Genomic DNA, 51,550 nt, shown 5'->3' with positions numbered 1-51,550 from the left:
CGGGCTTTCCTCCGGGCGCTTCCCTTCGGTGTTTCTTTTGTTCTTGCGTTTCCGACTCTATCAGATCTTTCCGGCTTCCCGTTCCGACCCGATTTTCTCGGTGCTTTCCAGGTCTTCGCTTTCGCGTTTCCCTTTCCGGCGACTCCGACTTTATCAGAGATTCTGAGTCGGAATTTCCGCCCCGTCCGAGTCGGCCTCCGGCACAACCGTGCGCGGCGCTTCCCCGTCTGGCGGAGCCGTAAACGTACTGGAGCGGGGCGCCCCGATGCAAATCGAGGCGCCCCGCTCCAGAGGGCCGGTGGTCAGGCCGGTCGAGTGACCGTCAGACCTCGACGACGACCGGCAGGATCATCGGGCGGCGGCGGTAGTTGTCCGACACCCACTTGCCCAGCGTGCGGCGGATGAGCTGCTGCAGCTGGTGGGGTTCGACGACGCCGTCCTGGGCCGACTTCTCCAGGACTTCCTGGACCTTCGGGATGACGGCGTTGAACGCCGAGTCCTCGATGCCGGAGCCCCGGGCCTGTACGTGCGGGCCACCGGTGATCTTCCCGGTGGAGGAGTCCACCACCACGAAGACCGAGATGATGCCCTCGTCCCCGAGGATCTTGCGGTCCTTCAGCGCGGGCTCGCCCACATCGCCGACGGAGAGGCCGTCGACGTACACGTACCCCGCCTGGACCTTGCCGACGATCTTGGCCTTGCCCGCGACGAGGTCGACCACGACGCCGTCCTCGGCGATGACGATGCGGTCGTGCGGGACGCCGGTGAGGGCGCCGAGCTCGGCGTTGGCGCGCAGGTGGCGCCATTCGCCGTGGACCGGCATCAGGTTCTTCGGCTTGCAGATGTTGTAGAAGTACAGCAGCTCGCCGGCCGAGGCGTGGCCCGAGACGTGCACCTTGGCGTTGCCCTTGTGGACGACGTTGGCGCCCCAGCGGGTCAGGCCGTTGATGACGCGGTAGACCGCGTTCTCGTTGCCCGGGATGAGGGACGACGCCAGGATCACCGTGTCGCCCGAGACGATGCGGATCTGGTGGTCCCGGTTGGCCATGCGGGAGAGCGCGGCCATCGGCTCGCCCTGGGAGCCCGTGCAGACCAGGACGACCTCGTGGTCCGGCAGGTCGTCGAGGGTCTTGACGTCGACGACCAGGCCCGGCGGGACCTTCAGATAGCCGAGGTCACGGGCGATGCCCATGTTACGGACCATGGAACGGCCGACGAAGGCGACCCGGCGGCCGTACTCGTGGGCCGCGTCCAGGATCTGCTGGATGCGGTGCACATGGCTGGCGAAGCTGGCCACGATGATCCGCTTGCGGGCGCCCGCGAAGACCTGACGGAGCACGTTCGAGATGTCGCGCTCCGGCGGGACGAAGCCCGGGACCTCGGCGTTCGTCGAGTCGGAGAGAAGAAGGTCGATGCCCTCCTCGCTCAGGCGCGCGAAGGCGTGCAGGTCCGTGAGGCGACGGTCCAGCGGAAGCTGGTCCATCTTGAAGTCGCCGGTGTGCACCACCATGCCCGCGGGCGTGCGGATGGCGACCGCGAGCGCGTCCGGGATGGAGTGGTTGACCGCGACGAACTCGCAGTCGAAGGGGCCGACGCGCTCGCGGTGCCCCTCGGCGACCTCCAGCGTGTAGGGCCGGATGCGGTGCTCCTGGAGCTTGGCCTCGATCAGGGCGAGGGTGAGCTTGGAGCCGATCAGCGGGATGTCCGGCTTCTCGCGCAGGAGGTAGGGGACACCGCCGATGTGGTCCTCGTGGCCGTGCGTGAGGACGATGCCCTCGATGTCGTCGAGGCGGTCCCGGATGGACGTGAAGTCCGGCAGGATCAGGTCGATTCCGGGCTGCTCCTCCTCGGGGAAGAGCACTCCGCAGTCGACGATCAGGAGACGCCCGTCGTACTCGAAGACGGTCATGTTGCGGCCGATCTCGCCGAGGCCGCCCAGCGGGGTGACCCGCAGGCCGCCCTTCGGGAGCTTCGGCGGGGCGCCGAGTTCAGGATGCGGATGACTCAAAAGACTCTCCTCACCACACACGCCACGTACCTCCGGGGCACGTGGCGCGCATGACGTTCGTGCAGTAGCAGTTGTTTGGGTGCAGGCATGTGGCCTGCGGTGTTGCCTATTCAGTTGTGAAGTCTGTGGTTAAAGCTGTACCCCACCGGCGGCAAGATCGATCTTGAGCTGGGCCGTCTCCTCGGGTGAGAGCTCGACCAGCGGCAGCCGCAGCGGTCCGCCGGGGCGGCCCTGCAGGGCGAGCGCCGCCTTGGTGGTGATCACACCCTGCGTACGGAACATGCCCGTGAAGACCGGGAGCAGCTTCTGGTGGATCTCGGTCGCCTTCTGGACGTCGCCGCTGGTGTGCGCGTCGATCATCGCGCGCAGCTCCGGCGTGACGACGTGGCTGACGACGGAGACGAAGCCGCAGGCGCCGACCGAGAGCAGCGGCAGGTTGAGCATGTCGTCGCCGGAGTACCAGGCGAGGCCGGAGCGGGCGATGGCCCAGCTGGCTCGGCCGAGGTCGCCCTTGGCGTCCTTGTTGGCGACGATACGGGGGTGCTCGGCGAGGCGCACGATCGTTTCGGTGTTGATCGGTACGCCGCTGCGGCCCGGGATGTCGTACAGCATCACCGGCAGCTCGGTGGCGTCGGCGATCGCCGTGAAGTGCCGGAGGAGGCCCTCCTGCGGAGGCTTGTTGTAGTACGGCGTGACGGTGAGCAGGCCGTGTGCGCCGGCGCTCGCGGCCGCGCGGGCCAGCTCGATGCTGTGCCTGGTGTCGTTCGTGCCGACTCCGGCGACGATGTGGGCGCGGTCTCCGACGGCGTCCACCACCGCTCGTACCAGCTCTGCTTTCTCCGCGTCGGTGGTGGTCGGGGACTCGCCCGTGGTGCCGTTGACGATCAGGCCGTCGTTGCCTGCGTCCACCAGGTGGGCGGCGAGCTGGCGCGCGCCGTCGAGGTCGAGTGCGCCGTCCGCCGTGAAGGGCGTGACCATGGCGGTGAGGACCCGCCCGAAGGGGGTCTGCGGAGTGGAGGTCGGAGCCATGGGTCACACGCTACTCGCTGCTCAGCACGGGGTCGCCCCTCGGGTGACGCACAGGGTCTGACAAGGGAGGAGCCCGGCACTGCCTGCTCGGGGGTTCAAGCAGTGCCGGGTCCGTTTGATCAGGCTAGATGAACTTCTAGAAATGCCGCAATACGGACACTTCGCTCGGGCCATCCGCACATACGTGCCTCAAGACACCATGTGTCCGCGCCTCGTGGGGCCGGTCATCGGGTCCGCGCGCGGTCGCGCGCCCCGGTCGGGGAGCGACGCGGCCGTTGGCGTTGAGCGCCGCGCGGGCCAGGCGCCGACAAAGGGCCGCCAGCTGCCCCGTCCCCACAATCTTCGGCGAATTTGCCGAAACAGGGCACCTTTTGGGCGTTTCGAGCGTCTGTCTTGTTGACAGAGTTCAGTTCGAGTCCCGTGAGGAGACGCGCGCCCCATGTTCCGTCGGCGAGAGCCCGTACCCTTCGCCTTCATCGCCGAAGCCGACAAGTTCCGCAGCAACGTCACTCCCCCACCCCGTGAGCGCGCCACGGCCGGTCAGATCGTTGGCCGCACGCTCATCGGTCTCACCGTGGTCGCCGGTCTGGTGGGTTCCGTGCTCTTCGGCATGCCCGCGATGTCGGCCGACCAGTCGCCCGCCAAGACCCAGCAGTCCGAGGCCTCGGACGGGCGCTGACCACACCCCGCCGCCCGAGTGGCGCGGGAGTACCCCCTTGGCCCCCCAAGGGTGGTAGCAGGGAGCACGGCTCGATAACCTCACCGGGCACAGCCCATGTGCGTGGATCGAGTGAGGATCAGCCGTGCCCCTGCCCTTCCTGACCGCGGACCGCGCTTTCGACGAGGCCGCGCACGACACCGCGCTCCCCTTCGACGACCGCGACCGCTGGCGCCGGCCGTACCGCCCGGGCCCCTGGCGCGTGGGCGCCGCCGCCGTGCTGCTGCTGCTCGCCTCGTTCGTCCTCGTGGCCGCCGTGATCATCGCCGCGGCGGGTGCCCTTTCGGGCGCCGCGATCTGCGTGGGCCTGGCCGGACTCATCATCGCCGCCGCCCTGCGGCTCCTTCGCATGGGCACCTGGGTGAGCGCGCAGGGGCTGCGCCGGGTGAGCTTCCTCAACACCCAGACGGTGCCGTGGGCGCAAGTCGCGTCGGTGCGCACGGCGCAGCAGCCCGTGCGGTGGCTGGGGCTGCCGCGCACGGTGCAGGGGCAGGCCCTCGTTCTCGTACGACATGACCGGGCGGCCGGTGAGCGGCGGCTGCTCCTGACCGACCGGAACGCGGACTTCCTGGCGCGGCGCACGGCGTTCGACCGGGCCGCCGACACGGTCGAGGTGTGGGCCGACGAGTACCGTCGCATGGCCTAGGCGTCGTCGGGCGACTGCCATCGGCCCGGTCCCGCCGGCCACCCGTCAGGCGCTGACCGGCCTGCCCTCGCGCAGGGCGATCGCCCGCTGCATGGCCTTGCGCGCGCGAGGCGTGTCGCGGGCGTCGTGGTAGGCCACGGCGAGGCGGAACCAGCAGCGCCAGTCGTCCGGGGTGTCCTCCGTCTCGGCCTTGCGCCGGGCGAAGACCTCGTCGGCCGAGTCGCGGTCGACGCGGCCGCTGGGCGTCCGCTTCAACTCGTCGACCGGCAGCCCGCCTTCGGCCTCCAGCTCGGCGGCGAGACGGTTCGCGCGCTGGACGAAGCGCGTGTTCTGCCACAGGAACCAGACGCCGATGACCGGCAGGATCAGCACCGCGACACCGAAGGTGACGGTGAGGACGGTGCCGTGCTCTATCAGGAGCACGCCACGGCTGCCGACCAGGACGAAGTAGACGACCAGGACGGCGGCTGTGACGGCGTAGGTGATCTTTGCTCGCATGACGTCAGTTCAGGTCCAGGAAGTGTTCCAGGCCGAAGGTCAGGCCCGGTGTGGCCACGACCCGGCGGGCGCCGAGCAGGATGCCCGGCATGAAGCTGCTGTGGTGCAGCGAGTCGTGGCGGACCGTCAGGGTCTCGCCCTCGGCACCGAGCAGCACCTCCTGGTGGGCGAGGAGGCCGCGCAGGCGCACGGCGTGCACGGGCACGCCGTCGACGTTCGCGCCCCGGGCCCCGTCGAGCGCCGTCGCCGTCGCGTCCGGCTGCGGGGCGCTGCCCGCCTGCTCGCGGGCGGCGGCGATGAGCTGGGCGGTGCGCGTGGCGGTGCCGCTGGGGGCGTCGACCTTGTTCGGGTGGTGCAGTTCGACGACCTCGACCGACTCGAAGTACGGCGCGGCGATCTGCGCGAACTTCATGGTCAGGACCGCGCCGATGGAGAAGTTCGGGGCGATGAGGACGCCCGTCTCCGGGGACGCGGCCAGGGACGTCCGCAGCTGCGCGAGGCGCTCGTCGGTCCAGCCCGTCGTACCGACGACGGCGTGGATGCCGTGCCGTACGCAGAAGTCGAGGTTGCCCATCACCGAGGCCGGGGTGGTCAGCTCCACCGCGACCTGGGCGCCGGTCTCGACCAGCGTGTCCAGGCGGTCGCCGCGCCCGAGGGCGGCGACCAGATCCATGTCCTCGGCGGCCTCGACGGCCCGCACGGCCTCGGAGCCGATCCGGCCCTTGGCGCCGATGACCGCCACGCGCAGCTTGCTCATGTCCTTCATTCCTTACGGGAGTGACGAGACGTACCGGGGCCGCGCGCGCCGCGCGGCCCCGCACGCACGAACCTACGCGACCGCTTCGTGCAGGCGTTCCGCCTGCTTGCCCCGGAGCGGGCCTATCGCCGACAGCGAGGGGCGCCGGCCAAGCACGTCCCGGGCCACCGCGCGCACCTCGTCGGGCGTGACCGCGGTGATCCTCGCGAGCATGTCGTCGACCGACATCTGCTCGCCCCAGCACAGCTCGCTCTTGCCGATACGGTTCATCAGCGCGCCGGTGTCCTCCAGGCCGAGGACGGTGGAGCCCGCGAGCTGGCCGATGGCACGGGTGATCTCGTCGTCCGTGAGGCCGTGTTGCGCGACCTGGTCCAGCTCGTCGCGGCAGATCTTCAGGACGTCGTGCACCTGGCTCGGGCGGCAGCCCGCGTACACGCCGAAGAGGCCGGTGTCGGCGAAGCCGGAGGTGTACGAGTACACGCTGTAGGCCAGGCCGCGCTTCTCGCGGACCTCCTGGAACAGGCGGGACGACATGCCGCCGCCGAGCGCCGTGTTCAGGACGCCGAGGGCCCAGCGGCGCTCGTCGGTGCGGGCCAGGCCCGGCATGCCGAGGATGACGTGGGCCTGCTCGGTCTTGCGGTCGATCAGCTCGACGCGGCCGGACGTGGTCAGGCGGCGGGAGCCGTCGCGCGGCGCGAGGGGGGTGGCGTCCGCGCGGTGCAGCGCGCCGGCCTTCTCGAAGGCGGCGCGGACCTGGCGGACGACCTTCTGGTGGTCGACGTTGCCCGCGGCCGCGACGACCAGGTGCGTCGGGTCGTAGTGCTTCTTGTAGAAGCGGCGGATGCGGTCGGCCGTCAGGGCGTTGATCGTGTCGACGGTGCCGAGGACCGGGCGGCCGAGGGGGGTGTCGCCGAGCATCGTGTGCGCGAACAGGTCGTGCACGCAGTCGCCCGGGTCGTCCTCGGTCATGGCGATCTCTTCGAGGATGACTCCGCGCTCGGCGTCGACGTCGTCCTGCTCGATGAGGGAGCCGGTCAACATGTCGCAGATGACGTCGACGGCCAGCGGCAGGTCGGTGTCGAGCACGCGCGCGTAGTAGCACGTGTACTCCTTGGCCGTGAACGCGTTCATCTCGCCGCCGACCGCGTCGATCGCCGAGGAGATGTCCAGGGCGCTGCGCTTCCTCGTGCCCTTGAAGAGCAGGTGCTCCAGGTAGTGCGTGGCGCCGTTCAGGGACGGTGTCTCGTCCCGTGAGCCCACGTGGGCCCAGATGCCGAAGGTGGCGGAGCGGACGGACGGCAGGGTCTCGGTGACGATGCGCAGGCCGCCGGGGAGGGTGGTCTTGCGGACCGTGCCGATGCCGTTCTCGCCCTTGATCAGGGTTTGGGTACGGGCGACGGCCCGCGCCTCCGAGGAGGTGCGGGCCGTCGTCGTGGTGCTACGCGACGTCACTTGTCGGTGTCGTCCTTCTTGTCGGAGGCCTCGTCGCCCTCTTCGCCCTCGATGACGGGGATGAGGGAGAGCTTGCCGCGGGAGTCGATCTCGGCGATCTCGACCTGGACCTTCTGGCCCACGCCGAGGACGTCCTCGACGTTCTCCACGCGCTTGCCACCGGCGAGCTTGCGGATCTGCGAGATGTGCAGCAGACCGTCCTTGCCCGGGAGCAGCGACACGAACGCGCCGAAGGTGGTCGTCTTCACGACCGTGCCCAGGTAGCGCTCGCCGACCTCCGGCATGGTCGGGTTGGCGATGCCGTTGATCGTGGCGCGGGCGGCCTCGGCGGCCGGGCCGTCGGCGGCACCGATGTAGATGGTGCCGTCGTCCTCGATCGTGATGTCGGCGCCGGTGTCCTCCTGGATCTGGTTGATCATCTTGCCCTTCGGGCCGATGACCTCACCGATCTTGTCCACCGGGATCTTGACGGTGATGATCCGCGGGGCGTTCGGGGACATCTCGTCCGGAACGTCGATCGCTTCCATCATCACGTCGAGGATGTGCAGGCGGGCGTCGCGGGCCTGCTTCAGGGCGGCGGCCAGGACGGAGGCCGGGATGCCGTCCAGCTTGGTGTCGAGCTGGAGGGCGGTCACGAACTCCTTGGTGCCGGCGACCTTGAAGTCCATGTCGCCGAAGGCGTCCTCCGCACCGAGGATGTCGGTGAGGGCGACGTAGTGCGTGTCGCCGTCGATCTCCTGGGAGATCAGGCCCATGGCGATACCGGCGACGGCGGCCTTCAGCGGCACACCGGCGTTCAGCAGCGACATCGTGGAGGCGCAGACCGAGCCCATGGACGTCGAGCCGTTGGAGCCGAGGGCCTCGGACACCTGACGGATCGCGTACGGGAACTCCTCGCGCGTCGGCAGGACCGGCACGATGGCGCGCTCGGCGAGCGCGCCGTGGCCGATCTCGCGGCGCTTCGGGGAGCCGACGCGGCCGGTCTCACCGACGGAGTACGGCGGGAAGTTGTAGTTGTGCATGTAGCGCTTGCGGGTCACCGGGGAGAGGGTGTCCAGCTGCTGCTCCATGCGGAGCATGTTGAGGGTGGTGACGCCCAGGATCTGGGTCTCGCCACGCTCGAACAGCGCCGAGCCGTGCACGCGCGGGATGGCCTCGACCTCGGCGGCGAGCGTACGGATGTCCGTGACGCCGCGGCCGTCGATGCGGACCTTGTCCTTGATGATGCGCTCGCGGACCAGCTTCTTGGTCAGCGCGCGGTAGGCACCGGAGATCTCCTTCTCGCGGCCCTCGAACTGCGGGAGCAGCTTCTCGCCGGCGATCTCCTTGACGCGGTCCAGCTCGGCCTCGCGCTCCTGCTTGCCGGCGATGGTGAGCGCCTGGGCGAGCTCGGTCCTGACCGCGGCGGTCAGGGCCTCGAGCACGTCGTCCTGGTAGTCCAGGAAGACCGGGAAGTCGCCGGTGGGCTTGGCGGCCTTGGCGGCGAGGTCCGACTGGGCCTTGCAGAGGACCTTGATGAAGGGCTTCGCGGCTTCCAGACCGGCGGCGACGACCTCTTCGGTCGGGGCCTCGGCGCCGTCCTTCACCAGCTGGATGGTCTTCTCGGTGGCCTCGGCCTCGACCATCATGATCGCGACGTCGCCGTCCTCGAGGACGCGACCGGCGACGACCATGTCGAAGACGGCGTCCTCGAGCTCGGTGTGCGTCGGGAAGGCGACCCACTGGCCCTTGATGAGCGCCACGCGCGTGCCGCCGATCGGGCCCGAGAAGGGCAGGCCGGCCAGCTGCGTGGAGCAGGAGGCGGCGTTGATCGCGACCACGTCGTACAGGTGGTCGGGGTTGAGCGCCATGATCGTCTCGACGATCTGGATCTCGTTGCGCAGGCCCTTCTTGAAGGAAGGACGCAGCGGGCGGTCGATCAGGCGGCAGGTCAGGACCGCGTCCTCGGAGGGACGGCCCTCACGGCGGAAGAAGGAGCCGGGGATCTTGCCGGCGGCGTACTGCCGCTCCTCGACGTCCACCGTGAGGGGGAAGAAGTCGAGCTGGTCCTTGGGCTTCTTGGAAGCCGTGGTGGCCGACAGCACCATGGTGTCGTCGTCCAGGTACGCAACGGCGGAGCCGGCGGCCTGCTTGGCGAGGCGGCCCGTCTCGAAGCGGATGGTGCGGGTGCCGAAGGAGCCGTTGTCGATGACGGCCTCGGCGTAGTGGGTCTCGTTCTCCACTAGCGGTTCTCCTACTTTTCGTCTTCGCTCCCGAGCCCGTGTGGTCCGGGAGTCCCCCGCCCGTGTGGCCGGGGAGGTCCACCGCGGGCCCGTGTGGCCGTGCGGTGGGGCGGAGGAGCGCGCCGTGGGTGCGGGCCGGTCTTCGATCGAAGCACCCGGGGTTCGTTCTCTTCGTATCCCGGGGGCCACTACCGAGGACCGGCGGCGGCTGGGTGCGCCTCTCCTATGGATTTGTCCTGTCGGACGCTCCTGGCGGAATCGTCCTGGCCGGGCTCGTGCCCGGCGTCCGTACCGTGCCGGACGTCACCAGACTACAAACGGGCAGTGACATCGCGCACGTACAGCAAAGGGAGCGGCCCCCTTCGAGTGCTTCGAGTGGGAACCGCTCCCTTCACGGCGTCTTACTTGGCGCCCGCCGCACCGCGGCGGATGCCGAGCCGGTCAACCAGGGCACGGAAGCGCTGGATGTCCTTCTTGGCCAGGTACTGCAGCAGACGGCGGCGCTGGCCGACGAGGATCAGCAGACCACGACGGGAGTGGTGGTCGTGCTTGTGCGTCTTGAGGTGCTCGGTCAGGTCCGAGATGCGGCGGGAAAGCAGCGCCACCTGAACCTCGGGGGAGCCGGTGTCGCCCTCCTTCTGGCCGAACTCGGTCATGATCTGCTTCTTCGTAGCGGCGTCGAGCGACACGCGTACTCCTTGTGAGTCTTCGTTTCGCCTTCGAGTGCCCCTGGTCTTCGTCTCAGGGGAGCTTTCGGAACTCTGAAGGCATGGGTCCGCCTCGGGAGGCGGGATGCCGCGGCGCGGTCCCTGGCCTTGGGCCTTGGGTGTGCGCAGACATGCGGGCGTTACACAGAGTACCAGGGTGGGGGTGGCGGGTTCGCCGGGGGCCGCCGCTGCGCCTCGTGAGCGGCGTCGCCGGTGTCAGCTCGTCATCGCGCGTGCGGAGGCGTACACGTCGAAGACCGCGAGTGTCAGGGGTACGAGTGTCAGGAGGACGAAGACCTCGGCGATCTCCACGAAGCGGCCCCAGAAGGGGGTCACGCCGCTGCGGGAGGTGATCAGGCCGACGGCGGTGCACAGCACGGCGGCGGCCGCGATGGCGGCGACCAGCCAGATGGTGCGCAGGTCGAGGGCCGCGGTGTCGCCGCTCAGGGCGTCGCGCATCAGGCTGTCCGACGGGTTGAGGCACAGGCCGACGCCGAGCAGGACCAGGCAGGCCAGGCCCGCGGCCAGGGTGGCGGCGACCTGGGCCGTGTAGCGGAAGAGCTGGGCGCGCATCAGCATCGCGACGCCGGTGGCGAGGGCGAGGAGCTGTCCCCAGCCGTCGTCCGAGAAGCCGAGGACGGCCGCCGCGCCCACGGAGACCAGGGCGCAGCCGCCGACGAGGCCGATGAGCAGTTCGTGGCCGCGGCGGGCCTGGGCGGCGATGCGGTCGGCGTCGACGGGGTCCTGAGGAGTGCGGTCGGAGTCGGGGTCGAGGTCGGCGCCGTAGGTGGGGCGCGCGGCGTGCGGCGAGGCGAAGCCGATGGGGAGGCGGGCGAAGCGCAGGGCGAGGCCCGGCAGGAAGGCGAGGGCCCCCACGGCCAGCGGGGCGCACAGCGCGGCGGTCTCGACGGCCTCCATGCGCCAGACGGTCGCCGCGAACACCGTGAACAGGCCGATCGCGGACGCGCAGACGAACGCCACGAACGGGCCGTCCCCGCGCGGCGACACCAGCGTCAGGACCACCGACGCCACGAGCACGGCCGCGCAGGCCAGCAGGAACTGGAGCCTGCCGATGCCGTGACCCTCCGTGAGCGGCAGCAGCCCGGAGCCCGCCACCGCCAGGTTCGGCAGCGCGCCGAGGCCGAGCGCGACGGCGGCGGCCCGGTCGTCGTACACCCGGGCCCGTACGCAGGCGAAGGTGAGCAGCAGCAGGCCCGCGACGGCGGCGAGGACGCCGGGGAAGCTGTGCATGTCGTGGCGGGGCTCGGCCGTCCAGGTCACGAAGGCCAGCAGGAGCGGCAGGACGGCGCCGCCGATCAGGCCCGCGGCGCGGGTGAGGTCGCCGTTCCACAGGGTGCGGTCGCTCGTCACGGCGGAGGCGACGGCGTCGGACACGTCGTCGTAGACGGCGGGCGGCAGCGACGCCGAGAAGGGGCGCAGGGTCAGGAGCTCGCCGTCGAGGATGCGCTGGGCGGCGAAGGAGCGGGCGCCGTCGAGGACGGCGCCGTCCCTGCGGACGAGGTGATAGCCCACGGGGGCGCCTTCGGCCGGGCTCTGCCGGGAAAGGCGCAGGACCTCCGGGTAGATGTCGGCGACCGGGATGTCGTCGGGCAGCGCCACGTCGATCCGGCTGTCGGGCGCGACGATGGTGACGCGGCAGAAGCCGAGTCCCGCGCCGGTTCCGGTCGTGGCCACGTGGCCGGGCCGACCGGTGGTGGTGGCCGCCGCGGAGGCCGTGGTGCTCACCTGCTGTTCCCCCTCAGTAGTGCTGGTGACTGCTCTGGTGCTGGTGACTGCTCTGTGGTGCGGTGCTGCACGGTCCTGTTCCGCCACCTCGCGGTCCCTGCTGATGCCGCGTCAACACCGGCACGGTCCCCGCCGAGCGACCCGCGCGCGTCGCGCCACCCCTCGCCGACTGTGCCCCATCGCGCGCGGCGGCACGGCGCAAATCGGCTCGGCTGGCTGGTTCTTGAGCCCGTACGCCTCCCCCGGGGCTCCCTGTGGCACGAAATGACCTGATTCTGCTGGCTGTTGGCCGGACTGCGCTTCGGCTTGAATTCGCGTGTGTTCACACGCACGATCGGCACCCTATCGCCCCTCGCGAGGGGCGATGTCAGTAGGATCGGCCGCTGGTCTTCGTCCGCCCGGAACGGGGGCGGCGGATGGAACACCCAGGCCTGCCAAGGGGATTGGTGCGTAGTGAGCCACATCATCGTGAGGCGCCCGCCTCGGGTTCTTCCGTCCGAGGTGCCCACCGCGGAGATCGTCCTGCAACCTCCGCCCGAGCTGCCGCGCGGCCAGCAGGAGGGCGCGATGATGCAGCTCCTGCCGATGCTGGGCATGGGTGGCTCCGTGGTGTTCTTCTTCATGCCGAATTCGCATCCGTTTATGAAGATCATGGGCATGGTGATGGTCACCGCGACGCTGGCGATGACCATCGCGATGGTGATCCGGCACCGCCGCGGCACCCAGGGCCAGCTGGCGGACATGCGGCGCGACTACCTCCGGTACCTGAAGCAGACCCGCCGTTCCGCCCTCAACACCGCGAAGGCGCAGCGCGACGCCCAGTACTACCTCCACCCCTCCCCCGAGCAGCTCTGGGCCCTGGTCGCCGAGGGCAGCCGGGTCTGGGAGCGGCGCACGGGCGACGCGGACTTCGGGCAGGTGCGCGTGGGCCTCGGCTCGCAGGCCCTCGCCGCTCCGCTCGTCGCACCGGAGACCGCGCCGGTGGACGAGTTGGAGCCGCTGACCGCGGGCGCGATGCAGCGCTTCCTCGCCACGCACAGCACCGTGGAGTCGCTGCCGATGGCGGTGTCCCTGCGCGCCTTCTACCACGTGACGGTGAGCGGCGAACCGGAAGCGGTGCGGGGCACCGCCCGCGCGCTGACCGCCTCGCTGGCCTCCCTGCACGCCCCCGACGACGTGCTCATCGCCGTCGCGGCCGACCGGCAGGCGGCGCCGCACTGGGAGTGGACCAAGTGGCTCCCGCACTGCCAGGCACCGGGCACGGCGGACGGGGCGGGCAGCCGCCGCCTCATCACCGGCGACCCCGTGGAGCTGGAGGCGATGCTGTCCGCCCGACTCCAGGGCCGCCCCCGCTTCCACCCCGGCGGGACGCCGCTGCCGGAGGAACCGCACGTCGTCGTGGTGCTCGACGGCCTCTCCCTGGACCCGACGTCCGTCCTCGCGTCCGCCGAGGGGCTGCAGGGCGTCACCATCGTGGAGGTCGTGCCGGGCGAGCTCGGCGGCGGGCGCGGGGGGCTCTCCGTCGTCGTACAGCCGAAGTCGCTGCGCCTGGAGTCGGGGCACGGCCTGGTGTACGAGGGCACGCCCGACCTCCTGTCGTACGAGGCCGCCGAGGCGCTCGCCCGGCAGTTGGCGCCGCTGCGGATGGTGTCGGGCGGCGACGACGGCCAGCCGCTGCTCGCCAACCTGGACTTCACGGAGCTGCTGGGGCTCGGGGACGCCGACTCGGTGGACACGAGCCGGACCTGGCGCCCGCGCGCGCAGGCGGAGCGGCTGCGCGTCCCGATCGGCGTCGGCGAGGACGGCCGGCCCGTGATGCTGGACCTCAAGGAGGCGGCACAGGAGGGCATGGGGCCGCACGGCCTGTGCGTGGGAGCCACCGGTTCCGGCAAGTCGGAGCTGCTGCGCACCCTGGTCCTCGGCCTGGCCGTCACCCACTCCTCCGAGAGCCTGAACTTCGTGCTCGCCGACTTCAAGGGCGGCGCGACCTTCGCGGGCATGGCGCAGATGCCGCACGTCGCCGCGGTGATCACCAACCTCGCGGACGACCTGACGCTGGTCGACCGCATGGGCGACTCCATCCGCGGCGAGCTCAACCGCCGCCAGGAACTGCTCCGCGACGCGGGCAACTACGCGAACATCCACGACTACGAGAAGGCGCGCGCCGCCGGGGCCGCGCTCCAGCCCATCCCCTCACTCGTCCTCGTCATCGACGAGTTCAGCGAACTGCTCACCGCGAAGCCCGACTTCATCGACATGTTCGTGCAGATCGGCCGCATCGGCCGGTCCCTCGGCGTGCATCTGCTGCTGGCCTCGCAACGCCTGGAGGAGGGCCGCCTGCGCGGCCTGGAGACCTACCTCTCGTACCGCGTGGGTCTGCGCACGTTCTCCGCCGCCGAGTCCCGTGCGGCCCTCGGCGTGCCGGACGCCTACCAGCTGCCGAACGTGCCCGGTTCGGGCTATCTGAAGTTCGGCACGGACGAGATGGTGCGCTTCAAGGCCGCGTACGTCTCCGGGGTGTACCGCTCAGGATCGGCGCAGGCAGCGGCCCTCGGCGGGCCGCTGCCGGTGGACCGGCGGCCCGTGCTGTTCACGGCGGCCGAGGTGCCGGTGCGGTACGCGGCGACTCCCCGGCCGGACCCGCGGCCCGCCCCGGACGCGGACGACGCGCTCGCCGACACCGTCCTCGACGTCATCGTGCGCCGCCTGGAGGCGCAGGGCCCGGCCGCGCACCAGGTGTGGCTGCCGCCGCTGGACAGCCCGCCGTCACTGGACTCGCTGCTTCCGGGGCTCACCGCCGTGCCGGGGCGCGGTCTCACGCAGCCCGGGTACGAGGGCGCGGGCCGCCTCGTCGTACCGCTCGGCCTGGTCGACAAGCCGTACGAGCAGCGCCGCGACCCGCTCTGGTGCGACTTCTCCGGCGCGGCCGGCCACATGCAGGTCCTGGGCGGGCCGCAGTCCGGCAAGTCGACGCTCCTGCGCTCGCTGATCGCGTCGTTCGCGCTCACCCACACCCCGCGGGAAGTGCAGTTCTACTGCCTCGACTTCGGCGGTGGCGGCCTCTCGGCGGTCGCCGGGCTGCCGCACGTGGGCGGCGTCGCGTCACGCCTCGACCCGGAGCGGGTGCGGCGCACGCTCGCCGAGGCCTTCTCCGTGATGACGCGCCGCGAGGAGTACTTCAGGTCGGCCGGCATCGCCTCCATCGCCGACTTCCGGGCGCGCCGGGCCCGCGGTGACATCTCCGTCACCGACCAGCCGTGGGGCGACGTCTTCCTCGTCATCGACGGCTGGGGCAACTTCCGCACGGACTACGAGAACCTGGAGCCCGCCGTCCTGGAGATCGCGGCGCGCGGCCTCGGCTACGGCATCCACCTGGTCCTCACCGCGTCACGGTCCATGGAGGTCCGGGCGAACCTCAAGGACCACCTGATGAACCGCCTCGAACTGCGCCTCGGCGACACCATGGACTCCGAGTTCGACCGCAAGGTCGCCGCCAACGTCCCGGCCGGTGTGCCCGGCCGCGGCCAGACCCCGCAGAAGCAGCACTTCATGGCGGCCGTGCCGCGCGTCGACGGCCTCTCCTCCGACTCCGACCTCGCCGAGGCCACGGGTGCCCTCGCCACCGAGGTCTCCCGGCACTGGACGGATCCGGCCGCTCCCGCCGTACGGCTGCTGCCGCGCGAACTGCCCGCCGCGCAGCTCCCGCCCGGCAACCTCTTCCCGGACCGGGGCGTCTCCTTCGCCCTCGACGAGGACAACCTCGAACCGGTCTTCGTGGACTTCGAGCAGGATCCCTTCTTCCTCGTCCTCGGAGAGAGCGAGTCCGGCAAGTCCAACCTGCTGCGCCTGCTCGTCCGGCGCCTCACCGAGCGCTACAGCGGCGACGACTGCAAGCTCTTCGTCGTCGACAACCGCCGCTCCCTCCTCGACGTCACCCCGGCCTCCCACCTGGCCGAGTACATCCCCATGTCCAACGCCATGGACCACCACATCAACGCCCTGGTCGACCTCATGCGGCGCCGCGCCCCCGCGGACGACGTCACCGCACTGCAGCTCCGCGAACGCAGTTGGTGGCAGGGCCCGACGGTGTACGTCGTCATCGACGACTACGACCTGGTGTCCACGTCCAGCGGCAACCCGCTCGGCCCCCTCACCGAACTCCTCGCCTACGCCCGCGACGTGGGCGTCCGCTTCATCATCGCCCGCTCCACGGCGGGCGCGGGGCGCGCCTCGTACGAGCCGTTCCTCCAGCGGATGAAGGAGCTCGGCGCCCAGGGCGTCCTGCTCGCCGGCGACCCGTCCGAGGGCGACCTCCTCGGCGGGGTGCGGCCGCGGCCGATGCCTGCCGGGCGGGGGATCTTCGTCTCGCGGAAGCGGGGGAAGCCGTTGGTGCAGACGGGGCTGGTGGAGGGGGACCACTGAGGTGCCTGTTCCGGCCGGTCGTTGCTTGCTGTGTGCCCCCGGCACACACGCGGTGACAAGTACTCTGAGCGCACAGTTCGTCCGTTCAGCGTTCGTCGTTCGTCGATACGTGGCGAAGTCGGGAAGTCGGGAAGGGGTCGCTTCACATGGCCGAGGCACAGGAGCAGGCAGCGGGCCAGGCACGGGGCAAGGAGACGGAGGAGGAGGTCAAGGCGCGCAAGGAGCGGGAGAAGGACGAGCTCTACGCCCTCGACATCTCCGGCGTCGAATGGCACGGCGCACCGGGCACCGAGACCCACGAGGAGCGCGTCGAGATCGCCGACCTCCCCGACGGTGCCGTGGCCATGCGGTCCTCCCTCGACCCCGAGACTGTCCTTCGCTACACGAAGGCGGAGTGGCGGGCGTTCGTCCTGGGGGCGCGGGACGGCGAGTTCGACCTGGAGCCCGCGCCGCACAACGGTGGGGCGGGCACGGAGTAGCGCGCCGTCTCGGGCGGCGCACGCGGGCGGGGAAGCAGGTGGGGTGCCGCTCATGAAGGCGGACGAGAGTGGGGGCGGGGGCGGCGGCCGGGACGGGGGCGGCATATCCCGTCCGCCGCGGGTGCCGGTGCGACGGTCACGGCTGGCCGAGCTGGCGGACACGACGGTTCCGGCGGCGGGGCCACCCGCTGTCACCACCACCCCGACCGGCACAGCCGCCGACGCCGACACGGGCCCCGACGTCGACACCGACACCGACACCGACACCGCCCGAATACGCCGCGGCCAGCGCGAGTTCGGTGCCCTCCTCGGTGAATTCCGGCGCACGCCCGTCCTGTTGCCCCTCGGCCAGGACGACGCGTACCCGCTGACCGCGGACTTCAACGGCGTCCGATGGATCTACGCCTTCTCCGACGAGGCGGCCCTGGCCCGGTTCGCGATCCTGCGTGGCGAGTCGGACCGCCCTTGGAACTACCAGCGCGTGCTGGGCGCCCGCCTCCTGGACGGGGTCGTTCCGACGCTCGGAGTGCCGTGCGGAGTGGCGCTGGACGTCGGGAGCGAAGGACACGAGGCGCTGTTCCCGCCCGTCGTGGGGATCGTCCCCGACACGGTGGCCGTGGACATCGATACGGACGGCATCGACACGAGCGGCATCCGTACGAGCGGGATCGACACGGACGGCATCGGTACGGACGGCATCGACAGGAACGGGGAGACGCGGGGATGAGCGGCGAGGCGAAGGACCTCCGGGTGGGCGGCCTGGACCTGATCGCTCAGGGCATCACCCTGACGCTGGACGAGCTCAAGGAACTCGGCATGACCGGCAGCGCCGGTGCCGGACGCGGCTTCGACGAGCTGGCCCTGGGCGACCTGGAACTAGGGCACGGTGAGCTGGTGGCCGGGCTCAAGTCCTTCTGCGAGCGCTGGGAATGGGGAGTGCGGTCCCTGGTCAACGAGGGAAACGCCTTCGCCCAGGGCGTGGGGCTCTCCGCCGGGACGTTCTACGAGACCGATCAGTACGTGGGCAACTCGCTCAAGATCGCGGTGAACTCGCTCAACGGCAACCCTTACGCCACCGAGGAAGAGGTCACGCGGAAGAGCTGGGGCGAGCTGGCCAAGCAGCACCCCCTCGCCGATCCGGACTACAGCGCCGACTCGTTCGAGAAGGCCACGGACAACGTAGGCCAGGCCTACAAGGACGCCGCCCGCGACGCCGCGACCTCACCTCTGGCCGGGCCGCTGAGCCCGCAGAACCTCACCGGGCAGAGCGACGAGGAGTACGAATCGATGCTCGACGACAAGTTCGGCCCCTCCGCCGAGGAGCGGGCCGAGACGTCGCGGCAGTTCCTCCCGCAGCAACCCGAGGGGGGCGCGGCCGGGCCCCAGCAGGGCGGAGACCGTGCCCCGCAAGGCGGACTCCGTGCCCCGCGGGGCGGAGACACCGGCTGATGGGCATCCTCGACGACATCGGCGACGGCTTCGACTCGGCGAAGGACGCCGCGAAGGACGGCCTCAACTCCGGCCTGGAGAAGGCGGAGGACGGCTGGGAGGCGGCGAAGAAGCACACCGGTGAAGGCATCGAGTGGGGCACCGGCAAGGCCGCCGACGGACTGGACCGCATCGGCGCGGACGGCACCGCCGACAAGGTCGAGGACTGGGGCAGGTCCGCCGCCTCCAAGCTGGGTGCGAACGTCCACGAGGGGCAGCTCGGCGAGACCGACCAGGCGAACGAGCTGATCCACGGCAACCCGGGGAAGATCCGCGCGAGCGCCCGGCACCTCGCGGACTTCCACAAGGCCTTCGACAAGGTCGGCACGGGCATGCGCGGCCTCGACTCCGCCCACTGGAAGGGCGAGGCCGCCAGCACGTTCCGCGAGAAGTTCGCCATGCACCCCGGCAAGTGGCTGCACGCCGCGGACGCCTGCGAACAGGCCGCCCGCGCCCTCGACGGCTACGCGGACACGGTCAAGTGGGCGCAGGGCCAGGCCCAGGACGCCATCGACCTGTACAAGAAGGGCAAGAGCTCCTCCGACACGGCCGTCGAGGCGTACAACAAGCGCGTCATGGCCTACAACGCGGCCCTCACGCTGGACAAGGATCCGGGCCCCCGGCCCGACCCCTTCAAGGATCCCGGCAAGGCCGACATGGAGCGCGCCCAGGAGATGCTCGCCGAGGCGCGTCGGCAGCGCGACGAGGCGGGCCGCCTGGCCGCGAGCGTGCTCAAGGCGGCCCTGCGGCACGCCCCGGCCGAGCCCCCGGCACTCGACCGACTGAAGTCGAACGCGATCGACACCTTCAAGGCGACGAACACGGAGCTCACCCACTTCGGCGGCGGGGTGCTCAAGGGCGGCGCCGGTCTGGTCAACTTCGTACGCGGCATCAACCCGGCCGATCCGTACAACATCACGCACCCCGCCGAGCACGCCCAGAACGTCCACATGACGCTGGCCGGTCTGGCCTCCACGGTCACGCACCCGGACCGCGCGATCAAGGACGCGTACGAGAGCTTCAAGAAGGACCCGTCCGAGTTCGGGGGCAGGCTCCTCCCGGAGGCCATCGGGACCAAGGGCGCCGGATTCGCACGCGGCGGGGTCAGGGCCGGGGCCGGGCGGGCAATGCGGGACGCCGCCGAAGGCCGCGGGGCGCGCGGCCCCGTGAACGACGACCCCAGGAAGCCGTCCCGCACCGACGACACCAGGACGACCAAGGGAACGGACCCCGTCGACCTCGCGACCGGCAGGATGTTCCTGCCGCAGACCGACGTCACGCTGCCGGGCGCGCTGCCGCTCGCCTTCACACGCCGGGTGGAGTCCGGCTACGCGCTGGGGCGCTGGTTCGGTCCTTCCTGGTCGTCGACGGTCGACCAGCGCCTTGAGATCGACTCCGAGGGCGTCGTCTTCGTGACGGAGGACGGCCTGCTGCTCGCCTACCCGCATCCGGCTCCGGGACTGCCGACCGTGCCGAGCCACGGCCCGCGCCGCCCGCTCGACCGCGTGGACGGCGGCTACACCGTCACGGATCCGGACACGTCCCGGGTCTGGCACTTCGCGGACCGCGGCGAGGGCCTCGCGGTCCTGGAACAGATCGACGACCGCAACGGCAACTGGATCACCTTCGAGTACGACGCCGAGGGCGCGCCCCTGTCCCTGGCCCACAGCGGCGGCTACCGCCTGGGGCTCACCACCGCCGACGGCCGCGTCACCGCCCTGCGCCTCGTGGGCGCGGCTCCCGGCGGCGCGGACCAGGAGCTGCTGCGCTACGGCTACACCGACGGCCACCTGACGGAGGTCACCAACTCCTCCGGCCTGCCGCTGCGTTTCACGTACGACGAGGCGGGCCGCGTCACGTCGTGGACGGACACCAACGGCCGCGGCTACACCTACGCGTACGACGACCAGGACCGCTGTGTGGCCGAGGGCGGCACCGAGGGGCACCTGGGCCTGCGCCTCGCGTACGACTCCGTGGACCCCGCGACCGGGCTGCGGCAGACGACGACCACGACCGGCGAGGGCCACACCCGCCGCTTCCTCGTCAACGACGCCTGGCAGGTCGTCGCCGACGTCGACCCCCTCGGCGCGGTCACCCGCTACGAACACGACCACCGCAACCGGCTCCTCGCCCGCACCGATCCGCTCGGCCACACCACGTCCTTCCAGTACGACACGGACGGCAACCTGCTCTCCCTGGTCCGGCCCGACGGGCGCGAGGCGAGGGCCGAGTACGACGGACCGGGGCTGCCGACGAAGGTGGTGGGCCCGGACGGCACGGTCCGGCGCCTCTCGTACGACGAGCGCGGCAACCGTACTTCCGTCACGGATCCCGCCGGGCAGACCACGCGCTTCACGTACGACGAGGCGGGCCGCCTCACCGCCGTCACGGACCCGCTCGGCAACACGACGGCCGTGCGGTGCGACGCGGCCGGGCTCCCCGTCGAGACCGTCGACCCGCTCGGCGCGGTGACCCGATTCGAACGCGACGGGTTCGGCCGCCCGACCGCGATCACGGATCCGCTGGGCGCGACGACCCGCCTGGAGTGGACCGTCGAGGGCCTCCTCGCCCGGCGCACGGCACCGGACGGCACCGCCGAGTCGTGGACGTACGACGGCGAAGGCAACTGCACGGCGCACACGGACGCGATGGGTGCCGTCTCGCGCTTCGAGTACACCCACTTCGACCTGCTGTCCGCCCGCACCGGCCCGGACGGGGCGCGGTACGAGTTCACCCACGACACCGAGCTGCGGCTCACCGAGGTCGCGGGCCCCGGGGGCCTGCGCTGGAACTACGCCTACGACGCGGCCGGACGCCTCATATCGGAGTCCGACTTCGACGACCGCACGCTCACGTACACGCACGACCCGGCGGGCCGCCTGCGGTCCCGCACGAACGCCATCGGCCAGACCATCGCCTACGACCGCGACGCCCTCGGCCAGGTCACCCGCAAGGACGCGGACGGCCGCGTCACGACGTTCGCGTACGACCTGACGGACCAGCTCGGACAGGCGGTCGGCCCGGACGGCACGACCTTGACGCTGCTGCGGGACCGCTTCGGCAGACTGCGGTCGGAGACGGTGGACGGCCGTGAGCTGACGTACGCGTACGACTCGCTGGGCCGCCGCGTCGGCCGCACGACCCCCACCGGGGCGACGAGCGAGTGGACGTACGACGCGGCGGGCCGCCGCACCCACCTGCTGGCGTCGGGCCGCACCATCGACTTCGCGTACGACGCGGCGGGCCGCGAACTCACGCGCCAGGTCGGCGACTCCGTCACCTTCACGCACGCCTTCGACGAACTGGGCCGCCTCACCACGCAACACGTCACCGCCGCCGGGCGCACGGCCCAGCACCGCGCCTACTCCTACCGCGCGGACGGCAACCTCATCGGCGTCGACGACCACCTGAACGGCCCCCGCCGCTTCGACCTCGACGCGACGGGCCGGGTCACCGCGGTGCACGCCGCCAACTGGACGGAGACGTACGCCTACGACGAGGCGGGCAACCAGACCTCCGCGTCCTGGCCCGCCTCCCACCCCGGCCACGAGGCGACCGGCCCCCGCGCCTACACCGGCACCACCCTCACCCGAGCCGGCTCAGTCCGCTACGAACACGACGCCCTCGGCCGCGTCACCCTCCGCCAGAAGCCCCGCCTGTCCCGCAAGCCGGACACGTGGCGGTACGCGTGGGACGCGGAGGACCGGCTCACGTCGACGGTCACGCCGGACGGGGTGGAGTGGCGGTACACGTACGACCCCCTCGGCCGCCGCACGTCCAAGCTCCGCCTGGCGGACGACGGTGCGACGGTCGTCGAACGGGTGGACTTCACGTGGGACGGGACGACGCTGTGCGAACAGACGACGGTGGGGGGTGGGTTACCGGATCCGGTCACGGTGACGTGGGAGCACCAAGGGCTGCGGCCCATCGCCCAGGTGGAACGCATCGCGCCGACCGAGCCTGCCACCCCTCCCCAGGCCGAGATCGACTCCCGCTTCTTCGCCATCGTCACGGACCTGGTGGGGACGCCCAGCGAACTCGTCGACGAGGAGGGGGAGATCGCTTGGCGGATGCGGAGCACGTTGTGGGGGGCTACGGCTTGGGCGGCGGGGAGTACGGCGTATACGCCGCTGCGGTTTCCGGGGCAGTACTTCGACCCTGAAACCGGTCTCCACTACAACTACTACCGGCACTATGACCCAAGGTCCGGCCGATACCTGACCCCGGACCCACTCGGACTCACACCTGCACCGAACCCGGGCGCATACGTCCACAACCCCCATACTTGGATCGACCCTCTCGGGCTCGCCCCTTGCCGCACCGATGTCGATTACCTGGCGGACAACGGCATACCATCGGGTGCACCCGTCACGCATGGCCAAACAGGCACTTTGATTGGCGACGACGGGGCGAGCCAAAGGAACTTCAAGAACGTATTGAATGAGCATGAGCACGACGTCGTCGCACACGGCTCCGAGGACGGTTTCTTGGCACTCCGGGGAGGAAGCGTGAACGGCGGGCAGATCGTGGATGCCGTGACGAACAATCCGCACTACAACGGCGGCCCACTTCGCCTCATGGTCTGCCATTCGGGGGCAGATACGTCGGGAATAGCCCAGCAGGTCGCGAATGAGCTGGGCGTAACCGTGCGGGCTCCCACTAATAAGGTTGGAACCAGTCCCGTCTTGGGCGTCGGCCAAGTGCCGCAGATCGACGGTGGCGGCTACTGGCGAGTGTTCCTTCCCATCATTGGAGGAAATTAGTGAAGCTTATCGGATTCTTCCGTGACATGAATCCCAAAGCCCCGAGCATCTACAGCGAGAAGACTCCGAGCGTCAACCCAGGAAAACCCGAATACCCACTTCAAGAGGTAGGGAGCTACCTTCACTCCGGCTACCCCATCCTGGACGTGATGGAAGCGACAGCTGACGTCATCGGCAAAGCCTTCCACGTCCCTGGAGGATCTTCAATCCTCACCGATGGATCATTCGTATGGCGAGTCGATTTGGCGTCGTATGTAGAGCACTACGCCATCGCGCTGCCGCCGGACTTTCTGGAGTTCATGGAAAGGCACAACTTCAAAATTCCGCATGTAACCCAAGACCAACTCATTGAACTTTCGATCGCCGCGAGTAACGCTTTGGGGTTTCACACCGACCCGGGGGCGTCGCCCAGAGCGGTACGTAAGGACTCGTAACCCCTTCGATGAGTTCGGGCGCCGACGGGGATTTCGACCCGGCGTGTGCCCCGCACCCCGGAAGTCCCCGTGCCTGACAGTGCGTCCCGCATGGGTACGGCTGCAGCTCCTGGCGTATCGCCTTACGAGCTCGTAACAGGATCTTGCCGAAGTGCCCTGGTCGGGTGTGACTGGTGCGAGGAAGCCTCCGATCTCGGAGGAGCCCTCCAGCCGGATCGAGCAGGATTCCGGATCGTAGATGTTCCACCAGCTGACCCCACCAGCCTCCGCCAGGGGACGGACCGCATCGCGGAGGTTCTCGAACCGGTAGGAGAACAGCGTCTTGGGCCCCACTTGCTGTACGGCACGTTGACGCCGTCCGGGGTGACATAGCCCTGCGGCCTGCGCGCCGCACGGGCATGTGTCCCGGCGTTGTAGTCGATCAACGCCTGCAGCGGAGTGCCCCTGCCGTCGCAGATCAAGTGGTGCTCGCTGCCCGTCTTCCGCCGGTCGACCGGCGACGGACCAGTCGCAGCTCCCCCCTTTTCGCGCGGACGTGAGAACCGTCCACACACGCGCGGGACCAGTCGAGGTCGCCGACCGCGTTCAACTCGGCGAGCAGGAGGCGGTGCAGATTCTGGCAGGCTCCAGCCTGCTGCCAGCGGTCCAGACGCGCCAGCAGGTCTGTCCGGATCCGAACCCCAGCTCCAGGGGCAGAAATCGCCAGGCGATGTCCTGATGCAGGAGGTACAAGATGCCCTGCAAGCACAGCCGGTCGTCCACCGGCCTCGGCCCTGGCGACCGCTCGGGCCAGGGCGGGAGGTGCGGTTCGATCCGTCCCCACAAGCCGTCGTCCACCGTCCAAGGCCGAGTCGTCACACGACACGAACGGCGGAATCGTCACATCGGTCACGCCCGACCAGGGCACATCGATAAGATCTTGTTACGAGCTCTACGCAGGGGCCAGCCGTGGATTGGCAACTCTGCCGAACATCACAACGGGGTGGGCATCTCCCGCGCATGCCCACCCCGCGCTGTTCAGCGACTGCGACTCACTGGAAGTAGCTGGCCCCCTTCAGGTCGCCACCCCGGTAGTCACCGCCGGCCTGGCTGACCTTCTGGCCGATCTGCATGAGAGCCTGGTGGATGGCAGAAGCGTGCTTGTCCCACTCTTTCTGCTTCAGGGTGTACGCGGTGTGCGCCTCGCCCTCCCACCCTTCGGCGACCCTGGCCACAGCCCGCTTGATGTCGCCGAGATCGGACTCCAACTGCTTCGCTTGAATGCCGAGTTCGGTCGTAATGGCGTCGAGCCCGCCGTACTTGACCGCAAGTTCATCCATATTGACGCTGGCCATGCGTGCCTCATCTCCTGATGGTTTCGACCGGACGGCGTCCGCCCGGGCAGGGGCCCGGCTCAGTAGCTGCTGATCGCCGACTGCTGTCCGCCGTACTGCACATCAATGCTGTTGATGGTCGAGCGGACCTCGTCCTCGAGCCTGTCCTTGTCCTTGCGGTTGGCGTTGATGCCTTCCAGAAAGTCCACCAGAATGCGGCCGATCGCCTGCATGTGCTGGTTGATTTCGGTCTGCTTCGCGTCGAAGGCATGCGCGCCGATACCGCGCCAGTTGCCCTCCATCGTGTCGAGTGTCCCCTGCAGACGCCTGAGCTGCCTCTGCACCGAGTCGTACTTGTCGACGATCTCCTTCTCCAGGAGCACGACTTCCTGATCATTTAGCTTCCGGCCATCTGACACGGCGGGCTCTCCTAACGTGAGCTGTCGGGCAGTTCTTTTTGAAGCTGAGCAGCAGGTTCCTGAGCTACTCAGGCATTGCGCCGCTTTCGAGCCGCAGCAAGGGCCCCACCACCGATGACCGCTGCGGCGGCAACCCCGCCTCCGACCATCCACAGCTGGTCGTTGTCATCGGATTTCGATCCTGACGCTGCCTCTGCCGGCTCATCGGCAGCAGGGTCCTTCGAGGGCTGCGACGCGGACTTCGAGGACTCCTCCTGAGGTGCGGAGGGCGAGGCCGCCGCCCCCGGGGTCTTCTCGTTCGTGAGCGGGTCGATGTCCGGCGGGCCCGGGTTGCCCCTGTTCTTCAGCAGGTTCGGGGCAGGGCGGACCAGCCCGTAGCCGAGGTAGTCACTCGGCTCGTCCTTCGGCCAGCTGCGGCCTGCGGTGTCGATGAGGACGCGGAGGACCTGGTTCGCTGTCCAGTTGGGGTGCTTGGACCAGATGAGGGCGGCGGAGGCGGAGGCGATGGCGGTGGATGCGCTGGTACCGCCCTCGCCGTCGCAGTACGAACGGAACGTCGCGTCGCACCACTGAGGAAGGTTCCGGCCGGGCGCCGCCAGGTCCACGTACTCGCCGAACTCCGAGTAGTCGGCGACCTTGCCGGACTTGTCCGCGGAGGAGATACCTGTGACGTGGGGGTAGGCCGCTGGATAGCCGATGAAGTTCTTCTTCTGCGCATCGTTTCCGACGCTGGCGAACATCAGCTTCCCCTTCGACGCTGCGTACTTCACCGCCCTCGCCACAGACGGGTGCATGAGCTCAGAGCCGAAGGACATACTGATGATTCGCGCATCGCTGTCTGCAGCGGCCCGAATCACCTCAGCATCCTCATAGTTGCCTTTCCCATCCTTGCCCTTGCCCTTGCCCTTGCCCGGCGCACCCGTCAGAGTGAGCCGATAGGAGATGATCTTGGCGCCCGGCGCCAATCCCTTGAGGCCCCCTCCTCGCCCGGACCCGGCGATCAGTTCCGCCATCGTGGTGCCGTGGCCGAGATAGTCGTCCAGAGCTCCGCCCTTCAGGCCTGTCACGTCCTTACCTGCAAGGACACGGCCCTTGAGGGAAGGCGTCTCTGTTACGCCCGTGTCGACAACTGCGACCTTGACACCCTCGCCGGTGCTGACGTCCCACAGCTCCTTTGCGCCCATCGCATCCAAGTACCACTGCTTCGACTGAACGTCATCGGCGACCGCACTCGGTGCCAGCCCCACAGACAGCAGGGCGAGCACGCCAGCCGCCGCGCCCGTCGAGACGATCCAATGCCTCGCGCGCCCCGCGAACAGTTCGGTCCCACCGCCGTGTCGGCCCATTCCTGACTCCACGCCCTGCACGCCCTCACTCGTCACTGGCCGATGACTGGCGGCACGTGCCGCCGTCCACCGGGAAGATGTGTCTCTTCTTCCTCGACCACGTAATCGGGCCGCTGTGCGGCCTCGTCCTCTCCAGGTTCAGAGCGTCGGCCGCTACCCGCTGGGCCACGTACCAGGCCCGTGCCACCGGCGGTGAATCCGTTCCCGCGGCCTCCGCCAGCAGGCGTACGCCCCTTGGGTGTGCCGACTACACCGTCAGGGTTGCCGACGGCACCGCGTGGCGTCTGGCCCCTACCTGCCGGGACCTGGGACGGAACTCCCACAACGCCACGCTGCCCGGCGTTGCCGATCCCCGGAGGCGTCCTCGATCCAACCGGGCCTCCTGCCACAGGAGCAGGAGCCGGCCGACCGCCCACGACGCCGTCGGAGCGAGGTGTGCCGTTGATGCCCGGCATTGTTGGACGCGGCCCCGGCAGGCCATGTGGCTGCGGTGTGCCGCCTGAGATGCCTCGCGCCATCGGCGAAGGCACAGACGTCGTAGGACCATTGGGGCCTCGTACAGGAGGTACCGGCCCGGTGCGCCCTGTCGGGCCCGGGCCGGAAGGACCGCGTCCAGGAAGCCCAACCGACTCCTTCGGACGTCCGACGCCTGTTCGCCCCTGCTCAGGCAAAGGCGACTTCCCACCCCCTCCCCGACGGGACGCCCTGGTATCGGGGCCGTCTCGCGGCCGCCTTACAGGGCCACCGCCGGGCAGCAGATGAGGGCCGCCGTCGATGCCCGTCGGGCCAGGCGCCGGGGGCGGTGAAGCAGGCGGCGGGCTGAGGGCCTTCTGAGGGGGCAGCGTGTCGACGCTGTCGATCTCCGTGCCCACGGGCCCCGGACCAGCAGGCCGGTCCGGGAGGGTGATCGGGTCGCGTACGTCGTTGTCTGACGGTAAGGGTTTACCCGAACCCGACGGCTCCGGCGACACGGGATCAGCTGCAGGCTGCGGTGTCGACGGGGCTCCAGCACCAGGAACCGTGCCTGGGGGCGCCACCTGCCCGGGGGCTCCGAAATCGGGGTCCCCCTTCGGGAGCTCCGGCGGCGGCACCCCCACATCCGGCATAACCGAAAACGTAGGCGGCTCCTGCCCTGCCATCTCATGCTGGGACACCCTGTAGAACGACGCCAACCGATTCATCTGGTTGATCGCCTCTTGGCGATCCTTCTCCGACTTGACGGCGGCCTCGTAGGCCGCATTGCCGTCCACCCTCTTCGGAGAGGGGATGTCTTCCACGGCCTTCGGATCCGTGCGCGTGTCCCGCGGCGGCATGGCACTGCGTACGGAAGCCAGCCCTGCCCCCGCCGAGGCGATCTGGACGCTCGCGGTGTCGGCGAAGTCGGAGAGCTGGTGCGTTTCCTTGACGAGGTTCTTGCCCCACTTGCGGAAGGCCTGCCCCGCCTCGCCCTCCCAGTCGACCCGGTCGATGTGGTCGCCGAGTTCCCGGGCTGCCACCGCGATCGCGTCGCGTGCCTTCTGGAGGGCTTCGCCCGCGCTCTCCAGGTCGGCCGGATTCGCGTGCTCGACGAGGTCGATCATGTCGTTGAGTTTGTGGCTTTCGAAGCTCACAGCTTCCACCCCGAGTCCGACTTGTCGCTGCCGTGACCGCCCTGCTCGTCGGGCTTGCCGTCCCGCTCGCGCCCGGTCGGCGGCTGGTCGCGCTGGACCGACGTCTGGATCGACCAGAAGCGCTGCCGCAGGTCGTCCTCAAGGTTGTCGAAGCCCACATCCGCACCGTGCACGGCGATCCCCATGGCCTCGATCTGCTGACCCAGCATCTTCGAGAGTGAGGTGAGGCGTTCGTGCACCCGGTCGTACTGCGCGTAAAGGCCGTCCGCCTCGGGGAAAGGAGCCGCCTGGCCACTGAAGGAGGCGCGGGCGACCTTCTGGTGGCCGACTTTGGACGAACCCCCGTCCGAACCCTCGAACTCCGTGAGCAGCGTGTCGATGCGCCGCCGGAACTTCTTCAAAGCCTCCAAGCCGCGCTTGATGTCAGCGCCACCAGGCGGTGGTGCCCCCCTGTACCCGTCCTCGAGCACGATGTCCCCATCCCCGATCCCCGTTGCCCTCAACGTGTGGTTGCAGCAGACCTCGACGGCCGTGCGGCTACAGACCCCACCATCGTCACTTTAGCCACACTGTGAGTAACATCCAACTGAGCTTTGCGCCACAGCAGTTGCAAACGCGCCATCCATTGATCCGGCCCGGCGTCCCCTGTATGAACGAAGGTCGGCGTCGCAGCTCGGACACCCGGACTCGCCCTGTCCGACATCGAGAATCGGCCAACCTTCGCGCCCTTGCCCTTGGGCCACGGAGTCGCCGCCCAAGCTCGGGTGTCCACGCCGACGCCGCCCGAATCGCTCATTGCTGCGTACTGCGTTGGCGTGCCGGCTGGGGCGCGACCCCGCGTCCGCTGCCCAGTCAACTGAGTACCCGTACTCAGTCACCGAGGTGGCAACTGTCGCTACCCTCACTCCGGTTCAGATACCGATCCCCACTAGTCGATTGGGACACAGTTGGCCTCGGAGTGGCACCGAAGCAGGAGGGACTCGTATGGCATGGGACGAGTGGGAACAGCTCAAGGCCGAAGCGATCGCGCGTGAGTCGGCACAGATGCAGCTCAATGAGGCGCCCGGTAGCAACAACGGAGGCTCTGCTGGCGGGCACGGCGACGGCACTGGTTCCCTCAGGCACACTCGCAAACCGTGGGTGCGTGCCGCCAGTGTGGCAAATGAGCTCAGCACCACCATGAGAAAGGCCAGGACAGACTTGCACGCCGCCCACGAAGGAGTCTCCGGTGGCGCGGAGGGCCTCGCCAGCTTGAGTGCGTTGACTGACGTCCTCACGTCCTGGAAGGCGCGACTGGGCTCGGCGCGTGACGAGTGTGTGTCCCTTGAGCCCAATCTGCGCGGTGTGGCCGTGGAGTTGGGCGAGGTCGACGTCAAGGTGGGAGCGGACACCGACGCAGTGCGGGTGCCCGGCACCCGGAGAGGTGAATAGTTCCGTGGCCACAGCATCATCTCTGACCTGGCAACAACTCAGAGACCTGAAACTGTCCGAGCTGACCGGCGCCGCTGACGGCTGGGCCGCTGCTTCCCGGCGCGCCGACGCCGCTCGTGAGCGCGTCGACGCCGAGATGAGTGGCAGCCTCTCCAAGACACAGGAAGGCGAGTCTGCGAAGTCGGCAGTTAAACGACTCAAGCGCCTCAGCAAGAACTTCCACTACATTCATACGGAAACCGGTCTGATCCGCGGGGCCGTAGACGGACTTGCCACTGAACTCGAATCACCCAGACGAAGACTGCGGAGTGCGCTAGATGAGGCGGCATCCCACGGGTACAAGGTAAATACCGATGGGACTATTGACTATCCTGCCGGCGGCGAGAACGGTATAACGGGTGCCAAGATTCCTGGTGGCACTGTCCTGGGCAACAACGGCCTTGTCGGATCCGGAAATCCAGGGCTGTATCTCGACGGTGATGGGAAATACGACCCTGGTAAGGGGCCGGGCTCTCCTGCGCTGATCAGTCCCAATCCTCATCGAGCGAAAGCCCAGGGTATCGCAGACCGCCTCGCCTACGCGCTTCGAGAGGCTCGCGAGATCGACGAGCGCTATAGAGCGGCACTGCACAAGCTCAGGGCGGCTACTGGGGTCGACGTCACCACCAAGACATGGGCTGATGTAGCAGGGGACGTCGACGCGGTAGGTGGAGCTGCCAGGCACTACCTGGCAGATCGGGTACTGGACAAGTCGCCGACAGAGCGCAAAGAGTGGTGGGATCGCCTCAGCGAAGAGGAGCGCCAGGAATACATCACATCCTTCCCCGATGTAATCGGGAATCTAGACGGTATCCCGGCCGTGGCTCGCGACGAGGCGAACCGCGAGAACCTGAGTCTGACCATTGCCAGCCTGGAAGGCCAGAAAGGAGATGCCGTCCAGGATAAACTCCAAGGCCTGAAGGGGCTCCAGGACAGCCTGAAGGAAAGTAAATACCAACCCATGTACCTGCTAGGAGTCGGCGACCAAGGAAACGGACGAGCCATCGTCAGCTACGGGAACCCAGATACCGCGAAGAACGTATCTGCATATGTCCCAGGTCTTGGAACCAAGCTCAGCTCTGATTTCGCAGATGGAACGGCCCGCAGGGCCTTTCAGACGGCGAAGGGAGCGCAAGTCTACGACCCGTCCAGTGCGTCAATTGTATGGCTGGGGTACGACGCACCAGGCCTCATGGGTGTCGCGTCGGCAACAGACGCCGAAAAGGGTGCTCCCGCCTACAACCAATTCATGGACGGCATACAGGCCACCAACGAGCATAAGAATCCACACATCACAGCGATCGGCCACTCTTACGGATCACTCGCCGTAGGTACTGCCGCCAGGGAGCCAGGAGGGATACCGGGCGTTGACGACATCGTTCTGTTGGGCAGCCCGGGGACTGGCGCTCAGCATGCGTCGGAACTCAATGTCGGCAAGGGCCACGTCTTCGTCGGGTCCGCCGACAACGACCCGGTGACTCACCTGCCGCCGAAGAAGGACTTCTTCAGCATATTCACCTCGGGACCCCCCAAGTATGGAGACGATCAGCTCTGGTTCGGCAGGGATCCGGCAAGTAAGGATTTCGGCGCCACGAGAATGGAGAGCGGCGACGGCCCCCTGGCCTTTGGCCTGTCGGGGAAAGGGGCAACTCCCGCGCACTCCGGATACTTTGACCCCGAAAGGAACCCTTCGGCTGCGGATAACATCGCCAGAATCGTTGCCGGGCAGTCTGACACTATTTCAACGGAGGCGCCTCGATGAAGTACCTCCCACCCAGGACCATCACTCTCGCTCTTTTCCTTGCCTTCCTCGCAGGGTGTGGAGGAAGCGACAGTAACTCAACCGATGAGGAAGGGACTTCCGGCGTGAATATGCAGGAAGCGGCAGAAAAGGCCGACGCGTTAGTTCTCGAGACTCTGTCATCAGTCAAGCCTCCGCTCCACTGGACCCATGATGTATCCGATGATGGACCCTGCACTGGCTCCTCTGGACTCGGTGATGTCACACGCCGTGCAGTCGTCATGACCCGGGTATCAACGGAGCGGCGAGCAGCCCTCCTCGGCGTCATCGAGCGCTTCTGGAAGAAGTCGGGATACAAAATCACGAAGGTCAACCCGAATCGGGAGTTTCCAGCCATTTATGCAGATGCCGACGACGGTGTACTGAAAATGGCCCTCACAGTTGGCTACAAGGGGCAATTTCATCTGAACGTCCAAACAGCTTGCGTAAAGCAGTCTGAAGTCAGGCAGCCCACGACTCAAACCACAGGGCACGACTATCAAGGAACGAAGGTCCCCACTCCGAACGTAGAATCGCAATTCTGGTCGGCACGACCAGACAACTCGTAATTATTGACACAACTGTGTGCACCCTTTAAGTCGACCGCCGGAGCGGCTTAGACTCTCAAGTTGCTTCTTCCGAGACATCAACTGCTGTGCGCCTGGATGGCTCCCACCTCTGCGCGAAAAGGAGGGAGCGCCACCGGCCCGTTGCCGAAAAAGAGGGCTGGCGAAAGCGCGGGGAACTCGTCGCCGCACATCATCTCCGTTGCCGCCAGTGCTGCAGAGACAGGGTTCAGCCATGCCAAGACCAACGTGAACGACGCTTTTGACGGTCAAGGTGTTCCGAGGCAGTTGGATGAGGAAGACTGAAGATGTTCACGGGACAGAAGCGGTTCATTATTCCTGGTGCAAGTGTGCTCGCCATCGGGCTGGCCCTCGGCTCGGCCTATCTCTTGGACTTCCCTCCGTTCGAGTCGTCGGTCGGGGAGATCAGAGCGACGCGGCTCTGCGACTCCTTTGGGACCAAGAAGAAGGCAGTCAGCTCATTGAAGAGCGTTCTCCCACGTGAGTCCGAGTATTCGTTCAAGGAGACTCCAGGGACTCGCGTGGGTAGTGACGGGAGCTCTTACACCTCCGACTGCTTCGTCTGGGGCGACGACAAGATTCTTCTCAGTGTTCGGACAGAGATGATGCGCGCCGAACCTCCGGAAGGCTGGATCAGGAGTGAGGTGTTGGATACTGCGGGCAGCCGTCGCGGGCTCAAGGGTTTTCAGGCCGGGGACGAGGGGGTCGCTTCGAGCAGCAGGGCTGGAATCTTTGTGCCATGTGTGCCCGCAGGACAGATCCCCGGTGGGAAATACAATCTCAGCGTGATCGTCAAGCTCAAGCAGAAGGGCGATTCCAGCGACAGTGAAGCGCGGGCGGCGCTGCGTGAACTGGCTGTCGGGGCGGCGGGGTTCGCTCACCGTGATGCCCGGTGCGACCTCCCCGCCAAGCTGTCCGGCGATTCGTGAGGGAGCGCGGAGTCCGGTGACGGCGGCTGTGGGTGGGAGCCGTTCCGCAGCCGCCCGGGACCGCTAGCTCACCCTCCCGGCGCCCTGCCCGCCCCGCCTCCGCCGCCCATCCCGCAAAGCCACCCCCGCCCCGCCCAACCCCGCCACCACGACCACAGCCCCCACGGCCACGTACGTGGCGATGCGCGCAGTGCGTTCCTCCTCTGTTTCGCCGAGGTGGAGCTTGGCCGCGCTCGGGGCCTTGCCTCGTTCCACGCCCTCGTGGGCGATGGGGCGTTCGATCGGGTGGTCGTCCTCCGTCAGGGCGCGGACCGGGTCGACGACGCCCCAGCCGACCAGGCGGTCGTGGCCGGACGTGGAGCGTTCGGCTGTTTGTTGGATCTGGGCGGTGATCTGGCGGGGGGTCCAGGAGGGGTGCTTGGACTTGATGAGGGCGGCGACCCCGGCGACGTACGGGGCGGAGAAGCTCGTGCCGTTGTCGGAGCAGTGGCCGCCCAGCGGGACCGTGGAGATCATGTCGACGCCCGGCGCCGCGACGTCCACGAAGTCGCCCGACTGGGAGAACGGGGCTCGTTCGTTGTTGCGGTCCGATGACGCCACTGCCAGGACGCCTTCGTAGGACGCGGGGTACGTTTTCTTGACATTACCGCCCAAGCCGTCGTTGCCCGCTGAGGCGACGATCAGCCGCTTCGCCGCGATGGCCTTGTTCACCGCGTCCTCAAGTTCCTGGGCCGGCCTCACCGCGTTCGCCGTGTCCTGGGAGATGTTGATGATTTGCGCGCCCTCGTCCACCGCGTAGTCGATGGCGCGGGCGAGGGAGGCGGTGTCGCCGTGGCCCTCCGCGTCGTTCTGCTGGATCGGGATGATCTTCGCGTCGGGGGCGAGGCCCACGAAGCCGGTGTTTTTCGCCGGGCGGGCCGCGATGATCCCGGCCACGCGGGTGCCGTGGCCGACCGCGTCCGACGTGCCGTTCTCCTTGCCGCGCTTGATCTTGTTGCCGTCGGCGTCCTTGAGGTTCTTGCGGAGAAGGTTGCGGCCTCGCGAAGCATCCACCGCGGGCTTGAGCTGGCGGTTCTTGATGTCGACCCCGGTGTCGATCACCGCGACGGTGACCCCCTTGCCCGTCGACTGACGCCACAGCTCGTCGAGCAGGACCCGCTGGAGCGCCCACGGGCGGCCCGCGTACGGCTTGTTGGGGAACTCGCACCGGTCCGAGGCCGACGGCTCCGCGGCCGCCGGGACGGGTGTCGCCGCCGTGACGACGAGGGCCGCGCCGACGGCCGCCCACGTCCTGCGTGCGTACGTCATCTCGGCGCCCCCTAGGAACCCTGCGGCTGGCGTGCCGCACCCGTGGACAGGCGCGGGCCCGTCGGCAGGAACCTCGACCATTCGGCGGGCACCGGGGACACGTCCGCGTCTCCGTAGCCGAGCCGGGTGCGCGCCTGCTCCGACTCCTGTTGCTGTTCCTCGCGCTGCTTGGCGGTCACGCCGATCCGCGCGTCGTCCGTCGCGCTGTCGCTGTTGGACTGCATCGCGTACCGCAGGCCCGTGTCGGTGACCAGGAAGTCGCCGCCCGTCTTCGTGTCCCTGCCGGTGAACTGCCGGTAGAGCTGGCCCGAGCCGGGCGTGACGTACGCGCTCGACGACCCGGCGGGGAGGGGAGCCGGGAAGTCCGTGCCCGCCCACGTGCTCAGCGTGGTGCGGCCCCTGTCGCCGTCGACGTGGCGCAGGACGTTGCAGACGGTGTTGCGGCTGCCGCGCGCGGAGGAGGCCTCGTTGACGGGGGTCGGCGTGTGGCGCGGCCATACGTGCCGCGCGCCGAACTCCTCCTCGACGGGGCTGATCGCTCCGGCGCTGACGTCCCGGGCGGTGCTCCCCTGCCTCAGACCGGCCAGGTCGGGGCTCGCGAGCAGGAGGTGCGCGGTGAAGTCGGAGACCGGGGCGACGCGTCCGGGCAGCACTACGTAGTACTGCTTCTTGTCCCCGTTGAGGGCCCTGAGCACCATGCCCACCTTGTTCGCCCCGGGCTCCTGGAGGTCGGGGACCTCGGCGTCCTCTCCGGGGACGCCGTCCACCTTCGGGAAGTAGATCAGGTGGCCGCGGTGCAGGGTCTCCAGCCACTGCCGGGACACCCGCTGCGGTTCCCGGTTGGCGCCTACGAGGGCGCGCAGCAGCATCTCGTTCCGGGAGTTCTCGTTCCCGGCGGGTACGCGGTACGCCGTTCCCCGCGCGTCGACCACATAGCGCGTCTTGTCGGGCCCGACGACGTACAACAGCTGGCCGCCGCGCAGCCGTTCGCGGCCCTCGGTCCTGTCCTGGTCGCGTTCCGCCAGGACGAACGCGGCCTTCTGGATGGCGCGTTCGCCGTCCGCCGGACGCTCGCACACGGCCCAGCGCTTGGCGGAACCGGCCTCGGACGCGGCGGGCAGCCGGTCGGGGGCGTACGGGATGCCGATGGTCGCGCCCCGCGGGATCTTCCCCTTGTCGAGGACGGACTCGGAGACCTTGATGACCTCGCCCTTGTCGGCGTCCAGGAGGAGCTTCGCCGACGCCATGTTGAGGACCGGGTGCAGCTGTCGCTTGCCGTCGGTCTTGAGGATCACGTACCGGGTCGTGGACTTGCTCGCGACGATCACGTGTTCCTTCGGCGTGTCCCAGCCGGGCTTGGCCGCGGGCTTGAGCATCCCCCACGCGCCGAAAACGGCCAGAACGATCACCCCGACGACGATCCCGGGAAGCACGCCGCGCAGCGGTCGCGGGGCGCTCTCCTCCGAGCCGGAGGGTGTGGGCTGGATGAAGGCAGCGAGCGTACGACGCTTCGCAAACGTGTAGGCGTTGAGTTCGTCGCGCCGTGATGCCATGACTGTCCGTGTTCCCCCTGTGCAGCGCCGAGGGTCGGCTTACCCCCTCGTTCGTTGTCAGACCGGGCTCCTACTATGCCTGTTGAGTAGTCATGCGTGTGGGGTGGGTAAGGTTCTTGGGTCTCAAGGGGCTTGCTGTGCACCGGTTTTCGGGAGATTCAGGGGGTTTGGAGTGACGGCTTCCGTTACGCGGACGCGGCCGCCGGTGACATCCGGCCAGACGCCTGGCCGAGGACCGATGGTGCATCACCTGAAGTTCCGTTCCGGGCACGCCGGTTCATTGCGGCTGCGACAGCTGGCGCTCGTCGAGATCGCGGCGGCGCTGCTGCTCGCCGCCTGGGTGGTCTCGCCGGTGGCCCTCGTTCCCGCGGGCGCGGTCGCGGCGGTGCTCCTGCTGCTCGCGGTGGTACGACGACGGGGCCGCTCGCTGCCCGAACTGTTCGCGGCCGTCTGGGCCTTGCGCGCCCGCAGACGCCGCGCCGCCGCCACACCGGTGCCGCCCGGTACGGAGCCGGGGCTCGCCCCGGCCGTGGAGTGCGACCCCTCGCTGCGGACGTACGCGTACAGCCGCGGGAAGGACCAGGACCGGCGGCCCATCGGCATGATCGGCGACGGCAGCTTCCTGACCGTCGTCCTCCAGGTGGAGTCGGACGCGACGGCCCTGCGAGTGGAGCGGACGCGGCAACCGCTGCCCGTCGCGCTGGTGCGCGACACCCTCGAAGTCGACGGGATCCGTCTGGAGTCGGCGCAGATCGTGCTGCACACGCAGCCCGCGCCCGCACTGCACCTGCCACAGCAGTCGGTGGCCGTCAGCAACTACGCGCCGCTGCAGGCACAGACCGGCGCCCCCGCGGTGCGCATCACGTGGATAGCCCTGAAACTCGACCCGGAGCGGTGCCCGGAGGCCGTGGCCGCACGGGGCGGCGGGCTCGTCGGGGCGCAGAAGTGCGCGGTGCGGGCGGCGGACCACTTGGCGAGCCGTCTGACGGGGGCGGGATTCCGGGCGACGCTCCTGACCGAGGACGAGCTGACGGCCGCCGTCGCCACGTCCGCCTGCGCCAACCCGCTGGCGATGGCGCAGGCCGGTGCGGACGGGCCACCCGCGCGCAGGACCGAGGAGTCCCAGCGCGCCTGGCGCTGCGACAACCGACGGCACACGACGTACTGGGTACGACGCTGGCCGCGGCTGAGCGGCCCGGGCGGCGGCCCCTCCCTGCCGCAGCTGGTGTCCCTGCTCACCGCGGTGCCCACGCTGGCCACCACGTTCAGCCTCACCCTGGCGCGCGACGAGCGGCAGGCGGTGTCGCTGCGCGGCCACATGCGGGTGACGGGCCGGAGCGACGCCGAACTGGTCGCGGCACGCCGTGCGTTGGAGCACGCGGCGCGCCACTCCGGGACGGGCCTGCTGCGCCTGGACCGGGAGCAACTGCCCGCCATGCTCGCCACGTTGCCGCTCGGAGGTACGCGCTGATGAGCGCTTCGCCGATCCCCGCACCACCGGCTCCCGCACCGGCTCCGCCTCCGGACGGCCTCCGCGCGGCCCTACGGACGGGTTTCGGGCTGCTCGGCCCCCGGCACCGGCGGCACGCGCTCTCCGTCGAGGAAGTGGACCTGCTCGCGCTGCCCATCGGGGACGACGGCGTGGTCATAGGCGCCGACGCCGCCGGGCAGCCGGCCGTGCTCGGCGTGAACCGCCCCACTCCGTACGACGTCCTGCTCATCGGCGGCCTCTGGACCGCCCAGGTGATCGCCCTGCGGGCCGCCGCCACGGGTGCGCGGGTCGCTGTGGAGACCGGGCGGGCGCAGGCCTGGGCGCAGTTGGTGCAGGCCCTCGGGGTCGGACAGGCCGGGATGTCCGTGCATGACGTGGGGCGGGTGCCGCCGATGGGGGCGTCGGCCGGGAGTCCGGTGCTCGTGGTGCGGGACTGCGGGATGCGGCCGCCTCGGGGGCGGGTGGTGTCCGGACCCTGGCAGTCCGTGCTCACGCTGCTGCCCTATCTCAGCCCCGTGGCGCCCCGGTTGATCCGGCAGGCGCGGCTCGTGGGAGTGCAGCGGGTCTCCCCCGACGAGGCCACACAGATCGGGCGCTCGCTCGGGCTGCCCCGCGGCGACGTGGACTCGCTGCCGACGCTCGCCGACGGGGTGACGCTGTGGTGCGCCGAGCGGGACCGGCAGTACGTGGTGACGCAGGGCACGGACGCGGAGATCGGGCTGCTGGGGGCGGCTCGGCGGATGGACTGAGAGATGCGGGGGACCGAGGAGAGGGGCTGAGGAGATTGAGGCCGAGGAGATAGGGGCCGGGAACCGAGGGATGGGAGGGGCGGAGGGGATTGACGGGGTCCGGCGGCTCGTCGGTGGTCGTGTGGTTTGTGGGGTTCGAGAGTGGTTGGGCGGATTGTCCACGTGGTTTGGCGGGAGTTGACCGGACTTGAGTGAGGCGTGACGTAACGGTCGCCGACCGGGGGACGGACTGGCCTGCCGTGCTGGTGCTTTTGGTGATTAGGCTGGGACAAGGGCGACGCCAAAACCCGTACGCGGGGTGCGCGCGTCCCTCACACGGGGAGAGCCAGGCGGATCGGACGACAGGAACGGTCGCCTCCCACCACGGCACGAACGTGCTCGACCACACCAGGAGGCATTGTGAACAGCGATCGGGACAAGATCCGCGGCGGCTGGGACACACCCGTCGACGATCAGTCCGACGCGGAGTCCGCTGCCGAGACAACGGGCGAGTTCACCATCGACTATGCCCCGCCCGCCTGGTACACGCAGAACGCGTCCGGCAGTGCCGGGGAGACGCCGTCCGCGTCGCCCTCCTCATCCGCCGTCTCCACTCCTGCTTCCGTCGTCGGCTCCGGTGACGCGTCCGCCTCTCCTTCGCCTTCGGCCGGTTCCGCTCCGGGGGCGGATGCCGCCGCTGCCGCCGAGTCCGGTGCTGCCGGGGGCTCCGAGGTTCCGGCCGGATCTTGGGGTACGGGTTCCGGTGAGTCCGGTGCGGGTTCCGGTGGGTCCGGTGTGCCTGCCGGCGTTCCGGCAAGCGCCGTGCCGAAGCTCCCTGTCGGCAGTGGGTTCCAGCTCGCGCCGCCGACGGGGCAGCCGATCACCCCGCCCGCTCCGCCCGTGCCGCCGACGGCTCCCGCTGTTCCGCCCGCCCCGCCGGTGACTCCTCCGGCTTCCGGGGGCGTGGCGGACTGGGGCGGCGCCGTGGCAGGCGTCTCTTCCTCCGTTCCGGTACGTGGTGTGGGTGCCGGGAGCGGAGACGCTTCGGGCACCGGTTCCTCCGACGAGGACCGGGCCGCCGCTCCCGTCGCCGAGAGCCTCGGGGGTGACGCCCTGGGCGGTGGTGACCTGGAGAGCGGCGCCACCATGCGGTTCTCCCCCGCCGCCCTGCGGCGTGAGATGGCCGAGCGGGATGCTTCCCGCGCGTCCGCGCCGGGCGATGCCGGAAGTGATGAGGGTGAGGCGGGCACTGGTCGGGAGAAGGCCGACGCGGGTGATGGTCCGGACGGCGCAGGTCTGACGGACGCGCGTCCGACCGACTCGGGTGCGGTCGGGGACGTCGCCGGTGTCGGCTCCGATGAGGGACTCGTCGGTGAGTCGGCTTCCGGTGCCGTGGTCGAGGACGCCGAGGACGCCGAGTACTCCGGGGACGATGCGGAGCCTGAGGCTGCGGGGCAGTCCGCCGAAGCCGTCTCCCGGGCCGACGCCGACGAGGCCGCCGCCGACGCCGAAGCCGGCTCGGCCTCCGACTCTGGCTCCGACGTCGACTCCGGCACCAGCACCAGCACCGACTTCGACTCCCTCGCCGCAGCGCTCGTCGCCGGATCCTTCGGCGCCGACCCCCGGTCCAGCAGCGGCGACGATCAGGACGCCGAGCCCGAGGCCGAGACCGGCACCCCGGCCGAGGCCGACGCAGCGCCGACGCCCGAGGCCGACCCGGCGCCGACGCCCGAGGCCGAGGCCGACGTGGCGCCGACCATCGACGCCGAGCCCAAGCCCGACGCCACCTCCGACGCCACGTCCGACCCCACCCCCGAGCCCCACACCGAGTCCACCCCCGGCCCCGCCCCCAAGGCCCCGGCCGCCCTCGACGACGTACAGGACTCCACCCCGCCCGCCTGGACCCCGCCGCCCACCCCCGAGGCCGGACTCCCGCCGCTGCCGCCCGCGTTCCAGCCCGCGGCACCGACCTCCGCCCCGCAGTGGCCCGCGCCGACCCAGGCCCCGACGCCAGCCCCGGCCCCGGTCTCAGCCCCGGACCCGACCCCCGTCACCCAGGACCAGCAGCCCGCCCCGACCCAGGCCCAGCCGCAGCCCCAGCCGCCGACGCCGCAGCCCTGGACCGCGCCCACCACCCCGGCCGCCCCCACCGCGCAGGCGCCCGCGCCCGCCCCGGCCGCCGAGACGCCCACTCCCCCGCCGAGCGGGTACGGCTTCCCGGCGCCCACACAGCCCGCCGAAACCCCGGCTCCGCCGCAGAGCGGATACGGCTTCCCGACGCCGACCCCGACCCCCGCACCGGAGGCCAACTCCCCCACACCGCAGGGAAGTTACGGCTTCCCCCAGCCGCCTCAGACAGCCCAGGCACCGCAGCCCCCTCAGGCGCCCTACACCCCTCAGGCACCCCACACGCCAGAGGCCCAGGCACCTCAGACACCTCAGGCACCTCAGCCCCTCCTCTCGGCCGCCCAACCCCAGCCGCAGCCCCAGGCCGCGCCCCCGGCGCCCGTACCCCCGCAGCAGACGGCACCGCCCCAGGCCGCCCAGCCGCAGGCCCAGCCTCCGCAGGACGCCCAGGCCGCTCAAGCCGCGCAGGCGCAGCACCCCCACATCCCGGGACAGCTGCCGGGCGGCGGCCCCTACCAGCAGCCCGCGCAACCGCACGCCCAGGCCCAACCCCCCTTCCAGCAGGGCCAGTTCCCGAACCAGCTCGGCCAGCAGCCCACGCCTCCCGCACCGGAGCAGCCGCAGGCCATGCAGCCGCAGGCCGCGCAGCCGCAGGCCGTACAGCCCCAGGCACCGCACACCCAGCCCCCTGCGGCCCAGCCCCAACCACAGCCCCAGGCCCAGGCGCAGCCCCAAGCACCCCAGATGCCCCAGGCCCCCCAGGCCCCCCAAGCCCCCGCCGACCCCCGCGCCGGTGCCGCCTGGCCGCAGCCCGTGCAGCACGATCAGCGGGAGCGGACCAACCCCGGCGCGCCCCTCGGGTACACCGCCGCCGTGGAGCTGTCCTCCGACCGGCTGCTCAACAACAAGAAGCAGAAGGCGAAGAGCAGCCGTCCCGCGGGCGGCGGGTCGCGGTTCAAGTTCGGCGGGAAGAAGGAGGAGGCCGAGCGCCAGCGCAAGCTGGAGCTGATCCGCACCCCCGTCCTCTCCTGCTACCGCATCGCGGTCATCTCCCTCAAGGGCGGTGTCGGCAAGACGACCACGACGACCGCGCTCGGCTCGACGCTCGCCAGCGAGCGGCAGGACAAGATCCTCGCCATCGACGCCAACCCGGACGCCGGTACGCTCGGGCGGCGCGTGCGGCGCGAGACCGGGGCGACGATCCGCGACCTGGTCCAGGCGATCCCGTACCTCAACTCGTACATGGACATCCGGCGCTTCACCTCGCAGGCGCCGTCCGGCCTGGAGATCATCGCCAACGACGTCGACCCGGCCGTGTCCACGACGTTCAACGACGAGGACTACCGGCGCGCGATCGACGTGCTCGGCAAGCAGTACCCGATCATCCTGACCGACTCCGGCACCGGACTGCTCTACAGCGCGATGCGCGGGGTCCTCGACCTCGCCGACCAGCTGATCATCATCTCCACGCCGTCCGTGGACGGGGCGAGCAGCGCGTCCACGACGCTGGACTGGCTGTCCGCGCACGGGTACGCGGACCTCGTCTCGCGGTCCATCACCGTCATCTCCGGGGTCCGTGAGACCGGGAAGATGATCAAGGTGGAGGACATCGTGTCCCACTTCGAGACCCGCTGCCGGGGGGTCGTCGTGGTGCCCTTCGACGAGCACCTGGCCGCCGGGGCCGAGGTCAATCTGGACATGATGCGGCCGAAGGTGCGGGAGGCGTACTTCAACCTCTCGGCGATGGTCGCCGAGGACTTCGTACGGGCGCAGCAGGCGCAGGGGCTCTGGACGTCGGACGGCAACCCGCCGCCGCGGGTCGCTCCGCCGCTGCCGGGGCAGGGGTATGCCGGGGGCGGGCAGCAGCCGTACGGGGCCGTGCCGCAGGAGGGCGCGCAGCAGCCTTACGGGACCGTGCCACAGGAGGGCGCACAGCAGCCGCAGGCCGGGGCGGCCCCCCAACCGCACCCCCAAGCCCAGCCGCCGCACCCCCAGCAGCCCCAGCCCCCCGCCGGTGGACCACAGGGCTGGCAGCCGCAGCCACCCCAGCAGCAGTAACCACCCCCTTCCCGGAAACACCGGATACACCGGATACATCGGATACACCGGATACACATCGGAACCCCGCAAGCGCCCCGCCAGCGAAAAGGCGGGGCGCTTTTGCGTGCCACTCTCTGGCCAGCACGGCGTCAGTGGTCTTGACCAATGCGGATGAATTCCCGGTCAACTCGTTATTTCCGCAGGCCACATGGGGTTCACCGGCCGTTGACGCGCGATGACCGGCGCTGATACACACACAACAACCAACCGGACGTTCCTTGATCACGTAGCCGTAACCAGCCATCTCTGCGCAAGCGATGACGCGAGGTCACCGATCCATGGACACAAAAGATCAGCACGGCAGAACACGGTCATCATCAGCGGCCCGAGCCGCCGCTGCGGCCCCCGCGCGGAAGCGCAGGCGCCCCCGCCTCCTCCTCGCCGCCGGCGCGGTCGCCGCCTTCACCCTCACCGCGGGCCTCGCGACCCCGCTCAACCCGGCGCCGCAGCAGGCCGAGGCGAAGGCGGACGACAAGAAGACGCTGACCGTCGCGGTGGCGCAGAGCGTCGACTCGCTCAGCCCGTTCATCGCGCAGCGGCTGCTGTCCACCAGCATCCACCGGCTGACGTACGAGTACCTGACGAACTACGACGCCAAGGACAACCACAGCATCCCGGCGTTCGCCACCAAGTGGGAGCCGTCCGCGGACAAGCTCACCTGGACGTACACCATCCGGTCGAATTCGAAGTGGTCGGACGGGAAGAAGGCCACGGCCGAGGACGCCGCCTGGACGTTCAACAAGATCATGTCCAAGGAGGGCACGGCGACGCCGAACTCCAACTTCGTCACCAATTTCAAGAAGGTGACGGCGCCGAGTCCGACGAAACTGGTCGTCGAACTGAAGAAGCCGCAGTCGACCATGGCGGCACTCGACATCCCGATCGTGCCCAAGCACGTCTGGGAGAAGGTCGACGACATCTCCAAGTTCAACAACGACGAGGATTTCCCGATCGTCGGGAACGGTCCTTTCATCCTCACGGACTTCAAGGTCGACCAGTACGTGAAGCTGAAGGCCAACAAGGACTTCTGGCGCGGCGCGCCGAAGTTCGACGAGCTGGTCTTCAAGACGTACAAGGACCAGGACGCGGCCGTGGCCGCGCTGCGGAAGGGTGAGGTGTCCTTCGTCGCGGGCCAGCCCGCGCTGACGCCCGCTCAGGCGAACGGCCTCAAGGGCGAGTCGGACATCAAGGTGAACGAAGGCCCGGGCCGCCGCTTCTTCGCCCTGGCCACGAACCCCGGCGCGCGCACGCTCGACGGCAAGAAGTTCGGCGACGGCCACCCCGCGCTGCTCGACAAGCGGGTCCGGCAGGCGCTCTTCCTCTCCGTGGACCGCAAGACGATCGTCGACAAGGTGTTCCAGGGCAACGCCGTCGAGGGCGCCGGGTACATCCCGCCGCGCTTCTCCGACTACGCCTGGAAGCCCTCCCCCGACCAGGAGCTCGGCTACGACCCGAAGCGGGCGGCGGCGCTCCTCGACGAGGCCGGGTACAAGAAGAAGGGCGGCAAGCGCGTCGGCAAGGACGGCAAGCCGCTCGACTTCCGGATCCTGTGCCACGCCACCGACCCGAACGACAAGGCGGTCGGCAAGTACCTCAAGGAGTGGTGGGGCGACCTCGGCATCGGCCTGAAGGTCAACTGCCTCGACGACGTGTCCGTGCCCTGGTACGCGGGCGAGTACGACCTCGCCTTCGACGGCTGGTCGGTGAACCCCGACCCGGACTTCGTCCTCGGCATCCACACCTGCCCCGCACTGCCGGAGAAGGCCAAGGAGAGCGCGGCGACCGACAACTTCATCTGCGACAAGAAGTTCGACGAGCTGTACGACAAGCAGCTCGCCGAGTACGACCCGGACAAGCGGGCCGCGCTCGTCAAGCAGATGCAGTCGCGGCTGTACGACTCGGGCTACATGAACGTCATGGCGTATCCGAACGCCGTGGAGGCCTACCGCACGGACCAGATCAAGTCCATCACCACCATGCCGTCGGCGGCGGGGAACATCTACGGTCAGGACGGCTATTGGAGTTGGTGGTCGGCGGTCCCGGCGAGTGGGAAGAGTTCTTCCGATGGTGGCAGCTCGACCGGTGTCATCATCGGTATCGCCGTCGCCGCGGTGGTGCTCGCGGGCGGCGGAGTCCTGATCGCCATGCGCCGCCGCTCGACCGCAGAGGACCGCGAGTAACGCATGAGACACCAGCGGATGACAGCCAAGCGGACGTCCCCCCACAGCACGCGTACGTCCCCCCACACCGCGAGTGACGCATGACCGGGGGCGAACGGAATCCGGCGGCGATCCTCGCCGCCGAGGCCGAAGCCAAGGACGCGGCTTCCGGCGGACCGGCCGATCCGGCCGGCCTCCGGGGCCGCGGCCCCCGGGCGGGCAACACGGGCGCCTATCTCCAGTACGTCGCGGGCAAGCTCGGCGGCGCGCTCGTCTCGATGTTCGCCGTCCTCGTCACCAGCTTCTTCCTGTTCCGGCTCATCCCGGGCGACCCGGTGAAGCAGATGACGGGCGGGCGCCGGGTCTCCAGCGAGCAACTCGACGCGATGCGCAAGGAGTTCGGGCTCGACCAGCCGGTGTGGAAGCAGTTCACGGACTACTGCGGCAATGTCCTCACCGGGGACTTCGGCACGTCGTACCAGTTCCACACCCCCGTCATGGAGAAGATCACGGAGGCGCTCGGCCCGACGCTGTGGCTCACCGGCACGGCGTACGTCCTCTACACGGTCATCGGCATCTGGCTCGGGACGCGCACGGCCTGGCGCAACGGGCGTTTCGGCGACCGCTTCCACACCGGGCTCGCCCTGACCCTGTACTCGGTGCCGTCGTTCTGGCTCGGGCTCCTGCTCATCATCACGTTCTCCGTGGGGGTCGGGCCGCTGCCCGGGATGTTCCCCACGGGCGGCATGGAGAGCGGTGACGAGAGCGGGTTCGGGTACGTCGTCGACGTCGCGCACCACATGGTCCTGCCGGTGGTCACGCTCGTCGCCGTCGGGTACGCGCAGACGCTGCTCGTCATGCGCTCGTCGCTGCTCGACGAGATGGGCAGCGACTATCTGACGACGGCGCGGGCCAAGGGGCTGCGGGACGACCTGGTGCGGCGGCGGCACGCCGTGCCGAACGCGCTCCTGCCCACCGTGACCCTGATGTTCGTGAACCTGGGCACGGTGGTCGCGGGCGCGATCCTGGTCGAGACGGTGTTCTCCTGGCCCGGGCTCGGCGGCCTGTTCTACCAGGCGCTCAGCGTGCCGGACCTGCCGCTGGTGCAGGGGCTCTTCTTCGTCTTCGCGACGGCGGTGATCCTGATGAACACGGTGGCCGACGTGATCTATCCGCTGCTCGATCCCAGGGTGGGCCGATGACGACCGAGACAGCCTCCTCCGTCCCCGCGCCGCAGGAGCCGGAGAAGACGGGCGCCCCGCCGGAGGCGAAGAGCCCGCGCGCCCTCGCCTGGACCCGCAGACGGCACTCCGCGGCCCGCTTCTGGCGGGAGTACCGCACCCACCGGGCCGGGGTCTTCGGCCTGGTGGCGCTGGTCCTGATCGCCCTGGCCGCGGTGTTCGCGCCGCTGCTCGTCGGCTCGGACGCGCAGAGCGTGACCGAGGCGCCGGGCAAGGCCATGGAGTCGCCGAGCGGTGAATTCCCGCTCGGCACCGACCAGTTCGGCCGCGACCTGCTCGCGCTGCTCGTGTGGGGCGCGCGCATCTCGCTGACGGTCGGACTGCTCGCGGCGTTCCTCTCGGTGGCCATCGGGACGATCGTGGGGATCACCGCGGGTCACTTCCGGGGCTGGTACGCGACCGTCATCATGCGGGTCACCGACTGGTTCCTGGTGATGCCGACGCTCGTCCTCGCCATCGCGCTCGCGTCCGTGATGGACCGTTCCGTCTGGACCGTCATCCTCGCGATCGGCGTGACGACGTGGCCGACCACGGCCCGTCTGGTGCGCGCCCAGACCCTCGCCGTGGAGTCCCGGCCCTACATCGAGCGGGCCCAGGCACTCGGCGGCGGTCACGGCCACATCATGGCCCGGCACGTGCTGCCCAACGTCATGCCGCTGGTCCTCGCGCAGACCACGCTCGTCATCTCCAGCGCGATCCTCACCGAGGCGACGCTCGCGTTCCTCGGCCTCGGCGACCCGACGGTCGTCTCCTGGGGCGGCCTGCTGCAGGACGCGCGCGAGGCGGGCGCGGTCAGCGCGGGCGACTGGTGGTACCTGGCGCCGCCCGGCATCGCGATCGCCGTCGTCGCGCTCGCGTTCACGCTGTGCGGGCGGGCCGTGGAGTCCGTGCTCAACCCCAGGCTGGGAGTGTCCCGTTGACCACCGAGACGACCGAGACCACGGCGGCCGACGCGGGCGCCGGACAACCCCTGCTCGACGTACGGGACCTCACGGTGACGTACGCGTCCGGGGCCGCCGCCGTCCGCGGCGTCGACCTCTCCGTGGCCGCCGGGCAGAAGCTGGGCGTGGCCGGGGAGTCGGGCTGCGGCAAGTCCACGCTGGCGCTCGCGCTGCTGCGGCTGCTGCCCGCGGGCACGAAGGTGACCGGCGAGATCCTGCTCGACGGCGAGGATGTGCTCGCCATGAAGTGGGGCCGGGTGCGCGCGGTCCGCTGGGCGGGCGCGTCCGTCGTCTTCCAGGGCGCGATGCACTCCCTGAACGCGGTGCACCGCATCGGCGACCAGATCGCCGAGCCCATCCTGCTGCACAAGAAGGCGACCCCGGCCGGCGCGAAGAAGAAGGCCCGCGAGCTGCTCGAACACGTGGGTCTTCCGGGCGCACGCGCGGACGCCTACCCGCACGAGCTGTCCGGCGGCCAGCGCCAGCGCGTGATGATCGCGATGGCGCTGGCCTGCGACCCGCGCCTGATCATCGCCGACGAGCCGACGACCGCGCTCGACGTGATGATCCAGGCGCAGATCCTGCGCCTCATCGAGCAGCTCGTGGCCGAGCAGGACCTGGGCCTGATCATGATCAGCCATGACCTGGCGGTCCTGTCCGACACCTGCGACCGGCTCGCGGTGATGTACGCGGGACGGGTGGTGGAGGAGGGTCCGGCGCGGGAGGTGTACGAGCGGGCGCGGCACCCGTACGGCAAGGCCCTGTCGGCGGCGTTCCCGCGCATCGGGGACCCGTCCTCGCGGTTCGCGCCCCGCGGCCTGCCCGGCGACCCGCCCGACCCCTCGGCGCTGCCCTCCGGCTGTACGTTCCATCCGCGCTGCCCGGAGGCGATCGAGTCCTGCTCGACGGACGACCAGGCGCTGCGCGCGGCGGGACCGGCGCGGCGGGCGGCGTGCGTGCACGTGGGCGCGCCGGGGTCCGGGGAGGCCGGGGAGACGGCGCGGTCATCGGCTCCGGTGGTGGAGGGCGCGCCGTGACGGGGTCGTGGACGGTGTCGCCTCGCGGAGCGGGCCGAACGGCTGGGCGCCGGGAAGCGCGCTCCGCGTACGCCGCCCCGCCACCGCCCCACGCCGCGCACCACCCGGCGTACGCCATGATCCGCCCACCCGGGCGCCCGGCCCCGAGGAGAAGCGCATGACCACCGAAGCCACCCTCGACCCGACCGAGCCCCCGACCGATTCCGCGCCGCTCCTCACCGCCTCCGACCTGCGCATCTCCTTTCCCGGGCGCCGGGGCGCCGACCCGGCGCGCGCGGTGGACGGCGTGGACCTCGACATCCGGCGGGGCGAGATCGTCGCGCTCGTGGGCGAGTCGGGCTGCGGCAAGACGACACTCGCCCGCTCCCTCCTCGGCCTCGTGCCGCCCACGTCGGGCCGCGTCACCTTCGACGGCAAGCCGCTGGACTACCGCGGCCGCGCCCTGAAGGCGTACCGCAAGCGCGTCCAGCTCGTGCTCCAGGACCCGAGCGGCTCGCTCAACCCCCGGCACACGGTGTACGAGGCCGTGGCGGAGGGGCTGCGCATCCACGGGTACGGGGGCGACGAGCGGGCCGCCGTCGGCGCGGCCCTGTCCCGGGCGGGGCTGCGGCCGCCGGAGCGGTTCTTCCTGCGGTACCCGCACGAGCTGTCCGGCGGCCAGCGCCAGCGCGTCGTCATCGCGGGCGCGCTGGTCCTGGAGCCCGAGCTGATCGTCGCGGACGAGCCGGTGGCCTCCCTGGACGCGTCCGTGCGCGGCGAGATCCTGGCGCTGCTGCTCCGGCTGCGCCAGGACCTCGGTCTGTCCGCGCTGGTGGTGACCCACGACCTGGGTCTGGCCTGGAACATCGCCGACCGGGTCGCCGTCATGTACCTGGGCCGGATCGTGGAGACCGGAGAGGTCGAGCAGGTCCTGACGGCACCTCAGCACCCGTACACCCAGGCGCTGTTGTCCGTGCTTCCGGAGGCGGAGGGGGATCCTGTGGTGCTCACCGGCGAGCCGCCGGACCCGTCCCGGGTGCCGGGCGGGTGCCGGTTCCACGCGCGCTGTCAGATCCTCGCGAGCGGGGAGGCGGAGCGGGCCGGCGTGGCGGGCGACTGCCGCACGAAGGACTTGCCTGTGCTTTCCGGCGCCGGGGGGACGCAGGTCGCCTGTCACTGGGCGGCGGTTCGGGGCTGACCTGGCGGTCGGCGTGACGGCGGCCGTGGGCCCGGTCGCCGCCGATCGCCCTGCGGGCTCGTCCTCAAACGCCGGACGGGCTCTTAACTGCCGTCGTCCGCCGCCGCGACCAGGTCCCGGGACTTCTTCACGTCGTCCGCCATCGCGACGAGCAGCTCGTCGATCGAGTCGAACTTCGCCATGCCGCGGACGAAGGCGAGGAAGTCGACGGCGACGTGCAGACCGTACAGGTCCAGGCCGACGCGGTCGATGGCGTAGGCCTCGACGGTCCGCTCGGTGCCGTCGAATGTGGGGTTGGTGCCGACCGAGATGGCCGCGGGCATCGCCTCGCCGTCGGCGTGCAGCCATCCGGCGTACACACCGTCGGCGGGGATCGCGGTGTGCGGCAGGGTCTCGACGTTGGCCGTGGGGAAGCCCAGCTCGCGGCCGCGCTGGGCGCCGCGGACGACGACGCCCTCCACGCGGTGCGGGCGGCCCAGGATCTCGTGGGCGCCCGCGACGTCGCCCTCGGCGATGAGGCGGCGGGTGAGCGTGGACGAGAAGGGCTGGCCGCCGCCCGCCGTGCCGCTCACGTACAGGTCGATGACCTCGACTTCGTAGTCGTACGTCCGGCCGAGGTCGGCGAGGACCTCGACGTTGCCCGCGGCGCGGTGGCCGAAGCGGAAGTTGGGGCCCTCGACGACGGCCTTGGCGTGCAGCTTGTCGACGAGGACCTTCGCCACGAACTCGGCGGGCGAGAGCTTCGAGAACTCGGTGGTGAAGGGGAGGATGAGAACGGCGTCCACGCCGAGGTCGGCCATCAGCTCGGCGCGCCGGTGGTGCGGGGCGAGCAGCGGCGGGTGGCTGCCGGGGCGCACGACCTCGCTCGGGTGCGGGTCGAAGGTGACGACCACGGCGGGCACGCCCAGTTCACGGGCGCGGGCCACCGCGCGGCCGATGATCAGCTGGTGACCGCGGTGCACGCCGTCGTAGGAACCAATGGTGACGACGCTGCGCCCCCAGTCCTGGGGAATGTCCTCCAAGCCACGCCAGCGCTGCACTGTCTTCGCTCCTCGCCGAACCCGTGTATGTATCCGTACGCCCGTACGTCTGTACGTTCCCTTGCCGATTGCGCAGGTCTAAGACTGCCATGCCGACAGTTTGTCGCCCGCATCGGCCGGGGTGGCGGAGCTCACGCCGACACGGGCACCTCGCCGGTCAGGTGCTCGATGGTGCGCCGTGCGCTCGGCCCGACCAGCGCCGCCCAGTCCTGCGGGGCGTCCGTGAGCCAGCCCATGAGCCGCGCGGCGAAGCCGGGGACGCGCCGGGCCACGTCGACCAGGGCGCGGTCGAAGGCGGTGGCGCCCTCCGGGGTGCGGCCGGCGAGGAGGGCGGTGCGGCGGACGAGATCGCGGTCGCGCTCGGCGCCGCCGCCCCGGCCGCCGACGGCGCGCAGCACGGCCTCGAAGACGACGGGCTCCCGCTCGGCGGCGAGCAGCAGGTCGAGCAGCTCGGCGCGCAGGGGCCGCGAGACGGGGGTGCCGGGGGCGGCGAGGGCGGGGGCGAGGGCGACGCGCACGTCCGCGCCGCGTCCCTTCAGCAGGGCGACCACCAGCGGGAACAGCTCGGCTCGCGCCTCCGGCCCCCGTTCGAGGCGCAGGTCCACGTGGGCCGCCGCGTCCGCGGCGGCGCGCGGGCACTGCTCCACCCGCTCGCGCACGAGGTCCGCCACGCGCCGGGCCAGGGCGGGCGAGGGCACGTCGGGGAGGCCGCGCAGGACCTCGGCGGTGCCGGTGTCGCGGGTGTGCAGCCGGTCCCGGAAGGCGGCGAGCACCGGCTCCGGGTGGGTGCCGAGGGCGGCGGCGAGGGCGCTCGCGGGCAGGCCCGGGTCGCCGGTGGCGAAGCGGCGCAGGGCGTACGGGAGGTGGCGGGCGCGGGTGTGCGGGTCGCGGACGAGGAGGCCGAGGGCGGCGCCGTGCAGGGCCTCGTCGTCGGGGCGCTCCAGGAGCGTCTGGGCCGCGTACCGCAGCAGGCGGCGGTCGGCCTCGCCGGAGGTGTGCCGGGCGGCACGCGGGGCGTGGGTGGCGGCGGCGACGCGGCGGGCGGGGCGGGTGTCGTGGGCCCAGCGGTCGACGGCGCGGCAGAGCGCGGACGGCTCGTCCTCGGCGAGGGCGCCGAGGAGTTCGTCGGCGCGCGGGTGGACGCAGTCGACGAGGGCTTCGGTGAGGTCGTCGACGGCGCGGTGGCGGTGCGTGTGGAGGAGGGCCTGGGCGGCGGAGGCGACGGTCGCCTCGGGGGCGGCGCGCAACGGCCTCTCGTCGGCGAACCAGCGGGTCAGGTGGTGCTGTACGGCGGCGGGGTCGGCGGCGAGCCGCTCCGCGACGGCGTCCAGGCAGCGGCGCCCGGTGCCGGGCGGGCCGTCGTGGACCACGACGGCCCGCAGCAGCTCGAACCTGGCCGCCTCCGAGAGGGGCAGCGCCAGCCAGAAGTCGGGCCCGAACTGGCTCTGGGCGGCGAGGCGTTGGAGGACGCCGGTGTACGGGGTCGCGTCGGCCACGCGGAGCAGCGTCTCCCGCAGCAGGTGCCGCGCCCACCACCGCGCGTTCCCCACGTCGTCCGCCCCTGTCCCGGCACCGGGGTGACCGCCCCCCGCCGCTCCGCGGCTGCCGTCCCACCCACCCGCCCGTGACAGTGGGACACCAGCACAACCCGGCCCGACCCGCTCACCGCCCACCGCCTGCCCACCGCCCCCCTCAGCACCCGAGCCGCCCCCCACCGCCCCGGCACCGGGCTCACCGCCCACCGTCACCTCCCCACCGTCCCCGAGCGACCCAGCACCCGCCACCACACCCGACGTCCCCGCAAGCGCCCCGCCGCCCCCCACA

38 protein-coding genes are annotated in these 51,550 nt (G+C 70.2%); 21 read left to right on the top strand and 17 right to left on the bottom strand.

The window, feature by feature from the left end:
- Positions 1 to 322 precede the first annotated feature (322 nt).
- Positions 323 to 2,008 (bottom strand): ribonuclease J, encoded by a 1,686-nt coding sequence (locus ACFVHO_RS36810; protein ID WP_030363224.1) that lies wholly within the window; start codon positions 2,006 to 2,008, stop codon positions 323 to 325.
- A gap of 129 nt (positions 2,009 to 2,137) precedes the next feature.
- Positions 2,138 to 3,037: a 4-hydroxy-tetrahydrodipicolinate synthase gene (dapA, locus tag ACFVHO_RS36805; RefSeq protein ID WP_385724698.1), complete on the bottom strand. Its 900-nt coding sequence runs from the start codon at positions 3,035 to 3,037 to the stop codon at positions 2,138 to 2,140.
- A 439-nt stretch (positions 3,038 to 3,476) separates the two neighbouring features.
- On the opposite strand from dapA, the gene ACFVHO_RS36800 reads away from it, so the two are divergent.
- A complete protein-coding gene (locus ACFVHO_RS36800; RefSeq protein ID WP_385724696.1) occupies positions 3,477 to 3,716 on the top strand; it encodes a hypothetical protein in 240 nt (79 codons plus the stop codon).
- 124 nt (positions 3,717 to 3,840) lie between these two features.
- Complete coding sequence (locus ACFVHO_RS36795) at positions 3,841 to 4,401, top strand: PH domain-containing protein (protein ID WP_385724695.1); 561 nt, start codon at positions 3,841 to 3,843, stop codon at positions 4,399 to 4,401.
- Between the two features lie 45 nt (positions 4,402 to 4,446).
- Here ACFVHO_RS36795 and ACFVHO_RS36790 read toward each other — a convergent pair whose 3' ends face one another.
- The 6 genes from ACFVHO_RS36790 to eccD form a co-directional block, all read right to left on the bottom strand.
- Positions 4,447 to 4,899, bottom strand: a complete 453-nt coding sequence (locus ACFVHO_RS36790) for a tetratricopeptide repeat protein (RefSeq protein WP_385724693.1) — start codon at positions 4,897 to 4,899, stop codon at positions 4,447 to 4,449.
- A 4-nt stretch (positions 4,900 to 4,903) separates the two neighbouring features.
- Positions 4,904 to 5,656 carry a 4-hydroxy-tetrahydrodipicolinate reductase gene (dapB, locus tag ACFVHO_RS36785; RefSeq protein WP_289945090.1) on the bottom strand — a complete coding sequence of 251 codons (753 nt, stop codon included), beginning with the start codon at positions 5,654 to 5,656 and terminating at the stop codon, positions 4,904 to 4,906.
- A 72-nt stretch (positions 5,657 to 5,728) separates the two neighbouring features.
- A complete protein-coding gene (locus ACFVHO_RS36780; protein ID WP_385724691.1) occupies positions 5,729 to 7,108 on the bottom strand; it encodes a M16 family metallopeptidase in 1,380 nt (459 codons plus the stop codon).
- Entirely contained in the window at positions 7,105 to 9,330 is a 2,226-nt protein-coding gene (locus tag ACFVHO_RS36775) for a polyribonucleotide nucleotidyltransferase (RefSeq protein ID WP_385724689.1), read from the bottom strand. The genes ACFVHO_RS36780 and ACFVHO_RS36775 overlap by 4 nt, the downstream gene beginning before the upstream one ends.
- 401 nt (positions 9,331 to 9,731) lie before the next feature.
- Positions 9,732 to 10,019: a 30S ribosomal protein S15 gene (gene rpsO, locus ACFVHO_RS36770; protein ID WP_030363216.1), complete on the bottom strand. Its 288-nt coding sequence runs from the start codon at positions 10,017 to 10,019 to the stop codon at positions 9,732 to 9,734.
- A gap of 234 nt (positions 10,020 to 10,253) precedes the next feature.
- Positions 10,254 to 11,783, bottom strand: a complete 1,530-nt coding sequence (eccD, locus tag ACFVHO_RS36765) for a type VII secretion integral membrane protein EccD (RefSeq protein WP_385724687.1) — start codon at positions 11,781 to 11,783, stop codon at positions 10,254 to 10,256.
- Between the two features lie 453 nt (positions 11,784 to 12,236).
- Here eccD and eccCa point away from each other — a divergent pair, with 453 nt between their 5' ends.
- The 6 genes from eccCa to ACFVHO_RS36735 all read left to right on the top strand — a co-directional run bounded on the left by eccCa (position 12,237) and on the right by ACFVHO_RS36735 (position 23,369).
- Positions 12,237 to 16,205: a type VII secretion protein EccCa gene (gene eccCa / locus ACFVHO_RS36760; protein WP_385724685.1), complete on the top strand. Its 3,969-nt coding sequence runs from the start codon at positions 12,237 to 12,239 to the stop codon at positions 16,203 to 16,205.
- A gap of 146 nt (positions 16,206 to 16,351) precedes the next feature.
- The gene (locus ACFVHO_RS36755) at positions 16,352 to 16,684 is read left to right on the top strand and encodes a DUF397 domain-containing protein (protein ID WP_385724683.1); all 333 of its coding nucleotides are present in this window, start codon (positions 16,352 to 16,354) and stop codon (positions 16,682 to 16,684) included.
- 52 nt (positions 16,685 to 16,736) lie between these two features.
- The gene (locus tag ACFVHO_RS36750) at positions 16,737 to 17,411 is read left to right on the top strand and encodes a hypothetical protein (protein ID WP_385724681.1); all 675 of its coding nucleotides are present in this window, start codon (positions 16,737 to 16,739) and stop codon (positions 17,409 to 17,411) included.
- Complete coding sequence (locus ACFVHO_RS36745) at positions 17,408 to 18,133, top strand: hypothetical protein (protein WP_385724679.1); 726 nt, start codon at positions 17,408 to 17,410, stop codon at positions 18,131 to 18,133. Before ACFVHO_RS36750 ends, ACFVHO_RS36745 begins: the two co-directional genes overlap by 4 nt.
- Positions 18,133 to 22,935: a putative T7SS-secreted protein gene (locus ACFVHO_RS36740; protein WP_385724677.1), complete on the top strand. Its 4,803-nt coding sequence runs from the start codon at positions 18,133 to 18,135 to the stop codon at positions 22,933 to 22,935. The genes ACFVHO_RS36745 and ACFVHO_RS36740 overlap by 1 nt, the downstream gene beginning before the upstream one ends.
- On the top strand, positions 22,935 to 23,369 hold the full coding sequence (locus tag ACFVHO_RS36735; protein WP_385724676.1) for a hypothetical protein: 435 nt from the start codon (positions 22,935 to 22,937) through the stop codon (positions 23,367 to 23,369). Before ACFVHO_RS36740 ends, ACFVHO_RS36735 begins: the two co-directional genes overlap by 1 nt.
- 585 nt (positions 23,370 to 23,954) lie before the next feature.
- Here the strand turns inward: ACFVHO_RS36735 and ACFVHO_RS36730 are convergent.
- The 4 genes from ACFVHO_RS36730 to ACFVHO_RS36715 all read right to left on the bottom strand — a co-directional run bounded on the left by ACFVHO_RS36730 (position 23,955) and on the right by ACFVHO_RS36715 (position 26,447).
- Positions 23,955 to 24,206, bottom strand: a complete 252-nt coding sequence (locus ACFVHO_RS36730; RefSeq protein ID WP_385724674.1) for a transposase — start codon at positions 24,204 to 24,206, stop codon at positions 23,955 to 23,957.
- Between the two features lie 194 nt (positions 24,207 to 24,400).
- On the bottom strand, positions 24,401 to 24,703 hold the full coding sequence (locus ACFVHO_RS36725; protein WP_385724672.1) for a WXG100 family type VII secretion target: 303 nt from the start codon (positions 24,701 to 24,703) through the stop codon (positions 24,401 to 24,403).
- Positions 24,704 to 24,762: 59 nt separating this feature from the next.
- Positions 24,763 to 25,065, bottom strand: a complete 303-nt coding sequence (locus tag ACFVHO_RS36720; protein ID WP_385724670.1) for a WXG100 family type VII secretion target — start codon at positions 25,063 to 25,065, stop codon at positions 24,763 to 24,765.
- A 104-nt stretch (positions 25,066 to 25,169) separates the two neighbouring features.
- On the bottom strand, positions 25,170 to 26,447 hold the full coding sequence (locus ACFVHO_RS36715; RefSeq protein WP_385724668.1) for a S8 family serine peptidase: 1,278 nt from the start codon (positions 26,445 to 26,447) through the stop codon (positions 25,170 to 25,172).
- Between the two features lie 1,391 nt (positions 26,448 to 27,838).
- On the opposite strand from ACFVHO_RS36715, the gene ACFVHO_RS36710 reads away from it, so the two are divergent.
- On the top strand, positions 27,839 to 28,093 hold the full coding sequence (locus ACFVHO_RS36710) for a hypothetical protein (RefSeq protein ID WP_385724667.1): 255 nt from the start codon (positions 27,839 to 27,841) through the stop codon (positions 28,091 to 28,093).
- Here the strand turns inward: ACFVHO_RS36710 and ACFVHO_RS36705 are convergent.
- The gene (locus ACFVHO_RS36705) at positions 28,054 to 28,467 is read right to left on the bottom strand and encodes a hypothetical protein (protein ID WP_385724665.1); all 414 of its coding nucleotides are present in this window, start codon (positions 28,465 to 28,467) and stop codon (positions 28,054 to 28,056) included. The two genes, ACFVHO_RS36710 and ACFVHO_RS36705, sit on opposite strands and share 40 nt — an antisense overlap.
- Before the next feature lie 574 nt (positions 28,468 to 29,041).
- Between ACFVHO_RS36705 and ACFVHO_RS36700 the strand changes: the two genes are divergently transcribed.
- From ACFVHO_RS36700 to ACFVHO_RS36685, 4 genes are all read left to right on the top strand, one after another.
- The gene (locus ACFVHO_RS36700) at positions 29,042 to 29,488 is read left to right on the top strand and encodes an amino acid ABC transporter permease (RefSeq protein ID WP_385724663.1); all 447 of its coding nucleotides are present in this window, start codon (positions 29,042 to 29,044) and stop codon (positions 29,486 to 29,488) included.
- A 4-nt stretch (positions 29,489 to 29,492) separates the two neighbouring features.
- A complete protein-coding gene (locus tag ACFVHO_RS36695; RefSeq protein WP_385724661.1) occupies positions 29,493 to 31,289 on the top strand; it encodes an alpha/beta hydrolase in 1,797 nt (598 codons plus the stop codon).
- Positions 31,286 to 31,876, top strand: coding sequence for a hypothetical protein (locus tag ACFVHO_RS36690; RefSeq protein WP_385724660.1), 591 nt, complete (start codon positions 31,286 to 31,288; stop codon positions 31,874 to 31,876). Before ACFVHO_RS36695 ends, ACFVHO_RS36690 begins: the two co-directional genes overlap by 4 nt.
- A 305-nt stretch (positions 31,877 to 32,181) precedes the next feature.
- Entirely contained in the window at positions 32,182 to 32,823 is a 642-nt protein-coding gene (locus tag ACFVHO_RS36685; RefSeq protein WP_385724658.1) for a hypothetical protein, read from the top strand.
- Between the two features lie 63 nt (positions 32,824 to 32,886).
- On the opposite strand, the gene mycP is transcribed toward ACFVHO_RS36685, so the two are convergent.
- Positions 32,887 to 34,131 carry a type VII secretion-associated serine protease mycosin gene (gene mycP / locus ACFVHO_RS36680; protein WP_385724656.1) on the bottom strand — a complete coding sequence of 415 codons (1,245 nt, stop codon included), beginning with the start codon at positions 34,129 to 34,131 and terminating at the stop codon, positions 32,887 to 32,889.
- Between the two features lie 11 nt (positions 34,132 to 34,142).
- Positions 34,143 to 35,684, bottom strand: a complete 1,542-nt coding sequence (eccB, locus tag ACFVHO_RS36675) for a type VII secretion protein EccB (protein WP_385724654.1) — start codon at positions 35,682 to 35,684, stop codon at positions 34,143 to 34,145.
- 238 nt (positions 35,685 to 35,922) lie between these two features.
- Between eccB and eccE the strand changes: the two genes are divergently transcribed.
- The 8 genes from eccE to ACFVHO_RS36635 all read left to right on the top strand — a co-directional run bounded on the left by eccE (position 35,923) and on the right by ACFVHO_RS36635 (position 48,686).
- Positions 35,923 to 37,155 carry a type VII secretion protein EccE gene (gene eccE / locus ACFVHO_RS36670; protein ID WP_385724652.1) on the top strand — a complete coding sequence of 411 codons (1,233 nt, stop codon included), beginning with the start codon at positions 35,923 to 35,925 and terminating at the stop codon, positions 37,153 to 37,155.
- Positions 37,155 to 37,925 (top strand): hypothetical protein, encoded by a 771-nt coding sequence (locus tag ACFVHO_RS36665; RefSeq protein WP_385724651.1) that lies wholly within the window; start codon positions 37,155 to 37,157, stop codon positions 37,923 to 37,925. Before eccE ends, ACFVHO_RS36665 begins: the two co-directional genes overlap by 1 nt.
- Before the next feature lie 399 nt (positions 37,926 to 38,324).
- Positions 38,325 to 42,089, top strand: coding sequence for an SCO5717 family growth-regulating ATPase (locus ACFVHO_RS36660; protein WP_385724649.1), 3,765 nt, complete (start codon positions 38,325 to 38,327; stop codon positions 42,087 to 42,089).
- A gap of 320 nt (positions 42,090 to 42,409) precedes the next feature.
- Positions 42,410 to 44,311, top strand: coding sequence for an ABC transporter substrate-binding protein (locus ACFVHO_RS36655; RefSeq protein WP_385724647.1), 1,902 nt, complete (start codon positions 42,410 to 42,412; stop codon positions 44,309 to 44,311).
- 80 nt (positions 44,312 to 44,391) lie between these two features.
- Complete coding sequence (locus ACFVHO_RS36650; protein ID WP_385724645.1) at positions 44,392 to 45,492, top strand: ABC transporter permease; 1,101 nt, start codon at positions 44,392 to 44,394, stop codon at positions 45,490 to 45,492.
- Positions 45,489 to 46,451 (top strand): ABC transporter permease, encoded by a 963-nt coding sequence (locus ACFVHO_RS36645; protein WP_385724643.1) that lies wholly within the window; start codon positions 45,489 to 45,491, stop codon positions 46,449 to 46,451. The genes ACFVHO_RS36650 and ACFVHO_RS36645 overlap by 4 nt, the downstream gene beginning before the upstream one ends.
- Positions 46,448 to 47,509 carry an ABC transporter ATP-binding protein gene (locus tag ACFVHO_RS36640; RefSeq protein ID WP_385724641.1) on the top strand — a complete coding sequence of 354 codons (1,062 nt, stop codon included), beginning with the start codon at positions 46,448 to 46,450 and terminating at the stop codon, positions 47,507 to 47,509. Before ACFVHO_RS36645 ends, ACFVHO_RS36640 begins: the two co-directional genes overlap by 4 nt.
- Positions 47,510 to 47,666: 157 nt before the next feature.
- Positions 47,667 to 48,686: an ABC transporter ATP-binding protein gene (locus ACFVHO_RS36635; RefSeq protein ID WP_385724639.1), complete on the top strand. Its 1,020-nt coding sequence runs from the start codon at positions 47,667 to 47,669 to the stop codon at positions 48,684 to 48,686.
- 83 nt (positions 48,687 to 48,769) lie between these two features.
- Here ACFVHO_RS36635 and ACFVHO_RS36630 read toward each other — a convergent pair whose 3' ends face one another.
- Together ACFVHO_RS36630 and ACFVHO_RS36625 are read right to left on the bottom strand one after the other, a co-directional pair.
- On the bottom strand, positions 48,770 to 49,726 hold the full coding sequence (locus tag ACFVHO_RS36630) for a bifunctional riboflavin kinase/FAD synthetase (protein ID WP_385724636.1): 957 nt from the start codon (positions 49,724 to 49,726) through the stop codon (positions 48,770 to 48,772).
- Positions 49,727 to 49,857: 131 nt separating this feature from the next.
- Positions 49,858 to 51,276, bottom strand: coding sequence for a hypothetical protein (locus ACFVHO_RS36625; protein WP_385724633.1), 1,419 nt, complete (start codon positions 51,274 to 51,276; stop codon positions 49,858 to 49,860).
- Positions 51,277 to 51,550 lie beyond the last annotated feature (274 nt).

Origin of the sequence: Streptomyces sp. NPDC127108 (assembly GCF_042677545.1) — a bacterium.
In the GTDB taxonomy this organism is placed as follows: Bacteria; Actinomycetota; Actinomycetes; order Streptomycetales; family Streptomycetaceae; genus Streptomyces.
This window is presented reverse-complemented; position numbering and strand designations above follow the sequence as displayed.

Bases quoted from the DNA above. Each gene is read 5' to 3' on its own strand.
- ACFVHO_RS36650 (WP_385724645.1), top strand. From the start codon at position 44,392: ATGACCGGGGGCGAACGGAATCCGGCGGCGATCCTCGCCGCCGAGGCC.
- ACFVHO_RS36685 (WP_385724658.1), top strand. From the start codon at position 32,182: ATGTTCACGGGACAGAAGCGGTTCATTATTCCTGGTGCAAGTGTGCTC.
- ACFVHO_RS36665 (WP_385724651.1), top strand. From the start codon at position 37,155: ATGAGCGCTTCGCCGATCCCCGCACCACCGGCTCCCGCACCGGCTCCG.
- ACFVHO_RS36715 (WP_385724668.1), bottom strand. From the start codon at position 26,447: ATGGGCCGACACGGCGGTGGGACCGAACTGTTCGCGGGGCGCGCGAGG.
- ACFVHO_RS36635 (WP_385724639.1), top strand. From the start codon at position 47,667: ATGACCACCGAAGCCACCCTCGACCCGACCGAGCCCCCGACCGATTCC.
- ACFVHO_RS36800 (WP_385724696.1), top strand. From the start codon at position 3,477: ATGTTCCGTCGGCGAGAGCCCGTACCCTTCGCCTTCATCGCCGAAGCC.
- ACFVHO_RS36740 (WP_385724677.1), top strand. From the start codon at position 18,133: ATGGGCATCCTCGACGACATCGGCGACGGCTTCGACTCGGCGAAGGAC.
- ACFVHO_RS36700 (WP_385724663.1), top strand. From the start codon at position 29,042: ATGGCATGGGACGAGTGGGAACAGCTCAAGGCCGAAGCGATCGCGCGT.
- dapB (WP_289945090.1), bottom strand. From the start codon at position 5,656: ATGAGCAAGCTGCGCGTGGCGGTCATCGGCGCCAAGGGCCGGATCGGC.
- ACFVHO_RS36755 (WP_385724683.1), top strand. From the start codon at position 16,352: ATGGCCGAGGCACAGGAGCAGGCAGCGGGCCAGGCACGGGGCAAGGAG.
- mycP (WP_385724656.1), bottom strand. From the start codon at position 34,131: ATGACGTACGCACGCAGGACGTGGGCGGCCGTCGGCGCGGCCCTCGTC.
- ACFVHO_RS36790 (WP_385724693.1), bottom strand. From the start codon at position 4,899: ATGCGAGCAAAGATCACCTACGCCGTCACAGCCGCCGTCCTGGTCGTC.
- ACFVHO_RS36725 (WP_385724672.1), bottom strand. From the start codon at position 24,703: ATGGCCAGCGTCAATATGGATGAACTTGCGGTCAAGTACGGCGGGCTC.
- ACFVHO_RS36645 (WP_385724643.1), top strand. From the start codon at position 45,489: ATGACGACCGAGACAGCCTCCTCCGTCCCCGCGCCGCAGGAGCCGGAG.
- ACFVHO_RS36690 (WP_385724660.1), top strand. From the start codon at position 31,286: ATGAAGTACCTCCCACCCAGGACCATCACTCTCGCTCTTTTCCTTGCC.
- dapA (WP_385724698.1), bottom strand. From the start codon at position 3,037: ATGGCTCCGACCTCCACTCCGCAGACCCCCTTCGGGCGGGTCCTCACC.
- eccE (WP_385724652.1), top strand. From the start codon at position 35,923: ATGGTGCATCACCTGAAGTTCCGTTCCGGGCACGCCGGTTCATTGCGG.
- ACFVHO_RS36745 (WP_385724679.1), top strand. From the start codon at position 17,408: ATGAGCGGCGAGGCGAAGGACCTCCGGGTGGGCGGCCTGGACCTGATC.
- ACFVHO_RS36750 (WP_385724681.1), top strand. From the start codon at position 16,737: ATGAAGGCGGACGAGAGTGGGGGCGGGGGCGGCGGCCGGGACGGGGGC.
- ACFVHO_RS36655 (WP_385724647.1), top strand. From the start codon at position 42,410: ATGGACACAAAAGATCAGCACGGCAGAACACGGTCATCATCAGCGGCC.
- eccB (WP_385724654.1), bottom strand. From the start codon at position 35,684: ATGGCATCACGGCGCGACGAACTCAACGCCTACACGTTTGCGAAGCGT.